This window comes from Fructilactobacillus sp. X2R5C2 (assembly GCF_059901375.1).
Genome location: NZ_JBWXUX010000003.1, coordinates 57,672 through 115,342, shown reverse-complemented (window position 1 = coordinate 115,342; position 57,671 = coordinate 57,672). Strand labels below are relative to the sequence as shown.

At 39.7% G+C, this 57,671-nt stretch carries 55 protein-coding genes and 1 tRNA gene (2 of these 56 cut by a window edge); 9 read left to right on the top strand and 47 right to left on the bottom strand.

The annotated features are described in order from the left end of the window. The 4 genes in view from AC6UD2_RS05015 to AC6UD2_RS05000 are tightly spaced (at most 37 nt apart) and all read right to left on the bottom strand, a layout consistent with a single transcriptional unit that may run on beyond the window. Nucleotides 1–159, bottom strand: the 5' end (the start) of a protein-coding gene (locus AC6UD2_RS05015) for a sulfite exporter TauE/SafE family protein (RefSeq protein WP_225349320.1). It extends 600 nt beyond the left edge of the window; only the first 159 of its 759 coding nucleotides appear in the window; its start codon is at nucleotides 157–159; the stop codon falls past the left edge of the window. A gap of 14 nt (nucleotides 160–173) precedes the next feature. Further along, complete coding sequence (locus AC6UD2_RS05010; RefSeq protein WP_010021911.1) at nucleotides 174–920, bottom strand: sulfite exporter TauE/SafE family protein; 747 nt, start codon at nucleotides 918–920, stop codon at nucleotides 174–176. 18 nt (nucleotides 921–938) lie between these two features. Further along, entirely contained in the window at nucleotides 939–1,691 is a 753-nt protein-coding gene (locus tag AC6UD2_RS05005) for a sulfite exporter TauE/SafE family protein (RefSeq protein ID WP_010021910.1), read from the bottom strand. A 37-nt stretch (nucleotides 1,692–1,728) separates the two neighbouring features. After that, on the bottom strand, nucleotides 1,729–2,256 hold the full coding sequence (locus AC6UD2_RS05000; protein WP_500698206.1) for a GNAT family N-acetyltransferase: 528 nt from the start codon (nucleotides 2,254–2,256) through the stop codon (nucleotides 1,729–1,731). Between the two features lie 155 nt (nucleotides 2,257–2,411). Here AC6UD2_RS05000 and AC6UD2_RS04995 point away from each other — a divergent pair, with 155 nt between their 5' ends. Next, nucleotides 2,412–3,293 carry a 3-hydroxyacyl-CoA dehydrogenase gene (locus AC6UD2_RS04995; RefSeq protein ID WP_500698205.1) on the top strand — a complete coding sequence of 294 codons (882 nt, stop codon included), beginning with the start codon at nucleotides 2,412–2,414 and terminating at the stop codon, nucleotides 3,291–3,293. A 62-nt stretch (nucleotides 3,294–3,355) separates the two neighbouring features. Here the strand turns inward: AC6UD2_RS04995 and AC6UD2_RS04990 are convergent, their stop codons facing one another. The 12 genes from AC6UD2_RS04990 to cdaA all read right to left on the bottom strand — a co-directional run bounded on the left by AC6UD2_RS04990 (nucleotide 3,356) and on the right by cdaA (nucleotide 15,021). After that, on the bottom strand, nucleotides 3,356–4,696 hold the full coding sequence (locus tag AC6UD2_RS04990) for a dihydrolipoyl dehydrogenase family protein (RefSeq protein ID WP_500698204.1): 1,341 nt from the start codon (nucleotides 4,694–4,696) through the stop codon (nucleotides 3,356–3,358). An 82-nt stretch (nucleotides 4,697–4,778) separates the two neighbouring features. Beyond that, nucleotides 4,779–5,378, bottom strand: a complete 600-nt coding sequence (locus tag AC6UD2_RS04985) for a cation efflux transmembrane domain-containing protein (RefSeq protein WP_500698203.1) — start codon at nucleotides 5,376–5,378, stop codon at nucleotides 4,779–4,781. Next, nucleotides 5,368–5,688 (bottom strand): ArsR/SmtB family transcription factor, encoded by a 321-nt coding sequence (locus AC6UD2_RS04980; protein ID WP_039144410.1) that lies wholly within the window; start codon nucleotides 5,686–5,688, stop codon nucleotides 5,368–5,370. Before AC6UD2_RS04980 ends, AC6UD2_RS04985 begins: the two co-directional genes overlap by 11 nt. An 84-nt stretch (nucleotides 5,689–5,772) precedes the next feature. Then, entirely contained in the window at nucleotides 5,773–6,021 is a 249-nt protein-coding gene (locus tag AC6UD2_RS04975; RefSeq protein WP_500698202.1) for a hypothetical protein, read from the bottom strand. A 49-nt stretch (nucleotides 6,022–6,070) separates the two neighbouring features. Beyond that, entirely contained in the window at nucleotides 6,071–6,898 is an 828-nt protein-coding gene (locus AC6UD2_RS04970) for an HAD-IIB family hydrolase (protein WP_500698201.1), read from the bottom strand. Nucleotides 6,899–6,993: 95 nt separating this feature from the next. Then, nucleotides 6,994–8,037, bottom strand: coding sequence for a lactonase family protein (locus tag AC6UD2_RS04965; RefSeq protein ID WP_500698200.1), 1,044 nt, complete (start codon nucleotides 8,035–8,037; stop codon nucleotides 6,994–6,996). Nucleotides 8,038–8,132: 95 nt separating this feature from the next. Next, nucleotides 8,133–8,447 carry a hypothetical protein gene (locus AC6UD2_RS04960; protein ID WP_010021900.1) on the bottom strand — a complete coding sequence of 105 codons (315 nt, stop codon included), beginning with the start codon at nucleotides 8,445–8,447 and terminating at the stop codon, nucleotides 8,133–8,135. A gap of 56 nt (nucleotides 8,448–8,503) precedes the next feature. Then, nucleotides 8,504–9,649 carry an ABC transporter ATP-binding protein gene (locus AC6UD2_RS04955; RefSeq protein ID WP_500698199.1) on the bottom strand — a complete coding sequence of 382 codons (1,146 nt, stop codon included), beginning with the start codon at nucleotides 9,647–9,649 and terminating at the stop codon, nucleotides 8,504–8,506. A 159-nt stretch (nucleotides 9,650–9,808) separates the two neighbouring features. Further along, nucleotides 9,809–11,626, bottom strand: coding sequence for a glutamine--fructose-6-phosphate transaminase (isomerizing) (glmS, locus tag AC6UD2_RS04950; protein ID WP_010021894.1), 1,818 nt, complete (start codon nucleotides 11,624–11,626; stop codon nucleotides 9,809–9,811). 202 nt (nucleotides 11,627–11,828) lie between these two features. Further along, nucleotides 11,829–13,181: a phosphoglucosamine mutase gene (gene glmM / locus AC6UD2_RS04945; protein ID WP_500698198.1), complete on the bottom strand. Its 1,353-nt coding sequence runs from the start codon at nucleotides 13,179–13,181 to the stop codon at nucleotides 11,829–11,831. 17 nt (nucleotides 13,182–13,198) lie between these two features. After that, nucleotides 13,199–14,170, bottom strand: coding sequence for a CdaR family protein (locus AC6UD2_RS04940; protein ID WP_500698197.1), 972 nt, complete (start codon nucleotides 14,168–14,170; stop codon nucleotides 13,199–13,201). A gap of 2 nt (nucleotides 14,171–14,172) precedes the next feature. Further along, entirely contained in the window at nucleotides 14,173–15,021 is an 849-nt protein-coding gene (gene cdaA / locus AC6UD2_RS04935; protein WP_082019968.1) for a diadenylate cyclase CdaA, read from the bottom strand. A 167-nt stretch (nucleotides 15,022–15,188) separates the two neighbouring features. Between cdaA and AC6UD2_RS04930 the strand changes: the two genes are divergently transcribed. Beyond that, nucleotides 15,189–15,839 (top strand): DUF1361 domain-containing protein, encoded by a 651-nt coding sequence (locus AC6UD2_RS04930; protein ID WP_052236612.1) that lies wholly within the window; start codon nucleotides 15,189–15,191, stop codon nucleotides 15,837–15,839. Nucleotides 15,840–15,876: 37 nt separating this feature from the next. Here AC6UD2_RS04930 and AC6UD2_RS04925 read toward each other — a convergent pair whose 3' ends face one another. Further along, nucleotides 15,877–17,988: a cation:proton antiporter gene (locus AC6UD2_RS04925; protein ID WP_500698196.1), complete on the bottom strand. Its 2,112-nt coding sequence runs from the start codon at nucleotides 17,986–17,988 to the stop codon at nucleotides 15,877–15,879. Nucleotides 17,989–18,002: 14 nt separating this feature from the next. Further along, complete coding sequence (gene murB / locus AC6UD2_RS04920; RefSeq protein WP_500698195.1) at nucleotides 18,003–18,902, bottom strand: UDP-N-acetylmuramate dehydrogenase; 900 nt, start codon at nucleotides 18,900–18,902, stop codon at nucleotides 18,003–18,005. Between the two features lie 99 nt (nucleotides 18,903–19,001). Here murB and AC6UD2_RS04915 point away from each other — a divergent pair, with 99 nt between their 5' ends. Then, nucleotides 19,002–19,772 carry an exodeoxyribonuclease III gene (locus tag AC6UD2_RS04915; protein ID WP_500698194.1) on the top strand — a complete coding sequence of 257 codons (771 nt, stop codon included), beginning with the start codon at nucleotides 19,002–19,004 and terminating at the stop codon, nucleotides 19,770–19,772. Between the two features lie 14 nt (nucleotides 19,773–19,786). Further along, on the top strand, nucleotides 19,787–20,320 hold the full coding sequence (locus tag AC6UD2_RS04910) for a 3'-5' exonuclease (RefSeq protein ID WP_010021882.1): 534 nt from the start codon (nucleotides 19,787–19,789) through the stop codon (nucleotides 20,318–20,320). A gap of 18 nt (nucleotides 20,321–20,338) precedes the next feature. Here AC6UD2_RS04910 and AC6UD2_RS04905 read toward each other — a convergent pair whose 3' ends face one another. The 12 genes from AC6UD2_RS04905 to gap all read right to left on the bottom strand — a co-directional run bounded on the left by AC6UD2_RS04905 (nucleotide 20,339) and on the right by gap (nucleotide 31,937). Then, nucleotides 20,339–20,821 carry a GNAT family N-acetyltransferase gene (locus AC6UD2_RS04905; protein ID WP_500698193.1) on the bottom strand — a complete coding sequence of 161 codons (483 nt, stop codon included), beginning with the start codon at nucleotides 20,819–20,821 and terminating at the stop codon, nucleotides 20,339–20,341. Next, on the bottom strand, nucleotides 20,811–21,287 hold the full coding sequence (gene tsaE, locus AC6UD2_RS04900; RefSeq protein ID WP_039144448.1) for a tRNA (adenosine(37)-N6)-threonylcarbamoyltransferase complex ATPase subunit type 1 TsaE: 477 nt from the start codon (nucleotides 21,285–21,287) through the stop codon (nucleotides 20,811–20,813). The genes AC6UD2_RS04905 and tsaE overlap by 11 nt, the downstream gene beginning before the upstream one ends. A gap of 15 nt (nucleotides 21,288–21,302) precedes the next feature. Beyond that, entirely contained in the window at nucleotides 21,303–22,277 is a 975-nt protein-coding gene (pta, locus tag AC6UD2_RS04895) for a phosphate acetyltransferase (protein ID WP_500698192.1), read from the bottom strand. A 2-nt stretch (nucleotides 22,278–22,279) separates the two neighbouring features. Then, complete coding sequence (locus AC6UD2_RS04890; RefSeq protein WP_010021875.1) at nucleotides 22,280–22,981, bottom strand: uracil-DNA glycosylase; 702 nt, start codon at nucleotides 22,979–22,981, stop codon at nucleotides 22,280–22,282. An 83-nt stretch (nucleotides 22,982–23,064) separates the two neighbouring features. Beyond that, a complete protein-coding gene (gene smpB / locus AC6UD2_RS04885) occupies nucleotides 23,065–23,538 on the bottom strand; it encodes an SsrA-binding protein SmpB (protein WP_500698191.1) in 474 nt (157 codons plus the stop codon). 11 nt (nucleotides 23,539–23,549) lie between these two features. After that, nucleotides 23,550–25,889, bottom strand: a complete 2,340-nt coding sequence (gene rnr / locus AC6UD2_RS04880) for a ribonuclease R (protein ID WP_039144453.1) — start codon at nucleotides 25,887–25,889, stop codon at nucleotides 23,550–23,552. Between the two features lie 115 nt (nucleotides 25,890–26,004). Continuing rightward, nucleotides 26,005–26,241 carry a preprotein translocase subunit SecG gene (secG, locus tag AC6UD2_RS04875; protein WP_010021870.1) on the bottom strand — a complete coding sequence of 79 codons (237 nt, stop codon included), beginning with the start codon at nucleotides 26,239–26,241 and terminating at the stop codon, nucleotides 26,005–26,007. An 85-nt stretch (nucleotides 26,242–26,326) separates the two neighbouring features. Further along, on the bottom strand, nucleotides 26,327–27,235 hold the full coding sequence (locus AC6UD2_RS04870) for an LPXTG cell wall anchor domain-containing protein (protein WP_500698190.1): 909 nt from the start codon (nucleotides 27,233–27,235) through the stop codon (nucleotides 26,327–26,329). 100 nt (nucleotides 27,236–27,335) lie between these two features. Beyond that, on the bottom strand, nucleotides 27,336–28,655 hold the full coding sequence (gene eno / locus AC6UD2_RS04865; RefSeq protein WP_039144458.1) for a phosphopyruvate hydratase: 1,320 nt from the start codon (nucleotides 28,653–28,655) through the stop codon (nucleotides 27,336–27,338). Between the two features lie 86 nt (nucleotides 28,656–28,741). Continuing rightward, a complete protein-coding gene (gene tpiA, locus AC6UD2_RS04860) occupies nucleotides 28,742–29,509 on the bottom strand; it encodes a triose-phosphate isomerase (protein ID WP_500698189.1) in 768 nt (255 codons plus the stop codon). A 115-nt stretch (nucleotides 29,510–29,624) separates the two neighbouring features. Further along, nucleotides 29,625–30,842 (bottom strand): phosphoglycerate kinase, encoded by a 1,218-nt coding sequence (locus tag AC6UD2_RS04855; protein ID WP_039144463.1) that lies wholly within the window; start codon nucleotides 30,840–30,842, stop codon nucleotides 29,625–29,627. Between the two features lie 90 nt (nucleotides 30,843–30,932). Next, nucleotides 30,933–31,937, bottom strand: coding sequence for a type I glyceraldehyde-3-phosphate dehydrogenase (gene gap, locus AC6UD2_RS04850; RefSeq protein ID WP_010021864.1), 1,005 nt, complete (start codon nucleotides 31,935–31,937; stop codon nucleotides 30,933–30,935). A 237-nt stretch (nucleotides 31,938–32,174) separates the two neighbouring features. Between gap and AC6UD2_RS04845 the strand changes: the two genes are divergently transcribed. From AC6UD2_RS04845 to clpP, 4 genes are all read left to right on the top strand, one after another. Then, a tRNA-Arg gene (locus tag AC6UD2_RS04845) sits at nucleotides 32,175–32,246 on the top strand. A gap of 97 nt (nucleotides 32,247–32,343) precedes the next feature. Next, nucleotides 32,344–33,000: a helix-turn-helix domain-containing protein gene (locus tag AC6UD2_RS04840; protein WP_052236613.1), complete on the top strand. Its 657-nt coding sequence runs from the start codon at nucleotides 32,344–32,346 to the stop codon at nucleotides 32,998–33,000. Between the two features lie 191 nt (nucleotides 33,001–33,191). After that, nucleotides 33,192–35,108, top strand: coding sequence for an asparagine synthase (glutamine-hydrolyzing) (gene asnB, locus AC6UD2_RS04835; RefSeq protein ID WP_500698188.1), 1,917 nt, complete (start codon nucleotides 33,192–33,194; stop codon nucleotides 35,106–35,108). A gap of 98 nt (nucleotides 35,109–35,206) precedes the next feature. Further along, nucleotides 35,207–35,800, top strand: coding sequence for an ATP-dependent Clp endopeptidase proteolytic subunit ClpP (clpP, locus tag AC6UD2_RS04830; protein WP_010021861.1), 594 nt, complete (start codon nucleotides 35,207–35,209; stop codon nucleotides 35,798–35,800). Nucleotides 35,801–35,870: 70 nt separating this feature from the next. Here clpP and whiA read toward each other — a convergent pair whose 3' ends face one another. The 4 genes from whiA to AC6UD2_RS04810 all read right to left on the bottom strand — a co-directional run bounded on the left by whiA (nucleotide 35,871) and on the right by AC6UD2_RS04810 (nucleotide 40,145). Beyond that, nucleotides 35,871–36,803: a DNA-binding protein WhiA gene (whiA, locus tag AC6UD2_RS04825; RefSeq protein WP_500698187.1), complete on the bottom strand. Its 933-nt coding sequence runs from the start codon at nucleotides 36,801–36,803 to the stop codon at nucleotides 35,871–35,873. An 11-nt stretch (nucleotides 36,804–36,814) separates the two neighbouring features. Then, entirely contained in the window at nucleotides 36,815–37,822 is a 1,008-nt protein-coding gene (gene mgfK, locus AC6UD2_RS04820) for a gluconeogenesis morphogenetic factor MgfK (protein WP_259739935.1), read from the bottom strand. Then, entirely contained in the window at nucleotides 37,823–38,704 is an 882-nt protein-coding gene (rapZ, locus tag AC6UD2_RS04815) for an RNase adapter RapZ (protein WP_039144475.1), read from the bottom strand. Between the two features lie 88 nt (nucleotides 38,705–38,792). Further along, complete coding sequence (locus tag AC6UD2_RS04810) at nucleotides 38,793–40,145, bottom strand: glutamate--cysteine ligase (RefSeq protein WP_500698186.1); 1,353 nt, start codon at nucleotides 40,143–40,145, stop codon at nucleotides 38,793–38,795. 239 nt (nucleotides 40,146–40,384) lie between these two features. On the opposite strand from AC6UD2_RS04810, the gene AC6UD2_RS04805 reads away from it, so the two are divergent. Next, a complete protein-coding gene (locus tag AC6UD2_RS04805; RefSeq protein WP_010021853.1) occupies nucleotides 40,385–41,437 on the top strand; it encodes a lactonase family protein in 1,053 nt (350 codons plus the stop codon). A 69-nt stretch (nucleotides 41,438–41,506) separates the two neighbouring features. Here AC6UD2_RS04805 and AC6UD2_RS04800 read toward each other — a convergent pair whose 3' ends face one another. The 13 genes from AC6UD2_RS04800 to secA all read right to left on the bottom strand — a co-directional run. Continuing rightward, entirely contained in the window at nucleotides 41,507–41,776 is a 270-nt protein-coding gene (locus AC6UD2_RS04800) for a CsbD family protein (protein ID WP_010021852.1), read from the bottom strand. Nucleotides 41,777–41,921: 145 nt separating this feature from the next. Further along, complete coding sequence (locus AC6UD2_RS04795) at nucleotides 41,922–42,461, bottom strand: HdeD family acid-resistance protein (RefSeq protein WP_039144479.1); 540 nt, start codon at nucleotides 42,459–42,461, stop codon at nucleotides 41,922–41,924. Nucleotides 42,462–42,505: 44 nt separating this feature from the next. Next, complete coding sequence (gene uvrA, locus AC6UD2_RS04790) at nucleotides 42,506–45,370, bottom strand: excinuclease ABC subunit UvrA (protein WP_500698185.1); 2,865 nt, start codon at nucleotides 45,368–45,370, stop codon at nucleotides 42,506–42,508. A 9-nt stretch (nucleotides 45,371–45,379) separates the two neighbouring features. Further along, the gene (gene uvrB, locus AC6UD2_RS04785) at nucleotides 45,380–47,395 is read right to left on the bottom strand and encodes an excinuclease ABC subunit UvrB (protein WP_500698184.1); all 2,016 of its coding nucleotides are present in this window, start codon (nucleotides 47,393–47,395) and stop codon (nucleotides 45,380–45,382) included. A 156-nt stretch (nucleotides 47,396–47,551) separates the two neighbouring features. After that, nucleotides 47,552–48,484 (bottom strand): thioredoxin-disulfide reductase, encoded by a 933-nt coding sequence (gene trxB, locus AC6UD2_RS04780; protein ID WP_500698183.1) that lies wholly within the window; start codon nucleotides 48,482–48,484, stop codon nucleotides 47,552–47,554. 16 nt (nucleotides 48,485–48,500) lie between these two features. Next, nucleotides 48,501–49,010 carry a thiol peroxidase gene (gene tpx / locus AC6UD2_RS04775; protein ID WP_039144489.1) on the bottom strand — a complete coding sequence of 170 codons (510 nt, stop codon included), beginning with the start codon at nucleotides 49,008–49,010 and terminating at the stop codon, nucleotides 48,501–48,503. Between the two features lie 117 nt (nucleotides 49,011–49,127). Beyond that, nucleotides 49,128–50,027 carry a UTP--glucose-1-phosphate uridylyltransferase GalU gene (gene galU / locus AC6UD2_RS04770; protein ID WP_259739936.1) on the bottom strand — a complete coding sequence of 300 codons (900 nt, stop codon included), beginning with the start codon at nucleotides 50,025–50,027 and terminating at the stop codon, nucleotides 49,128–49,130. A gap of 23 nt (nucleotides 50,028–50,050) precedes the next feature. Beyond that, entirely contained in the window at nucleotides 50,051–51,067 is a 1,017-nt protein-coding gene (locus AC6UD2_RS04765; RefSeq protein WP_500698182.1) for an NAD(P)H-dependent glycerol-3-phosphate dehydrogenase, read from the bottom strand. Nucleotides 51,068–51,090: 23 nt separating this feature from the next. After that, entirely contained in the window at nucleotides 51,091–51,912 is an 822-nt protein-coding gene (lgt, locus tag AC6UD2_RS04760) for a prolipoprotein diacylglyceryl transferase (protein WP_500698181.1), read from the bottom strand. Between the two features lie 2 nt (nucleotides 51,913–51,914). Next, nucleotides 51,915–52,931, bottom strand: coding sequence for an HPr(Ser) kinase/phosphatase (hprK, locus tag AC6UD2_RS04755; protein WP_500698180.1), 1,017 nt, complete (start codon nucleotides 52,929–52,931; stop codon nucleotides 51,915–51,917). 114 nt (nucleotides 52,932–53,045) lie between these two features. Continuing rightward, on the bottom strand, nucleotides 53,046–54,203 hold the full coding sequence (locus AC6UD2_RS04750; RefSeq protein WP_500698179.1) for a PDZ domain-containing protein: 1,158 nt from the start codon (nucleotides 54,201–54,203) through the stop codon (nucleotides 53,046–53,048). An 18-nt stretch (nucleotides 54,204–54,221) separates the two neighbouring features. Further along, nucleotides 54,222–55,338, bottom strand: a protein-coding gene (prfB, locus tag AC6UD2_RS04745) for a peptide chain release factor 2 (protein ID WP_500698178.1) whose coding sequence is annotated in 2 segments (ribosomal slippage) — nucleotides 54,222–55,265 and nucleotides 55,267–55,338 — 1,116 coding nt in all. Because the reading frame shifts where the segments join, the coding sequence is not laid out codon by codon here. Nucleotides 55,339–55,392: 54 nt separating this feature from the next. Then, nucleotides 55,393–57,671: the 3' portion of a preprotein translocase subunit SecA gene (gene secA / locus AC6UD2_RS04740; RefSeq protein WP_039144502.1), read on the bottom strand. It continues 88 nt past the right edge of the window; the window shows 2,279 of its 2,367 coding nt (coding positions 89–2,367); the start codon falls outside the window, past its right edge; the stop codon is at nucleotides 55,393–55,395.

Below are 57,671 nucleotides of genomic sequence, written 5' to 3'. Positions count from 1 at the left end.
ACCGACGATGTTAGTCACACTTGCTACGATGGGAGACAGTCCAGCGGCTAGCATGGACGGATAAGAAATTACACTAGCTAGACCAACAGCAGTTCCCATAATTCCACTGAAGATTCCTGCAATAATCAACAAAACATACTTTAAAATCAAACTTTCCATTTCTCCTTATTCTATTAATAAGTTTTAATCCCTAAACAAATTGCTAATACTACCGCACCAATTCCAACTCCATACTTCATAATCTTAGATGGAATATGACGCACAATCGACGGACCAATGTAGCCACCAACCAGAAGCCCAATTGTAATCGCAATTAAAGCCACCCAGTTAATTGGCATCGTAAACATGAAGATCACAGCTGAAATCCAGTTCAAAATTAACGAAACAAAGTTCCGAATGGCATTACAGATAGCATATGGTTGGTTGACGGCTCGAAGTAAAATCGCAATGAGCATTACTCCACCACCAGCTCCGAAGTAACCTAGGTACATCCCAACCAGTACCAAAGCAATTGCTGTGATGATCTTTCCAAACCATGTCATGTGGGTCTCAGTCAGTTGCCGTTGACTTTTTGGCAATAACATCAAAATTCCTGAAATCATAATGATGATTGGAGCCACATTTTCAAAACTTTTGTTGGAACTATTAAGCAGGATGAGGGAACCAATGATCGTCCCGATCCCAGCAAAGACAATCACCTTCATGATGATCTTACTCTGTCCTTTTAGTTCCTTTTGAGATGCCAAAATGGCACTAGAATCACTAAACGCAAACCCAACGGTGTTGGTTACGTTCGCTACAATGGGAGCAAAACCAGCAAGTAACATTGCCGGATAAGCAACTAAACTAGCTAATCCAACTGTACTTTCTAGTACCCCACTGATAACTCCTGCCACCACTAAAAAAATTAATTTCAACATTATGTTTTCCTCATACTTTTAAAAATAGGCCTGATAAGCTAAGAAGGCCGCCAGAATGATGGCACCAATTGCAACCGAATATTTCATAATGGCTGATGGGATGACTCGTACAATGATTGGTCCGATATACCCACCGATAAATAGACCAACGGCAAGAACAACCAAGGCACTCCAACTAATCGGCGTCGTGAAAATAAAAATGAGCGCTGAAACAGCATTCATGGTTAATGTCGATACATTTCGGACCGCATTACAGATGGCATAAGGAGCATCAATGATTCGAATCAAAATCGCTGCCATTAAAACTCCACCGCCAGCACCAAAATAACCAACGTAAATCCCGACCACTACAATGGCAATGGCCGCAATCGCACTAGCAGTTTTGGAAACACTCTCATGAACGTAAGCGGACTGCTTCTTTGGAATGAGCATTAACACACCTGAAAGTAAAATGACAAACGGAGCTACATCTTGAAAACTCTTATTGGAACTATGTAACAAGATAATCGATCCAATAATAGCACCAATTACCGCAAACGCCATGACGTGCAAGGTAACCGAACCTTGTCCCTTTAGTTCTCGTTTTGATGAAAGGACGGCACTCGTTCCACTAAAAATGATTCCAACTGTGATCGTGACGTTAGCCATAATTGGTGGCAACCCTACAAACAAAAGGGCTGGATACAAAATCACACTTGCCATTCCAACTACACTGCTCAATGTCCCAGCAATCACACTAGCAATTAAGAGAAAAATCCCATTAAATAACAATTAAAGAACCAACTTTCCAATTAAAATCGTTAACTACTTACTTAATGTTAACACTAATTGGCTTCTCCATTATCAAATCACGTTGTGAACTTCTACCAAGTTGGAAAACATGATCACTAATTTGCTTAAATCCCATTTTTTGGTAAAACTTTAAACCACCATCATTGTGTTCCCATACACCCAACCAAATTTTGGGCTTGCCGTAGGCTTGTGCTCTTTGAACGGCTAGGTTCATCAATTCCGTTCCTAAGCCGTGACGCTTAAAGTTCTTTTTCAGATAAATTCGTTGAACTTCCAAGTAATCGTCACCCATCTTCTCCGATTGAGCGCTTCCTACGTTTAATTTCAAGTAACCCGCTAGCTGACCATCAATGTAAGCAAAGTAAAATTCGGAATTTGGATTCGCAATCTCTTGTTGTAATGTTTCGGTATCATATGCATTATCCAAATACTGGTCCAGATTCTCCGGCTTGTTCTCAGCACCAAATGTATCCGCAAACGTCTCACGACTAATATTCTGAAGTTCATTAACATCATTGATTGTGACTTTTCTAACTTTATTCATTTCCTTGCCTCCATTAAGATTTTAGTTAATATTTTAACTAAATTTGCTGGACGTGCAACCATTACCGTTTCCATCAGACAAATAAAGTTGATTAAGCGCTTTCATAAGCATAAAATAGATTTAAGCAATAAATAAGAACACAGGAGGAATTCACAATGACATTCAATAACGTTGTAGTTGTCGGTGGAGGAACTTTAGGATCACAAATTGCCTTCATGTCAGCTTTTCATGGAAAAAATACTACTATCTGGGGCCGCTCTGACGGATCACTAGATCGTGCCAAGGCTCGAGTTGCTCGTTGGGAAGAAGCCGTAAAAAAAGATATCGGTGCTACTGATCAACAAGTTAAAGATGCCGAAGCACATCTTCATTACACCACTGATTTAAAGGCCGCTCTTAAGGGCGCCGACTTAGTAGTCGAAGCTCTTTCTGAAGACCCAGATGTTAAAAATGATTTTTACAAGAAGTTCAGTGATTTAGCTGATCCTGACACCGTCATCGTTACCAACACATCGACCTTACTCCCATCAGAGTTTGCTGATGCAACTGGTCGCCCAGAAAAATACTTGGGTTATCACTTCGCTAACTCCATCTGGAAGAACAACACCGCTGAGATCATGTCCCAGTCAAAGACTAGTAAAGAACTTCCAAAGGAAATGGAACAATTTTCACGCGAAATCGGAATGGTCCCCATCTTAGTCAACAAGGAACAACCGGGTTACCTCTTAAATTCACTCTTAGTACCCTTCTTGTCAGATGCCCTCGTTCTCTGGAACAACGGCGTTTCTGATCCTGAAACCATTGACCGAGCATGGATGATCGGAACCGGTGCCCCACTTGGTCCATTCGCTATCATGGATAGCATTGGAATGAAGACCATGTACGACATTACCAAGATGTCAACTAATCCAGAAGTTAAGAAGGCCTCCGAAAAGTTCAAGACAATGATTGACCAAGGTAAGATCGGTCGAGAATCAGGCAAGGGATTCTACACCTATCCTGATCCAGACTTTAAAAAGCCTGAATTTCTCAAATAATTAATAATTAGACACAAAAAAAGTTCGCCAATCGGCGAACTTTTTATTTTGCGTATTTTATTTTATAGATGATTCAAAGTTTCAGAACCTAAGGTTGGGAACAATGGAATCAAGTCACTCATCTTTTCAGGTGAGATATGGTACTCAATAAATGGAGCTAAGATGCTAATCACATTATCAGCTTCAGAACTGATTTCAGTTGCACCTACCAGGTAACCTTGCTTATCGGTAACAGCAATGGTCTTACCTTTGTTTTCTTGCATAGCAAATCTGAACCAATCAGTCGAGAGATCTGATTCTTTAACATCATACTTGTCGGGGTTAGCTTTAGCTTCATCAACACTAACACCAATTTCAGCGATTCGTGGTGAAGCAAAGACGGCACTTGGAACAGCAGGATATTCGATTGGGTCAGTAGTTGCACCAGTAAATAACTTGGTCAAGTACATTGATTCATAGATGGCAGTTGGAGTTAACTTACCAACCTTCTTGTCAAGAACATCACCGGCAGCATAGATACTGTCAACTGAAGTTTGAAGGTGATCGTCAACTTTGATTCCGTTCTTGTCGTAATCAACGCCAACTTCTTTAAGGCCAAAGCCTTCAACGTTTGGATCACGTCCAGTTGCATCAAGAATCCAATCAGCATCGTAGTCATCTTTGTTAGTCTTAACAACAAAGCTGTCACCAGATTTTTCAATTGATTCTGGATTTACGTCACGAACAACTTGAACACCTTGAGCTTCAAGATCTTTAAGTAAGTCTTCAACAAATGGTTGGTAGAACTTTCTTAAAGCTTTGTCATGGTGCAATAAGATCGTAACTTTAGTGCCAGCATTAGCAGCGATGGTTGCAAATTCAATCGCAATGTATCCACCACCGATAACTGTCATGCGGTCTGGTTGTTTTTCGAGGTTCAAGAAATCAGTTCCATCATTTGCTAAATCAGCACCAGGAATATCAATCTTGTGGTAATGAGCACCAGTGGCTACAACAAGCTTGTCAGCGGTATATTTAGTACCATTAACTTCGATTGTATGTGCATCAACAATTTTTCCATATCCATGGATAACGTCAATTCCAACACTCTTTAAGCCTTGTTCAATTCCACCAGGTAATTGACTGATAACTTCTTTTTCATGCTTAACGTTGTCTGCCCAATTAATCTTAGGAGTACCATCTAAGCCATGACCTTGAAAGTTATCAACGTCTTTTTTCATCTTAACTGGGAAGTCTAAGGCAATCTTAGCGTTACAACCTCTGTTAGGGCAGGTTCCACCAATTTTGCCAACTTCAATAATGCCAGCTTTTTTACCCTTTAAGGCCAGTGGAATAGCACCGTTAAAAGCACCGTGTCCGCTTCCTAAATACAATACATCAAATTGATAATTGTTTTCACTCATACTTAACACCTCGTCTTTTCAGTTTTGTACAACTAAACTTTATACAATTATTATTATAGTTCTATAATATTACTTGTCAAGATTAGTCATCTACAAAACATTCTAATGCCTCTTTCCCGATAATGAAAACAATTAGAATTGCGGCGACTGAATCGATCCACCAGATATGAAAGAAATAATTAATTAGAACTCCAACCAAAACTGTCCCAGCTAGATAGGCACAGGTCACACTACACATGGCATCCTGAATTAGAGCATCCGAACCAATCACTTTTCCAATCCAGTATTTGGCATAGGCAATGAATGGCATGATAATTAGTGACATGATTGAAATGACCATCCCCATCAGACTGGAATCAGCCCCTTCATGCTGAAACAAATTGTATCCAGAAGTAATCAAGATGTAGCCACATAAAAGTAATAAAATAATACTCACAATTTTGGTTGAAATCCGATCTAACAGATTAATATCCATCTTGGATCCATCAAATTCGACGCCTAATCGCACTAACAACACTATTCCAGCCACAATTTCCATTAAACTGTCAAGACCAAACGCGATCAATACTACCGAATGAGCATCAATCCCGGCTTTAAATCCAACCGAGAATTCTACTATCATCCAAGCAATTGCTACTAGTTCCACAATAATACCATATCCAACCACCCTTTTAGTTTCCATGTTTTACTCCTCTTACCACGTGATCGGAATGAGCTAGACCCTCGTTTACGATATCCATAATGTGTGGGTCATCAAGCTCATAGTAAATTGACTTGCCATCCCGGACATTACTAACCAATTGGTGCTTTTTGAGCATGGCCAATTGATGTGAAGCTGCCGACTGTTCAATTTTAAGTTCATCACTGATTTGACCAACATTCATGGGGTGATCTTCTAATAATACCAACATCTGGATCCGGGTTGGATTACTTAATAACTTAAATAACTCGTGAACTTCAGCTAATTTTTTCGTACTAATCTTATTATTCATGATTCCTCCCACATATGTATTTTATATCATATGAAAATAATATCATATGTATTCCAATAAAAAAGACCTCTCGGCTCATCTTAATTAGTCTTTGATACCATGGTCTTTAAAAATGACTTGATTAATGGCGTGATCAATATCCCCAAAATCAGAAAAAGCTTGGTTGATTGCATCATTAATGGTAACTTCATCTGAAATCTTAGCTAGTGCATCTTTAACAATTGATCGTTTTAATTCAATCTTGTACATTTCAACGTTTGGAGTACTGGGATACTTTTCAAAGTATTTATCCAACCGGCCCTCAACGATGTTATTCAATTCTTCATTGTTCATCCTAATCGCCTCACGTTTATTTATAATATCATTATATTACTAATTTAAACTACTGGTTATCTAAAATGTTATCAATCGTCCGTAAAACTCCATCATGTCGATTATCAAACTCAGTCACATGGCCAGCGTTATCTTTAGCTTCCACAATTCCATTTTTCATGGCATAACTATTGGGCGTTAACCGAAGCATCCCTAGGTCATTCTCGTTATCACCAAAGGTTACCACTTCTTCCGGGTTAGCATCATATTTTTTCATCAGATAACGAACCCCGGTTGCTTTATCAACTCCCCGAGTCCCAATTAAGTCTGTGTTAAATCCTGAGTTTAGACTTTCTAGTCCATTAGGAAGCATTTGTCGCATTTCGTGGACTTTCCGCATGACATTCTCGCCTTGTTTGAAGGTCACTCCGACTTTAACTAGTTGATCATTCGTGCTGACACTGGAAATATCAGCTAAGTCATCGACACGAACGGTATTACTGTAGTATTGCTTCATTAACTGATACATTTTCTCAGGTAATTTTTTGTCAACGTAAGTATGCTTAAGTCCTGAAACATTAACACCCACAATGTCAGGGCCAAAATCATCATACAACATTTTCAAAGTTTGCTTAATTTGGTCATCACTTAATGATTCAGCATGAACTAGGTCACTCCCACGGTAAATCACGGAACCATTTTGCGAAATAAAATCCATCTGATCTTGATAATCAATAAACAGGTTTTGTAATTTATCGTTTGGACCCCCACTGGCAACGGCAAAATTAACGTTTTGCTGTTTCATTTTTTGAAACGTCTTCGCAAACTTGATTTCGTCATAACGATTAGCTTCGTTTAAGAACGTTTTATTCATATCAGTCACAATTAATTTAATCAAAATTATCACCCCACCTGTTTAGTCCAATTATATCAATTTGTTAATGGAATGAAAAAAGTTAATGCCCTGATAGCATTAACTTTTAACTAAATTAACTATTTGCGGGGTGCCACGCAGGTTCCCTCAGGAACTGCAAAATCTTTTTGCACCATCGTTAATTTACCCGTTTCAGGATTACGTTCGTATAAAGTAGCGTTATTAGTATTTTGATTAACCACAATCAGAAATGATTGATCGGAATTAAAATTAAAATCACGGGGAAACTCACCTTCAGTTGAAATAATCTGGATACGTTCCAAATCCCCATCATCTAAAATCTTAAAGACGGCAATGGAATCGTGGCCTCGATTAGACACATATACATACTTATCATCGTTTGAAACCCGGATAGCAGCTCCACCATTTTGATCCTTATAATCATCTGGGATAGTCTTAACCACTTGTTGAACGGTAAAGATCCCGGCTTCTTCGTTGTAATCCAAGACGGCAATCTTGCTACTTAATTCTCCAATCAAGTATGCCTTACCCGCTGACTCAACAAAGGCAATGTGACGAGGTCCAAATCCAGGTGAGAGTTGAACTTCACTAACTGGGGTGATTTCACCCTCATCAGAAACATCATCTAGATAGACCCGGTCCAATCCCAAGTCACAAATCACGAGTCGATCATCAGGAGTCAGATCAGCATAATGTGGATGAGGACCACTTTGTTGCTCTGGAAGAGGACCAGTCATCCCATCGTCATGAATTCGTTGGGATTCCTTAACCGTTCCGTCGGCTTCAATGTGATATGCAATGACATTACCAGTATGATAGTTAGCAGTATAAACCATCTTTCGTCCTTCATCGACGGTAATGTAAGCTGGAGAAGGACCCACTTCAATGTCTTCTTGCATCAATTTAGCTGGCATCGTACTTCCATCAAATACAGCTAAACCGCCACGAGTCTCAGATTCATCCTGATTTCGATCAATGGCATAAATTTTATGATCATTTGATTCAACAACGTAGGTTGGGCAGCTGATCTTGGCGATCAACTGGGCGTTCTCTAATTGTTTTTGATCGGTATCTAATTCAATTTGATAAACACCCTTACTTGTCTTTTGGGTATAAGTTCCAATTAAAAATTTTTCAGTCATTACTAACGCCTCCAAATATTATCCACACTTATTATGCCATATTTGCCCTTTGGTGATAACAAAAACCAACGATTTAATTCACAAAAGTTAACTTGCTAGCCGATGTGATTTTCCTTTAGGATCATCTGAACTTCTTGGTCCATTTCTGGCGTTCGTTTCCACTCCTCAAAGTGATCAAAATTCTCCGCTGGCATTTCATAGTTTTGATTAATGTAATTTTCATAATTAATCACGTGAACTGAATGTGGGATATTCAACTGTAGAATACGGACCTGTTTAATCATCTTCCGTTCAGCCGCAAGTTCAGCCCGTCCATTTTGAACCATATTACTGATTTCGAGGTACTTCGTTCCATCTAACCGGGTAATTTCTTCAATTAAGGTAAACGTTTCATGACTTTTCATTGCCATTTAAATCATCCTCCTAAACAAAAATGCTATTATTCGGTTGAATAATAGCAAAATTTTTATCGTTGTCCCCAAGCATGCTTTTCTAGTTGCTTATACTCGTGCTTGGTAACCATCACTGACTTACCGTCTTTCTTTTGGTAACGCATCCTCTTACTTGGATTAACAATATAGCTTGGGTGTCTTACTACTGCCATTGTTGGATGTCCCGACACGTTAACCAAGCAGAAGAAAACCATCGCAAATAAAACAACCCACGTCAGGATCTTAGCGGTCCATGGCATCTTCTCCTGCATCACTTCACTATAAAAACGTTTGTGAATGGTTTTAGCAGGATTATGATCTTGGGGATGTGACTCAGCGTATTCCTGAGTAATTTCTTTTTGATACTTATCAATATCAAAGTTCTTTTGAATCGTTTTTTCTTTTTTCTGAAATTGTTTCTTTTCTTTTTTACTTAAAGATTTAAACCATTTGATAAACTTCTGGTATTCAGAAACAACCTCTTCCATTGGTCCAATCTTACGAAGCTTACCGTAGTTAATCCATGCTACTCGGTCACACAATAACCGAACCTGTTTCAGAGAATGGGAAACAAAGATGATGGTCTTGCCCTCTTCTTTGAACTGATCAATCTTATCAACACACTTCTGATAGAAGGTGTCATCACCAACGGATAGCGCCTCATCAATGATTAAAATGTCTGGTTTAATGTGAACTGCAATCGAAAATCCCAACCGTGAGCGCATTCCACTCGAATAGTCTTTCACGGGTTGATCAACAAAGTCTCCAATGTCGGCGAAGGCAATGATGTCATCCATCATGTCATCAATCTGTCGATTGGTAAGTCCCTGCATTAAAGATTTCATTCGAATGTTTTCCCGACCAGTTAGATTCTTTCTTAAACCAGCGTTAATCGCAACAATTGAAGTATCGCCCCGAACATCAACCTGTCCAGTGGTTTGGGGAATGATTCCCGAAATGATGTTTGAAATGGTTGATTTTCCTGAACCATTTACTCCAATGATTCCCAATGCCTCACCTGGTTGAACGGTAAAAGAAATTCCCATCAAAGACCAGAAGTGGTGAATTTTATTCTTCTTTGATAATGAAAAAAATGATTTTAATTTGTCAGATTGAGTCTTGAACATGTCATACTCTTTAGTGACATTTTGTACTTTGATTTTATAATTTTCTTCAGCCATGGTTTACTTCCTAAATTTCAAAATTACAACTGACACGATAATAAAATAATACGAGAAAAACACCCAAATGTAAAGGTATGGTCAAAGTGTAAATAGTTTCATTTAATACTATTTACAAAAAAGAAGGAGTTGCCAACAAGCAACCCCTTTATTTTAAAATTATTCAACTGTAACACTTTTAGCAAGATTTCGGGGACGATCAACGTTCAATCCTTTATTCAGACTAGTGTAGTAAGCAATCAATTGAGCTGGAATAACACTTAACAGTGGTGTTAACAATTCATCAACATCGGGAATGACGAACGTATCACCATCCTGAGCTAGACTCTGACGGACAATTGTAAGTGCATTGGCACCACGTGCAGCGGTCTCTTCCAAATTGCTGCGGGTTAATCCTGCCGTCTTCTTCTGCGTAATGATACCGATCACAGGCGTTCCCTTTTCAATCAATGCAATCGTTCCATGCTTCAATTCACCAGAAGCAAATCCTTCGGCATGAACATACGAAATTTCCTTTAACTTTAAGGCAGCTTCAAGGGAAACGGTGTAATCAACGCCCCGTCCGATGTAGAAAGCCTGTTTAGCATTGACAAAGTACTTTTTAGCAATTTCATCAATCTTATCTTTTTCCTCAACGATGGATTGCATCCCGGTAGCTACCAATCCTAGTTGACGACCTAGGTCGAAATCTTTGGCAACTTGACGATTACCACGCATTCCCACTGCCTTAGCCAAGATAGCTTGAATGGCAATTTGAGCAGTATAAGCCTTAGTGGAAGCCACTGAAATTTCAGGACCAGCATTAAGCAGCATTGTATACGTTGCTTCACGTGATAACGTTGAATTAGCAACGTTAGTGATCGTTAAGCTTGGAAAATGCTGTTTGTTAACGTTCACTAGAACCTCACGACTATCAGCCGTTTCCCCACTCTGAGTTAGGAAAATAAAGAATGGCTTCTTAGGAAGAAGTGGTTCTTCATAGGCAAACTCAGAAGAAACGTGTACTTCAGTTGGAATCCCAGTGTACTTTTCCATCAATTCTTTTCCAACCAGACCAGCGTGATAACTAGTACCAGCACCAACGATATAGATACGATCAGAATCAAGAATGTTATCCATTAAACCACAACCGACGTTCATGTTTCCATCCGCGTCAAAGTATTTTTTAACTAATTTTCTCATCACGTTGGGTTGTTCATCAATTTCTTTAAGCATGTAGTAAGGATATGTACCCTTATCAGAAGCACTTGGATCAATAGTAACCTTGAACTGATTCCGCTTAGCGGGCTTCCGCTTTTCATCTAAGACGGTTACACTATCTGGTTTAACGATGGCAACGTCTCCATCAACAACTTCCAAGAAGGTGTCGGTGACATCTAACATGGCAATGGAATCAGAACATACCACGTTGAAGCCATCACACAAACCGATCAACATTGGACTCTTGTTTTTAGCGGCATACAAAGTATCGGGATCATCTCGATCCATTAAAATGAAAGCATAAGAAGAATTCTTAAGTAGCGAAAGCATCTTAATGAAAGCATCCTTCGTAGTCATTCCATCTTCAGTGACAAACTTATCAACCAACTGAACGGCCACCTCAGTATCGGTTTGACTGTGAAACTTAACGTTTGGTAAGTATTCTTTCTTCAATTGTTCATAGTTTTCGATCACACCATTATGAACTAAGTAGAAACGGTCATCGTCTGAAAACTGTGGATGAGCATTATCGATGTTAACGCCACCGTGAGTAGCCCATCGTGTGTGTCCAATTCCAGCTGTACCCTGAACTTCTGGTCCAATCTTTTTCTTTAAATCGTCGATACTTCCAGTGGTTTTCACTAAGTAATCTTTGTGGTCCTTACTATCCACAAAGATTCCCGCTGAATCATATCCTCGATATTGTAATTTTTCTAATCCATTAACTAAAATGGATGTTGCATTCTTATTTCCTGTAACTCCAACGATTCCGCACATGGGAATGACCTCTCTTTAAAATTGGTATAGATGTATTTAAACTTTATTTATATACTTAACATCTTTGATGATAATGGTTTCACAAGTGTTTGTCAAACATAAGTTGAAATTGGTATAGCACTGATAAAGAAAAATTTAACGTAAATTTAAACATAATAAAAGAGTTAACTCTCGTTAACTCTTTTATTGACTAATCATTAAATTATTCAATTCCCATATCATCTCTAACGACGTCAGCAATTTCATTAGCATACTTATCGCTTTCTTCTTGAGTAGGCGCTTCAACCATTACTCGGAGCAATGGTTCAGTCCCACTAGGGCGAACTAACACTCGTCCGTTCCCGTTCATTTCATTTTCAACTTTCTCAATTGCTTTCTTAACGTCATCGTGATCCATGGCATGTTTCTTATCAGAAACTTTCACGTTCACTAGACTTTGCGGATACTTCTTTACTTCATCAGCTAGTTCGGAAAGTGGTTTACCCGTATCTTTCATGATGTGCATTAGTTGTAAACTAGTTAACATTCCATCTCCAGTGGTATTGAAGTCCAGGAAGACAACGTGTCCAGACTGTTCACCACCAAGGTTATAACCGTTAGCCTTCATTGCTTCAACGACGTAACGATCACCAACTTTGGTTTTGACACTGTTCAAACCGTTAGCTTCCATGGCTTTATACATTCCCAGATTACTCATCACCGTCGTCACAATCGTATCATGCTTTAAACGACCATTGGCATCCATGTACTTTCCACAGATATACATAATCTTGTCACCATCGACAATATTACCCTTTTCGTCAACCGCAATACAACGATCACCATCACCGTCAAAGGCAATCCCAAGTTGTGAACCATTTTCAACTACCATTTTTTGCAATTGTTCTGGATGAGTGGAACCAACGTGATCATTAATGTTTAATCCATTAGGTGAGGTGGCCATGGTTTTGAAATCAAGCCCAAGGTCAGCGTACAAACGTGGAACTAAATTACTAGTAGCACCATTAGCAGCATCAACTGAAACTTTAATCCCGCTTAATTCATCTGGAATTGTCTGAGACAAGAAGTGAAGGTACTTCTGGGAAGCCTCACTATATTCAGTCGCAGTTCCCAATCCTTTAGCTGAAGGGCGAGGAAGATCATCTTGATCACTTTCAAGAATTTTCTCAATGTCCGCTTCAATGTCATCAGATAACTTATATCCATCACCACCAAAGAACTTAATGCCGTTAAATTCAGCTGGATTATGCGAGGCCGTAATCATGACTCCCGCATCAGCGCTCTGATCACGCACCAAGTATGCAACCCCAGGAGTTGTGATAACTCCAAGCTGGACAACTTCAATGCCAACGGATAACATTCCGGCTACTAATGCATCTTCCAACATTTGACCAGAAATGCGAGTGTCCCTTGCGACCAAAACACGTGGTTGATGATCAGTCACACTATGCTTAGTTAAAGCATATCCACCAGCTCGTCCAGCGCGAAAAGCTAATTCAGGAGTTAGCTCTTTATTAGCCACTCCCCTAATTCCGTCTGTTCCAAAATATCTCATAAATACCTCACTTTGATTTACTTATCCTTTACGTCTACTTGTACTTTCACCGTTGATGGATCCAGTCCACTCACCTTAGAATTACCGGTATCAAGCGAAACCGTCTTGGTGTTCTTACCGGACATCCTACTAACATCGACGTCAGCATTAACTGAATTAATCCCACTAATAGCATCTTTATCACCTAACAATAAGACATCAGATGGATCACACTTCACGTCGTACGTTTTATCATCCTGTTTATTATTTAAGTTAACTTTGACTGGCACTCTCTTATTATCACCCGCTGAGACAGGTAAATCAACTGAACTTGTAGATGGAGTGATAATTACATTAATGGTTTTCCCTTTTTTATCTAGAGCTTCGATCACCGCATCCTGTTTTACATCACTTTTGGTGTTGGGTTTTAGACTTATCTTAGCCACCACTGAATCGATGCGATTAATTTGATCAATTGGACCAGTTACCTTAGCCGAGCTAACGTCAGATGATGCTTTTCCAACTTTATATCCTGAGGCAATGTTTTTCTTATCGTACGTAGCCTTTACCGGGAATTTCACCGTCCGTCGTGGTTGAATATTCACATGAATCTTGGACGGCTTGATTTTACTATGGATATCAGAATTAAGTCCCTGTTGCTGAAGTTTCACCGTGTGCTCACCTGGACCTAAATTGCCAAGGTCCGCATAGACCTTAAAATTCTGAGTGTTAGCGGTAGTCGTAACCAAAGCCGACGGACCAGACAATTGAACGTTCACTTTTTCTGGATAACCAATCACAAAATACTTGTCTGAATTGACATTCAGTTGCAATGGAACCGAGAGATCCTTCGACTTATTTGCCGCCATCTGAGTGGTATTAGTTGAACTACTGGTGCTGTTAGTTAATCCCATGTCATTTTTACCATCATGGACATAAAAGAACAGTGCAAAGGTAAAAATCAGTGACAAGATAGCGTAAAACCACTTACTTTGAAAGAACTTTTTCATAGCTACTTGTCACCTCCGAAATGTTTCTGGAAGAAACTAATCGCACGCGTTACGATGGTTTGATGTTGATCTGGATGTTCCCTAGGAATTAACTGGCTCCTCAAGTACTTCAAGTAATCCTCTTGAGTCATTCCCCGGAGAAGTTCATTATTTCTAGTAATGGAGACTTCGCCAGTCTCTTCTGAAATAACGATTGTTAAAGCATCTGAAACCTCCGAAATTCCCACGGCAGCACGATGCCTAGTTCCTAACTCTTTTGGAATTAGATTACTTTGCGATAATGGCAAGTAAGCCGCAGCAGCGGCAATTTTATCATCCTTAATGATGACCGCTCCGTCATGCAAAGGCGTATTGGGAATAAAAATGTTAATCAATAACTGACTTGAAATATCTGCATCGAGTTTGATTCCAGTCTCAATGTATTCTTCAAGTCCCGTATGCATTTGGATGGTAATCAAAGCTCCAATTCGGCGTTTGGACATGTACTGAATGGCACCATCCAAGGCTTTAATCATCTTCTCAGCCTTTTCATCCTGGTTCTGGGTTGACCTAAAGACCGATCCACGACCTAATTTTTCAAGTCCCCGGCGAATTTCGGGTTGAAAGATGATGATGCATCCAATTACTCCCCAGTTGATAATTTGGTCCAGAATCCATGAAACCATGGTTAATCCCAAGTACCAGCTGGCAATTTTTGCGATAATAATGACAATGATTCCACGCAATAACTGCACCGCGCGAGTGCCACGAAGAAGCATTATCAATTCATAAATAATGAGCCAAACAACTAATATATCAATTAAGTTGCTTAGATTATGTAACGTAAACAAGCTACTCCAATCAATCCCCATAGCACAACCTCCAGTTTGTATATTATTATATCACTGAATTATTACCTAAATAAAGGCACTTCGTTAATTCCAAATATTAAAAAAATTTAATTCTATAGTTAAATTTCTAGTTTTTTTCTTTAATTTGGGGTTTAATTTATATATAGAGGAAAAGGGGTCGAATTATCATGTCACAAAACAAAAAATGGCAAGTTAGAATATTTTTCATCGGATGGATGGTGCTACTGTTCTTATTCCTTCGTGATACACGATTTGGATTTTTAGCACTGAATACACTATTGGGTTACATTCCCATTGAATTGAGTTTTCACATTGGCAATAAACCTCATCAAAATAGTTTTGTTTTTTGGCTTTTGTCACTTCTGTGGTTACTTTTCTATCCAAATTCACCTTATATTCTAACCGACCTTCTGCATCTCGCCTGGTTACATCCAGACGAAGCTAATGGCCTCCTTAGACTGGATCCACATGTGTGGTTTTTGTACACCTGTTTAATGATTAGCGCACTAAGTTGTGCGTTCATCGGTTTCTGGAGTTTAGTTCATGTCGCCAAAGCCATCGATGTCAAGATCCATTTGCCAGGCAACTTTTCGAATTTCGTTACCATTGTCATCTTAACGGTAGCCAGTTCAATCGGATTGTTCATCGGCAGATTCATGCGAGTTCATACCATTTACCTGATTCTTTCACCCCGAATGTACATTCGACCATTCTTAAACATGTGGAACATGCACATGTTGGTCTTTGTCTTTTTGATGACCGTTCTGCAGTTGATGATATATTGGATTTACACCATCATTAGTAATAACAAGGAATAACCAAAAGGCCTTGCACTTTAAAAGTGTAAGGCCTTTTTTAGTTATCACTTAACATTAATGTTTCCTTATAATTAATATCCTGACGCAGGTGCAGCCCCATTGCATGGCTAACTTTACGATTGTTAATCAACCTTTCCACCGCGCGTCGCTCAGCTTCAAGTGCAATTGAACGAAGCCGTAAAAGCTGGTACTCATATTCCTCGTCATCCTCATCAGGATCATTGTAGGAATGAGCTCGTTCAATCTGACTTTGATAAAAGGTAATAATAAAGTGAATAATTTGTGAATCAAAATCTTGCTCGTTGATGTCACTTCGACTCAAAAAGTCGGAAATAGCATCAATAGCAGCCTGATCACCTACCACCGTGACCAGCCGTAATTCACTCTTCGTTTTCTTACTTTCGGACTCACTAACCTGCCAACTCTTAATGGAATGAAGGATCGATGAGAACCATCCTGGATAATGCCAGTGGTTCTTTTTGTATCCATCATAACCGTTCGCGAACATCCGCCGTTCTTCCCGGTTAATTCGACGATTGGCAATCCAGTACGTATCTTTAGAAATTTGTTTTTCTCGATACAGTTCTTTAATGGCGTCTCGTTTTCCTTCTAAAGCGACCCGTCTTAAACTCAATTCTTCGTTTAATGACTTACTTTCGGCGCTATCATCCCTAGTCTTACGCAGGAGATTCCTTAACTCAACTTGATAGTCTAAAACCGTGTCGTAAACCGCACGTTCGTTATCATTCGTTTTGTTATTTTCGAGACTTGCAATGGCACTTTTAATGATAAAAATGCGCGCATCGTCCTCTGAAACGTAACCCGCTTGTTCGTCCTCTTCATCTTCTGTTTCGTCATCATCTTCGTCTTTATCAATCAAAGATGCTCGAGTTTCAAGTGGACTAGCACCAGGCGAAATAATTGGCAAAATGATGGTGGCAGCCACTAAACTAATGACAATTACCATCGCCGCAATGAAAAGCATTAGCGAACGATCCGGAAAGGCTTTTCCATCCGATAAGAGAGCAGGAACAGAAAGAATTCCGGCCATCGTAATGGCCCCACGTACTCCTGAAATTCCGGCTAAAAGGGCCACTGACAAACTTGGCTTTCGATTGGAACGTTTGGTTACATAGTATGAAAATAACTCATAACCTAAAATCCAAACCACTCGAATTACCAATAGGGCCACCCAAACTGCGAAGGCAATTCCGAATGATGCCAGCGTTCGATACTCTGATCCATTAATAACAACTCTGGTAGCAACTGGCAGCTCAATGCCTAGAATTAGAAAGACAATTCCATTTAAACAGTACACAATGACATCCCAGGTTCGATTCGTTAATAGGTTTACCTCGGGTGACTTAGTGTTAGCGACATTGGTCTGCAAATGATCAATAATCCCAGCCGCAACGACCGCAATTACTCCCGAGGCATGTAAAGCATCTTCTGCAATGACATAGATAATAAACGGGGTCAAAATGTGGAGAACCACGTTAAAGATAACATCGTTAAAATGGACTTTTAATAATAAGTTTCGTAAAACAATGATCAGCGACATGCCGACAATTCCGATAATCAAACCTACCAGCGCGGTATAGACAAAGTCAACCGCTGCATTTTTCAAAGAAAAATATCCCGTTACAACCGCTGCAATTGCATACTTAAACGCAATTAATCCACTGGCATCGTTTATCAAACTTTCGCCAGATACCAGATGCAGGATGTTACTTGGTAGATGAACTCGTTTTGAAATTGATTGGACAGCAATCGGATCGGTGGGAGATAGAATGGCAATTAAGGCAAAACAGGCTGCTAGTGGCATTGATGGCACTAGCCAATTGACAAAATAACCACCAATAATTGTAGTAATAAAGACTAACCAGATGGCATTTTCAAAGATCGGTCCCCGCAGTTCCCATAACTCACGCTTCGGAAAATCTCGTCCATCATTGAATAATAACGGAGCAATGAACAACAGTAAAAACCAGTCAGTGTTTAAATCAATCTTGAACTTAAAGAAAAGAGCTAACCCTAAACCAAGTAAAATTTGAATCAAACTAACTGGAATTTTCGTAACATAGTGGGAGATAATGCTAGAAAGCAGGACTAAAACGATTAACGTGATGACTGCTTCAACTATTACCATATGCTACTTCCCTCCTATTTTGGTTCACCAATGATCCTGACTTCGGTTTCAAGGTGAACCTGATTATCATGATAAACCGTTTCTTGAACGTGTTTAATCACATTTAAATAATCGGTAGCGGTGGCACCACCAACGTTAATAATAAATCCAGCGTGCTTCTTAGAAACTTCAGCTCCACCAGATCGATATCCCTGCAAGCCAGCATCATGGATTAGTTTACCCGCAAAATAACCCTTGGGGCGTTTAAAAACACTTCCACATGAAGGCCACTCTAACGGTTGTTTCGATCTTCTGAGGTAGTTTAAATGATCCATTTCACTCTGGATTTCTGGCTTATTACCAGGTTCCAACTTGAAAGTGGCTTCCAGTACTACATCACCATAGTCTTGGATACTACTATGACGATACCCAAAATCTAATTGATCATTATCTAAAACAATGATCTCACCCTGTGGGGTCAAAACCGTTGCTGACTCCAAGACATACTGGGTTTCTCCACCGTAAGCTCCGGCGTTCATGAACACACCACCACCGACGCTTCCCGGAATTCCAGCTGCGAATTCTAGGCCGGTTAAGCCAGCTTTTTGAGCGGCTTTGGTTGCGTCAATATAAGCAGCCCCTGCTTCCGCAATCACCCGATGGTCCTCAGTTCGGATGGCATTCATTTTAGTGAGGATAATTGTTAATCCCCGAATTCCGCCATCTCGAACAATCAGATTACTGGCATTGCCTAGCACCGTAATTGGCATTTTAATTTCGTTTGCATAGTTTAATAATTCTTCGGTTTCTTTAAATGATGAGGGAAATGCGAGAAAATCAGCTTTTCCACCAGTCTTAGTCCAAGAATAATTGGAAAGTGGCTCATCTTTTAAGATTTCAATCTCCTTGAATTTGTTTGTTAAGTCTTCAACCATCGTCATTTTCCTTTCTAAATATACACACTATATTCTAGCACGTTATCATTATTTAAACACTTCCGATCGTGATATACTGGCATTGAAGGAGGGGATACAATGAATTTTATCTCATGGAATGTAAATGGTTTACGATCTGCAGTTAAAAAGAATTTTTACGAATTTTTCAATGAAATTGATGCTGACTTTTTTAACGTCCAAGAAACTCGGGTTCATGAAAATGATATCGCTCTAGAAGTTCCTGGTAATTACTATCAATACTGGGATTCAGCTGAACGCCCGGGTTACGCTGGAGTAACAACTTTCACCAAGCATAAGGCTCAAAACGTCATTTATGGCGTTGATGGGACTGATACTGATGTTGAAGGTCGTTGCCTAACCCTTGAATATCCTGACTTTTATTTAATTAACACGTACGTTCCCAACTCAGGTGAAGAGTTACAAAGACTTGATTATCGCCTTGATTGGGATCAAAAATTTATTACCTTTGTCAACAAACTCACTGGCACCAAGCCAGTCGTAATTGGTGGTGACATGAGCGTCGCCTACCAGTCAATCGATATTGACGATCCTGAAGAAGATCATCATAAAGCTGGGTACACACAACAAGAACGTGATGATTTCGGTCGTCTTTTAGCTTCAGGATTTGTCGACACATTTCGAGCCCTCCATCCTCACCAAAGTGGTGCCTACACTTGGTGGAGTTATCGATACGACGAACGAGCACGTGATCGTGGTTGGAGAATGGACTATTTCCTAGTTTCTGACTCCATTCAAAACGACGTGGCTGAATCAAATATTTTAGGTAACGTGATGGGTTCGGATCACGCTCCAATTCAATTAATTACCGACGGACTTAAGCTTAATTAGAGAGGATCATTTAAATGAATTTTGCGGCAATCGACTTTGAAACCGCTGCTGGAAAGCGTGCTAGTGCATGTTCGGTTGCACTAACGATCGTAAGAAACGACGAGGTGGTTGATGAGTTTTACTCATTAATCAATCCCGAATGTGAGTTTAACTGGCGAAATATCAACGTTCATGGTATTCACGAAAAAGATGTAGTCGATTCACCAACGTTTCCAGAAGTTTGGGACCAAATTAATCCCCTCTTCGATCGAAACAAACTGGTGATTGCTCATAACAATAATTTTGATAACAGTGTCTTAAAGAAAAGTTTGGAGCGATATGGTTTAAGACAACCTCACTACCAAACTCTTGATACCGTTAAAACTTCAAAAAAGTTTTATCCTGGATTTGTTAATCATAAACTAAACACGGTTAGCCAAAATTTAGGAATCGAATTACAGCACCACCACAACGCCTTAGACGACAGCCTAGCGTGCGCTAATATCCTAATTTACGAATACCAACAGTTTGGTAAAAATGCCATTAAACCGTTTGTTAAATCCATTTAAAAAGACTGAGATTTATTCTCAGCCTTTTTTTATGTTCATTTTCATTTCAATTACGTGATCATCTTGATCAGTAACGACAAATCCTAGTTTTTTATACAATCGAAACGCGCCTTGGTTGGTTTTTATAACCGATAAAGTTAATTCGTCCAATTGACTAAAATTAGCAATCCAATCAATGGCTTCTTGAATCAAGTAGGTGCCAAGTCCCATGTCTTGATAATCGGATAAAATTGCCACTCCAAGTTCACCGACAGTAGGAGCAACCTGACTGATACTTAAAACTCCGATTAGCTTTGTTCCGGCAACCGCCACCATAATGAGATTAGTACCCGTAGCGTTAACAGCATCAATCGCCTGAGCTTCGGTTTCAGCAGTCAATTGATCAACCTGAACGTCAGTGGTGAAATTTTTCGATTCTTTACTTAACTGTTTCATTAATTTAATTAATGGGGCAGCATCCTTGGAATTAGCTGCTCGGATCGTGATTTCATCATCTGCCAAGGTTCAAATCCCCCGACTTTAGAATCGCATTAAAGTGACCACCACTAGCAGTCATTTCAATTGTCCGATCATTATCACCTAACTCATCATTTCTGGTGAACTTAATCCGTAAGTAATCGTCAGGAAGTTCATCCTCCGCAAATTTCGACCATTCCACAACACTCACTCCGTCACCATTGAAGTATTCGTTTAAACCCAACTCGTCGGCTCCGCCTTCTTCAAGACGATAGACGTCCATGTGATAAAGGGGTAATCTCCCATTCTTGTACTCCCGAATAATGGTAAAGGTAGGACTTTTAATATTTCGTTTAATGCCAAGTCCTTTACCCAGTCCCTTTGTAAAGGTTGTTTTACCCGCACCCAGATCACCATCAAGTAAAATGACATCTCCGGCTTTTAAATCTGGAGCGAGTTCCTCACCTAATTTTTCGGTTTGTTCAGGACTATCGACTTTAAATTTAATCAAATAAATCGCCTCGAATTAAAGTGCTTGAGTAGCCGTAATGATGGCTACCTTGTAGACATCTTCAGCATTGCATCCTCGCGATAGGTCAGAAACAGGTTGATTTAATCCTTGAAGAATTGGCCCAATGGCTTCAAAACCACCCAATCGTTGGGCAATCTTGTACCCAATGTTTCCAGACTGAAGCTCTGGAAAGACAAAGACCGTTGCCTGACCAGCAACATCTGATCCTGGTGCCTTACTCTTAGCAACTGAAGGAACAATGGCAGCGTCAAACTGCAATTCCCCGTCGATCGGTGTGTCTGGATCCAACCTTTGAGCAATCTTAGTTGCGCTTTGCACCTTATCAACTTCAGGACCCTTTGCTGAACCCTTCGTTGAGAAACTTAAGAGAGCAACCTTAGGATCAATATCAAACAAACGGGCTGTATGAGCACTTTCAACCGCTACCTCACCGAGTTGTTGATCGTCTAACTCGATGTTAATGGCACAATCGGCAAACAAGTAACGCGTGTCACCTTTTTGCATCACAAAGGCCCCACTGATTAATTTTACTCCTGGTTTAGTTTTAATAATTTGTAAAGCAGGACGAACCGTGTCACCAGTAGGATGAGCTGCTCCTGAAACCATTCCGTCAACGGTCCCCATGTATACCATCATAGTTCCAAAGTAGTTGGGATCTTTTAACCACTCACGGGCAGTCTTTTCATCGGTTTTACCATTTCGGCGCTTAACCAATGACTCAACCATTTGGTTAAATGTTGCTGGATCAACATTATTAATATCAATAATTGTAATCCCATCTAAATCAATCCCATTTTCATCAGCAACCTGTTTAATTGCCTGAGGGTCGCCTAATAACGTTGGCTCAACCAGATGGTCTTTCTTAAGTCGACTTGCGGCTTCAACAATTCGAGGATCTTCTCCTTCGGGAAATACTAACTTGATGTTCTTACCATTGATCTTTGCTTTCAAACTATCAAAAAGGTCCATAATTAACTCTCCTTATTAGTGGCAGTGACGTGTTCTGGTAATTTCCAGTTAATTGGTTTCTCCCCCATCGCTTCAAGTGCTTCGTTCGTTTTTGAAAATGGCTTGGAGCCAAAGAAACCACGATTAGCAGATAAAGGACTAGGGTGAGCAGATTGAATGACAATGTTAGCGTCGGTATTAATCAATTTGATCTTATCTCTAGCAGCTCGTCCCCATAGAATGAAAACAACGGGTTCGGGTCGCTTAGAGAGTTGCTCAATCGCGTAATCAGTTAATCTCTCCCAACCTTTTCCACGATGAGAAAATGCAACTCCATCCTGAACGGTTAAAACCGAATTCAGCAACAAAACGCCTTGTTCAGCCCAGCTCTTTAAGTAACCATGGTTAACTGGTTTAATCCCAAGATCACTTTGTAGTTCCTTATAAATATTTTTTAGTGATGGTGGAACAGCGACACCTGGCATCACCGAAAAACTAAGTCCATTAGCTTGATGTGGTCCATGATAAGGATCTTGACCTAGAATAACGACCTTCACCTTGCTAAACGGAGTCCACTCAAATGCTTGAAAAATGTGATGCATTTCTGGATAGATGGTTTTATTATTGTATTCTTCCACCAAGAAATGTCTTAATTTTTGATAATATGGTTTCTTAAATTCTGGCTCCAACACTGGCCACCAGTCATTATGAATAAACGGTTTCACTTCCAACACCTCAATTATATTTTACCATAAGAGAGCGCTTTCTTGGTAAACAAAAAAAGAGTACCAAAGCACTCCTTAATTAATTAGTAATGTTTCATAACACGATCAATCTGCCGTTGAGTATCACGTTGCTTGATGGTTTCACGCTTATCGTATTCACGTTTACCCTTAGCCACTCCAATGAACACCTTGGCGTAACCGTGTTTTAGATAAACCTTCAGGGGAACAATGGTAATTCCCTTGGTCAATGTGGCTTCACCAAGCTTCTTGATCTCTTTTTTATGCAACAATAACTTTCGATTACGTAATGGATCATGATTAAATTGATTTCCTTGTGCATACTCACTAATGTGAACGTTCATCAAATATGCCTGTCCGTTTCGGATCTGCACAAAGCCATCCTTTAAATTCATTCGACGTGCTCTAACCGATTTAATCTCAGTTCCAGTTAACGATATTCCAGCTTCATAGGTATCTGAAATAAAGTAATCATGTCGAGCCTTTCGATTGGTTGCCATTACATTTTTTTCAGTTGGTTGATGCTTTTTTCTAGCCATGATCCCATCTCCTATTTTTTACGACTATTAGATGGTTTGGTTCTGATCTTAAATGAATGTCCCTTTTTACCGTTCTTTCTCCGATCTTGATTCTTGTAACTCTGACGACGATTCTTGCCATCAGAATGCTTTCCACTGTGATGATGTTTGTCATTTTTATGTTCTTGCTTTGGCAAAAGTTCACTCAGTGGTGCATCTTCTGGTTTAACAATTTCAAAGTCAACGGTCATCTGATCAACGTCGGCCGCAACACATTTAACCCGTAAAGTCTGTCCGATCTTGTAGGTTCTTCGTGTGTTTCGCCCAACGAGTGCCATGTACTTTTCAACGTATTCGTAGTAATCATCGTCCATCTTACTAATGTGAATCAAACCTTCAACGGTGTTTGGTAGTTCAACGAACATCCCAAATTTCATTACTGATGATACGACGGCATCGTACTCTTCACCAATGTGTTGGGTCATGTATTCTGCCTTCATCATTGAGTCAACGTCACGTTCAGTATCAACTCCACGACGTTCAGTCTCAGAACAGTGCACAGCTACTTCTCCAACTTGATCCGCGTAAGTTTGGCGGGTTTCATCGTTAATTCCATTATCTTCATAATAATGAATCAAGCGGTGAACAAACAAATCAGGGTAACGACGAATTGGTGAGGTAAAGTGGGTATAATACTTGGCACCTAAACCAAAGTGACCCACACACTTGTCGCTGTATTTCGCCTGTTGCAAACTTCGAAGCATCATTACTGATACCATCGTTTCCTCAGGCAATCCCTTCACTTTACCTAAAATATTTTGCAAAGTCTTAGGAGTCAAGTGATCTGGATCTGCTTTAACCTCGATTCCAAAGGCGGTCAAGAATTCAAAGAAATCCTTAACCCGAGTTGGATCTGGGGTTTCATGGACACGATAAATGAACGGAACCTTAAGCTTATAATATGTTTCGGCAACCGTTTCATTGGCGGCCAACATGAATGATTCAATCATTCTTTCAGCCAAACCTCTAGTTCTAAGTTTAATGTCAACTGGCTTACCTTCCTTGTTCATGATGATTTCTGCTTCATCATCATCAAAGTCGATTGCACCACGACGTTTTCTTTGTTTGTATAAAATGCGGTGTAGTTCAGCCATGGTTTCAAACATTGGTACTAAATCATGGTATTCTTCCCGAGTTTTCTTGTCTTTTGATTCAAGAATGTTATTAACGGCAGTATATGTCATTCGAGCTTTTGACTTCATCACACTAGGATGAATTCGTTTCTTAATCACTTTACCCTGTTGGTTAATTTCCATATCACAACTCAAGCACAAACGAAGTTGTCCTTCATTAAGGGAACAGATTCCGTTTGATAAACGACGCGGTAACATTGGAATAACACGATCGGTTAAGTACACTGACGTTCCACGCTTATACGCTTCACGATCCAAGAGAGTTCCCTGCTTAACGTAGTGACTAACATCAGCAATGTGAACCCCTAAATGATAGTTTCCGTTTGGCAACTTCCATGCGGTAACGGCATCATCTAAGTCTTTGGATGATTCACCATCAATGGTGACTAGGTCTTGATCGGTGATATCTTCGCGACCCTTGGTTTCCTCTGGTAGAACATGATCCGGAATGGCATCAGCTTCTTCCAAAACATCTTCAGGAAATTGGGATGGAACATCATGGGCATAAACTACCTGAAGGATATCAATCCCAGGATCATCAACACTTCCGATAACCTGCTTAACGATTCCAACCATGTAATCAGGATGTTCGTTACTAGGATACTCAGTGATATCGGCAGTAACCACTTCTCCTGGAGTTGGATGAAGTCCAGCATCAACAACGTAAAATTTGAGACCCGAGAGCTTCTTATCCTTTAAAATAACTTGACCTAAGTAGCCATGGTCATTGTCAGTCTGACGAAATTCTCCTACCACATGGGTATAGTGGTGTTCCAGAATATTAACCACTTTAGCTTGCGGTCCACGATCAGAATCTTTTTCCCCTGGCTTAGTGATCTGAATCTCAACCTTATCCAAGTTCATCGCATGCATGGTCTCATCTGGTGCAATAAATGCATCTGGTAACTCATCATCATATCTTACAAATCCAAAACCCTTAGGGTTAGAATGAAAAATTCCTTCTAACTTTAATTCACTAGGATTAATTTTAAAATCACCGTTCCCAGTTACCACTACGGCACGGTCACGCTCCAGGGCAGCAAGCTCTGAAACAATTAACTTGAAAGCTGATGATCCATGGTAATTCAAGTCATCAGCTAATTTTTCAACACTATAACTTTGATCAGGATGTGATTGTAACTCCTGCTCAATTTCATTTTTTAACTTATTATCTTGCAATATATTTTCCTCTACAATCCAATTGATTTATAGTCAATTATAAATCTCATTCTTTAATAAACGCTAGTAATCCGCTTTAAATACAAAAACCCCCTGTTTAACAGGAGGTTTTTTATTAATGTGATGAAATCCACATCAGAATTAATGCAATACCAAAGAACAAAATTCCTAGTACCACAGTCACTTTTTGCATAAATGCCTCAAAGCCCCTAGGCTTGGACTCAGAGGAAGAATCGTTCGCACCACCAGAAAGTGACGACATTGCATCATTATTCTTAGAAGGTTGCATTAAAACTGCACCAATAATGAGGATACTAACGATCCATAATAATATCATCAAAAGATTATTCAAAAAAATGCCTCCTACCCATTAGCTAAACAGGCTTATCAATACTTTAATTAGTTTAGCATAAATGCGGAGTTATTTCTAGTCCATCCTATTTTCCGGTCCGATTGATTCTAATGAACCAAACTGAACTAACTAATAAGAGTACTACCCCAATCAATGATAAGAACCAACTACTTTTTTCACCCGTTCGAGGTAAAATCCGGGAGTGATGACGACGATCAGTGGTACTTTTATTATTTTTAAAAGTAGGTTGGGTTCGGTGATTTGCGTTATTAGTAACCCGATGATCATGAATTTCTGACCAACTAGTTGTGGGCTTTCTCAAATGATGATTGATGTGATCATCAGGAACTTGGTTATTGTTATGACTTATCATCCCATTAATAGAACGAGTGTGACCCGGATGCTTCGGAAAGACTAAACGATCTTTGGAAGGTTGCTTTTTCGAAGGCTTCTCGATCTTTTCTTCACATTTGGAATTGTGATCCTTTTTAGTAGGTTTTAGTGGGATATGATGATCTTCGTTATTCCCCTTCTCATGGTTCTCATCATGATGGTTGCTTGGTTTAACCGGAATGGGTACGACCGGAGTATGTTTTTTATCATCATGATTAGGAATGGGCTTTGGTTCTGGCTTATTATCACTAGGAACGGGTGTAATTGGCACCGGTGGGGTTGGAACTGGATCAGGAATTTTTTCATCTTTATTGTAATTAAAGACCACCACGTCCCTCCCGATATAGATTGGTGCAATACTTGTGTCTAAATGGAACCCAGGAATGATCGGAGCCTTGATGTCAGCTCGATTCTTAACGTTCACCTTTGCAATATCAAAGGCGTAGGATGAATCCTTTACTCCATCCTGATTAATCCAATGCTTGTGAGCGGTAATGGTATAATCACTTGCTTTCGTAATTGGTGCAAAAAAACTCATTGACAAACCAACGGTAGCAACAATTAATGCTAAAAACAGCGGAAACTTTTTTGTGATATTCATATTTCTCCTCCTCTTTCTGTAATTAGATACGCAGGCGGATTCGAAACTTATGAATTTATGTATAAAAAAACACCTTCATAACGAAGGTGTTTTAATTTTATTATTTTTTAATGATTGCTTCTTTAGCTTCTGGGCTCAAGTTGTAGAATGAGTTAATTCCCTTGTACACAGCAACTGATCCTAATTGATCTTCAATTCTCATCAATTGATTGTACTTAGCAATTCTTTCACCACGGCTCATTGAACCAGTCTTGATCTGGCCAGTGTTTAAAGCAACAACTAAGTCTGAAATAGTGGTATCTTCAGTTTCACCAGAACGGTGAGAAATAATTGCAGTGTAACTAGCTTCCTTAGCCATGTTAACGGCATTAACAGTTTCAGTTAAAGTACCGATTTGGTTAAGTTTGATCAAGATTGAGTTAGCAACGTTCATCTTGATACCCTTTGATAAGTATTCAGTGTTAGTAACGAACAAATCATCACCAACAACTTGAACTTTCTTACCTAAGCGTTTAGTAGCCATTTGCCAATCTTCCCATTCGTTTTCATCCAATGGGTCTTCGATTGAAATGATTGGGTACTTGTCAACGATTTCATCAAGTAAAGTGATAAATTCGTCAGCAGTGTATGACTTACCGTCACCAACCAAGTTGTACTTCTTAGTGTCAGCGTTGTAAAATTCTGAAGCCGCACAGTCAAAGGCAATTGAAATGTCCTTACCAGGCTTGTATCCAGCACGTTTAATAGCTTCAACTAAGATTTCAAATGGCTCTTCGTTATTCTTCAAATCAGGTGCAAATCCACCTTCATCACCAACAGCGGTTGAGTATCCACGTTCTGCCAAGATAGCCTTTAAGTTATGGAAAGTTTCTGATCCCATCCGAACGGCTTCTCTAAATGTTTTTGCACCAATTGGCATAATCATGAATTCTTGGAAATCAACCTTGTTGTTAGCATGCTTACCACCATTGATAACGTTCATCATTGGAGTTGGAAGAACATGTGCATCGAAACCACCTAAGTAGTTATACAATGGAACACCAAGTTCGTCGGCTGCGGCTCTAGCAGCAGCAATTGAAACAGACAAGATTGCGTTAGCACCTAACTTAGCTTTGTTAGGAGTACCATCAAGCTTGATCATAGCTTGGTCAATACCTAATTGATCAGTTACATCAAAACCAACGATTTTTTTTGCAATGATGTTGTTAACGTTGCTAACAGCTTTAGTAACACCTTTGCCCATATATCTATTTTTGTCTCCGTCACGAAGTTCAACAGCTTCGTGTTCACCGGTTGAGGCACCTGATGGGACGATTCCACGGCCCATTGCACCGTCTTCTGTGTAAACTTCAGCTTCAACAGTTGGATTACCACGTGAATCCAACACTTCGCGAGCATAAATATCAGAAATAATTGACATGTTATCTCTCCTTAGTGAATTTGTTACCTATATTTAAAGGTCAACTTAATTCTATTAGTTTAGGCCTTAAGTTGCAATCATAATAACTATTTATTTTGTAAATCTTGGTAATTTGCTAGCTCTAAAAATTCCTTAGATTTAAGACTGCTCTTTCCGGCTAAAATGCCGTCAATATCAATCTGTTTCATCAAAGCAACGATGTTATCAGGATCAACACTACCACCGTACAAAATTCTGATCTGATTAGCAACATCATCCGAATAAATGTCAGCCAAAGTTTGTCTGATTAAATAACATCCTTCTTCAGCTTCAGTAGTTGACGCACTGTGACCAGTTCCGATAGCCCAGCTTGGTTCGTAAGCAATGACAACCTTTAGGGCGTCCTTTTCAGAAACACCCTTTAATCCAGCCGTCACTTGATTAACAACCCAGTGAATTCGATCACCAGTTTCAAGCCGACCCATCGTCTCGTCACAACAGAGAATGGGACGCATTCCGTTGCTTAGAACCGCATGAACCTTCTTATTGATGATATCGTTGGTTTCATTAAAATAACGACGTCTCTCAGAATGTCCTACAATGACGTATGGAATTCCCATCTGGCTGAGTGCCTTGGGACTTACTTCCCCCGTATAAGCACCTTCATTTTTGTAAAAACAATTTTCGGCTGTGACATGCAATGGACTAGATCCATTGGCTTTAAGCATTGATTCAAGAAACAATGGTGAAGCTGCTAAAGCAGTCTCAACGTTCTTAGGATCTGGTAACTTATCTTTAATATCGATTACAAATTGAACCGCTTCATCTAAAGACAAGTTCATTTTCCAGTTCCCACCAATAAAAGGAATACGCATGATACTTCTCCTTTCGTAATTCATCTTTATCTATATTTTAGCCGAAAGAGAAGCAATAAGCTAGAAAATTGACACAGACAAAAAAAGTCATCGAATAAATCGATGACTTTTTAAATTATTTTTTATCTGAAATTGATGCAATCCCTGGAAGTGTCTTACCTTCAAGGTATTCAAGTGAAGCTCCACCACCAGTTGAAATATGGGTTAACTTATCAGCAACACCCAATTCTTTAACAGCAGCAGTTGAATCTCCACCACCAACAATGGTAGTAGCATCCTTCAAAGTACCTAAGAATTCACCAATTGCCAAGGTTCCCTTAGCAAACTTAGGAAATTCAAAGACACCCATTGGTCCATTCCAAACGACCGTCTTAGCGTCTTTTAGAACATCTTCAAATAATTTAATACTCTTAGGTCCAATGTCAAGACCCATCATGCCATCAGGAATTCCACCATCAACGATTTCAGCTTTAGCATCATTTGAGAACTTATCAGCTACAACTGAGTCAACGGGTAGGACGATTTTATCGCCAGCCTTTTTAAGGATATCTTTGGCAACATCAATCTTGTCTTTTTCAACAAGTGAGTTACCAGTAGGAATGCCCTTAGCAGCATAGAAAGTATAAGTCATTCCACCACCAATGATGATCTTGTCGGCTTTATCTAACAAGTGGTCAATAACACCAATCTTATCAGAAACTTTAGCACCACCAAGAATTGCGATGAATGGATGCTTAGGATTATCAACAGCGTTACCTAAGAACTTGATTTCCTTTTCCATCAAGTATCCGGCAGCAACTGGCTTACCTGCTTTTTCCATTGCCTTGGCAATACCAACGTTTGAAGCATGTTCTCTATGAGCAGTTCCGAACGCATCATTAATGAATTCATCACCAAGTGAAGCCCAGTATTCACCTAACTTAGGATCATTACCAGATTCACGTTTAACGTTTTCACCATTTACAACGTCTTCATAACGAGTATTTTGTACCAAAAGGACTTGGCCATCTGACATATTGTCAATAGCTTCTTCAAGTTGTGGACCCTCAGTAACAGGAACAAAGGTAACTGGTTTGCCAAGCAACTCAGCTAGCTTTTCTGCGACTGGACGAAGTGACAAACCTGGTTTGTCGTCTTCTTTTTTAATTCGGCCTAAGTGAGAGAACAGAATTGCCTTACCACCATGATCAATTACGTACTTGATTGTAGGAAGTGCAGCAACAATTCGGTTATCATCACCAATTTTACCGTCCTTAACCGGAACGTTAAAATCGACTCTCATTAGAACTTTTTTGCCTTGAACATCTAAATCGTCAACGATTACTTTTGCCATCGTGATTGCCTCCAATGTTTAATTATATTTTATAAAGGAAAAGACGGAAGAGATTTCCCTCCTCCGCCTTTTCAAAGTTGCAATCTAAAATTATAGAGTAGCAAATTTCAACAAGGTACGAACCATGTTGCAAGTGAAGCCCCATTCGTTATCGTACCAAGCAACAGTCTTAACTAATTGTGTGTCACCACTTTGGGTGATTTCAGTTTGACCTGGATCAAATACTGACCCGTGTGAGTCTCCGATAACATCAGTTGAAACCATGTAATCGTTAGCGTAACCAAAGGCATCGTTAACATGGCTCTTCATAGCATCGTTAACTTCTTCAGCAGTAACGTTCTTGTCTAAGATAGCTACTAATTCAGTTAATGAACCATCAGCTACGGCAACACGTTGTGCGTGACCTTTAAGGACACCATCAAGTTCAGGGATAACCAAACCGATAGCTTTAGCAGCACCACTTGAGTGAGGTACAGTGTTAATAGCAGCGGCACGGTTATTTTGTAACTTAGCACTACGTGGGCCATCTTGAAGTGCTTGTGAAGCAGTGTAAGCATGAACAGTAGTCATAGTACCTAACTTAACGCCGAAGTCTTTGTTCAACCAGTAAGCCATAGGTGCTAAACAACTAGTGGTACATGAACCAGCAGAAACAATCTTGTCTTCTGAAGTTAAGTCGTCCATGTTAACACCAGGAACAACAGTAGTCATTTGACCAGCAGGAGCTGAAATCAAGACACGCTTTGCACCGGCATCAAGATGAGCTTGTGCCTTTTCTTTTGATGTGTAGAAACCGGTACATTCAAGTACGAAGTCAACACCATCATTCTTAACCCAAGGAATGTTCTTTGCGTCACGTTCTGCATAAACTGGGATACGAGTACCATTAACGATAATTGCATCTTCAGTAGCTGAAACGTCACCGTCAAAACGACCATGAACTGAGTCATATTTTAATAGGTAAGCTAACATTGAAGGGGTAGTTAAATCATTAATTGCTACGACTTCGATATCACTTGAATTTAATTCAAGGATACGTCTGAATGCTAGACGACCAATTCTTCCGAAACCATTAAGACCAATTTTTGTAGTCATAATATGCTTCCTCCTTTTGGAATAATCAAATTTTAATACATTCACATCTTAACACTTTTGCCAAATCATGTCAGTGATTAAAAACACCAAACGACAAGCCGCAAGCGATAAAATTGTGACAATGAATTCGAAATTCATCACCAGAGATAGTATAGCAAAAACTAACCCGATTTGTAATTAAAAAACCATTATTATCTTGAGTTTTTTCCTCTAATCTACTATATTTAAGAATGTACTGCGCGTGTAGTGTAATGGATAGCACGTAAGATTCCGGTTCTTAAGATGACGGTTCGATTCCGTCCATGCGCATAAAAGCAGTGAGAGATTAACCCTCACTGCTTTTAATTTCGCTCAATTTGCCAGTATAATAGAAGAAAATTGATACTATTCTAGTAAGGAAACCAGCATGAAATTAAACGAAAAGCTAAAAAAATATCGAAATCAAAATAACCTTACTCAGGCTGAAGTGGCCCAAAAACTCAACGTGTCTCGTAAGACCATTTCAGCATGGGAAAATGGTCGAAGCAGGCCTGATCAAGATGCCATCACAGCGTTAGCGAATCTCTATGACATCTCAACTAATGAACTAATTGGATCCAAGTCCAAGAGTTCATCCCAATCAAAATTAACATTTAGACAGAAAATGATCCGAATCAAACGTTACGGCTATATTTCCAAATACGCCTACTTCTTTGAGCTAGTTTTACTAGTAATTGGGGTAGTCTTATTCATTTTGCCGTTTAATCTCCATGACTTATGGTTAATTCCCCTCTTCGTAATTGATCTTTGTGTCATCATCCTTTACGAAAAGAATTGGAAAACCATCACAGATGACAAGCCATTGATGAAAAAAATCGAAATTTTATCACCAATTCTATGGCTAGTTATTTTTCTGATTGGCTGCGTTATTAACCTTGACGCCATGCTTAGTCATGATTTAATGATGAAAATTGGAACTATTATTGGTATAATTATGTTTTCATTAACACTAAGTGCTGGCTTGATTTTAGGAATTTTATTCCCACTTAAGCGGATGACGGTCAAACGGTCGTCTAAGAATTAGTTAGACAATTACATCATGAAAATACTGATATAAAGGCAATGTAACCCGTGATGTAACCCTTAAATAGACATAATTATTAATATTTTGTTTAGACTAGCCATGCTTAGCTAGCCTTTTGTGTGTGAACAACTTAAGATAGTTATTGAAGTTAATGCAGAAGTAAGTAAGCAATTTAAAAAGGAGAAGATACTATGTGTGGATTTACTGGTTATATTAACCAAGATAATATCCCAAAGGATACTATCAAAAATATGGCTCAAAGAATTAAACATCGTGGTCCAGATGATGATGGATTCTTCCAAAACGAAGATGTCTCGATGGGATTTCGGCGTTTATCAATTATTGACCTTGCCAACGGTCACCAACCAATGTTTGGTGACAATGACACCGACGTCTTAACATTTAATGGTGAAATTTATAATTACAAAGATTTACAAAAAGAACTAATTGAAGCTGGCCAGGAATTCGATACTGATTGTGATTCAGAAGTTTTAATTCGTGGATACGAGGCATGGGGTCCTAAGAAGTTACTTTCTAAGCTCCGTGGAATGTTCGCCTTTGCCATCTATGATTCCAAAAAGCATCAGGTATTCGGTGCCAGAGATCACTTTGGGATTAAACCAATGTATTACTATGATGATGGTAAAAACTTTATGTGGGGATCAGAAATCAAGGCCTTTTTGGCTAACCCTAATTTCAAAAAAGAAATTAATACAAAACTGCTCCCGGTTCATCTTAGCTTTGAATTCATTCCTTCAGCAGAAACAATGTTCAAGAATGTCTACAAGGTTATGCCAGGACAGTACTTCATCTATAAAGATGGAAAAACTACCACCGACACATTCTACAAATACAATTACGATCACATTGATGACTCTCAAACCATCGATGGTGACGCTAAAAAAATCGAAGGACTCGTTGATGATAGTGTCAAAGTCCACATGGCTTCCGATGTTCCACTAGGTAGTTTTCTATCAAGTGGAGTTGACTCCAGTTACGTTTTAAACGAAGCTGCTAAAATCAAACCAATGCAATCCTTCTCACTTGGCTTTAACGGTTCTAAGTACAGTGAATTAAGCTGGTCAACCAAATTTGCTAAGGAAATTGGGCAGAAAAATACCGCTACCACCATTGATGGCGATGATTACTTTGATTTTCTTCCTACCATGATGTACTACATGGACGAACCTCTATCAAACCCATCTGCACCACAACTTTACTACTTATCACACAGTGCACGAAAAGATCTCATTGTGTCGCTCTCTGGTGAAGGTGCCGACGAATTCTTCGGTGGTTACAATACTTACCTAGAAGCCTTCACTTTTGAGAAATATCAAAAAATGGTTCCTAAGTTTATAAGAACAGCTCTCGGTAAGATGGCTTCAATGTTCCCACGTTTCCACGGACGTCGCTTCTTAATGCGTGGTGCCGAACCACTTTACGAACGTTACTACCGGGTTAACTATGTCTTTGATCAACATGATCGTGATCGTGTCTTAAAGGATAAGTCACTTAACTTTGATACTGGTGAGTACACTAAACACATCTTTGACGAAGTTGCTGGCAAAGATGAAGTAACCCAAGAACAATACTTTGATATTAATACCTGGCTACCATTTGATATCTTGCATAAAGCCGATCGTATGAGTATGGCTAACAGCCTTGAAGTTCGTACTCCATTAGTTGATAAGGAAGTTGCCGCCTTTGCGCAAACAATGCCAACTAAGACACGAATCACCTTTGATAAGGATGGTAATCCAATTACCAAAGCAGCATTTAGAAAAGCCGCTTCCTCACAAGTTCCAAAGGTGGTCGCTGATAAAGAAAAACTTGGTTTCCCATCACCAATCGCTCAATGGATCAAGGAACCTAAATATCATGCTAAAATTGAAGAAGCCTTTCATTCTGACATTGCTAAGAAGTTCTTCAACGTGGACGAATTAGACTACATTCTAAAAGAACACATGGAAGGTAAGTCCAGTATGCAGAAGATCTTTACCATCTACACTTTCATTCTTTGGTATGGTGTTTACTTCCCAGAAGACACCAACATGAACTACAATAAAGAAGTTGATTTACACAAATACTCACGTGAATCGATCGCTTAATTATCATCAAGCAAAGTCTTTGACCTTTATTGACCTTTAATGTAGAATGACTTTTATAACTTGATATAATTTAAAATTATCAAAGGAGGAGTATGGATATGAATTTAGTTCCAACTGTCATTGAAAACTCACCACAAGGTGAACGTGCATATGACATTTACTCACGTCTTCTAAAAGACCGAATCATTATGTTATCCGGTGAAATTCAGGATGATATGGCTAACGCAGTTATCGCTCAACTATTGTTCTTGGATGCCCAAGACTCTGACAAAGATATCTACTTGTACATCAACTCACCCGGTGGTGTGATCACTTCAGGAATGGCCATCTACGATACGATGAACTTCATCCACGCAGATGTTCAAACCATCGTTATGGGAATGGCTGCATCAATGGCCAGTGTCTTGGCTTCATCTGGTGCTAAGGGTAAGCGTTTTGCATTACCACATTCTCAAATCATGATTCACCAACCATCTGGTGGTGCTCAAGGTCAACAAACTGAAATTGAAATTGCTGCCAAAGAAATTTTACGAGCACGTAAGATGATTAATGAATTACTTGCTGAAAACTCCGGTCAACCACTTGAACGAGTTAACCGTGATACTGAGCGAGACAATTACCTTACTGCCGATGAAGCAGTTGATTATGGTTTGATTGATGGCATCATGAAGAACAGTTCTGACAAAAAATAATTAAATATTATTTCATAATAAAAGCAGTATTTAGAATAATTCTAAATACTGCTTTTTTGTTGTTTTATTATCATTCATTTGACCGTAACTCCGTCGCAAATTCATTAATCTTACGTAAACGATGATTGACTCCTGACTTAGAAATCGGACCATTTGGCACCAGATCGCCTAGTTCCTTTAAACTAACCTCCTGATGCTTCATCCGAACTTCTGCTACATCGCGCAATTTTGGTGGTAATTTCTTTAATCCCACCGTATCATTAATAAACCGAATGTTCTCAATTTGTTTGGTAGAAGCATTGGCCACCTTATTCATGTTGGCGTTCTCACAGTTTACCAACCGATTAACGGAATTACACATGTCCCGTACAATCCGAATATCTTCAAACTTCAGCATGGAGTTCGTGGCCCCAATCAACTGAAGAAAATCAGCAATCTTTTCGGCTTCTTTTAAGTATGCGATACAACCGCTCCGTCTGGTAGTGGTTTTAGCTCCCAAATGGTAGTGATTCATCATTTCCGCAATCATTTCATTATGATTTTCGTACGTAGAATAAATCTCCAAATGGTACCGAGACGTCTCTGGATTATTAACGGACCCTCCCGCTAAAAAGGCTCCACGCAAATAAGAACGCACTTGTCCATCATCCTTCAGAAGCTCCATTGGAACCCGTTCAATGATCTTATTGCCATCCAAAATTCCAAGATCATCCAAGATTTCACGCACATGATGATTTAGTCGCACCACGTAAAGATTGTTCTTTTTCAGCTTCATCTTTTTTCTTACTAAGACTTTTCCCTCCACGTGATAAAACTGAAGTAAAAGTCGATACAATCGTCTGGCAATTGCGGGATTCTCAGATTGCATATCCAGTACGAATCGTTTTTCGTATATTTTAAGTGTTCCATTCATTCTAATCAAAGCCATCAATTCAGCCTTGGCATTGGCTCGATGAACTTCTAGATTAGTTAATTCTTTTTTGACGTCACTAGCATATGACATCTCATCATCCCCTAATGACGAATTTTAGGTTGCCCTAATAAGCGAATCAGTTCATCTGAAACTAGTGGGCCATTATGAAAAGCCCCATGATCCCGTAATTCAAGAAAATCAGAAGAAATGACGCGACACCCCTGTTCTTTTAAACCCTTAAAATCAGATTTAACTGGTTGAGCTTCATCACCCCAACGTTGATGATCAACGTAACTGGCGGGCACTTTCTTATTATTAACTAAAACGGTGTCAATAAAATTAGTCTTCAGATGTCGGTTCAAGACCCGAACGTGGTCGGCATCGGTAAAATTATCAGTTTCACCCTTTTGGGTCATAATATTACAAATATAGACCACTTCGGCATCAGTCTCGGTAACAGCCTTACCAACATTATCAACCATTAAGTTAGGCAGGATGCTGGTAAATAAGCTTCCTGGGCCTAACACAATTTGATCAGCATCCATAATAGCGTTAATCACACTTGGAACCGCTTCTGGCTTCTTATTTCCATCAGTTGGTTCAACCCAAACTCTTCGAATCATTTTATCAGAATTAGTGATCTCTGATTCACCAGACATAGTTGTGCCATCAGCGAACTCAGCATGTAGTTCCAGACTCTCATCACACACCGGATAAACATGACCATCAACTTTCATAATGTCAGTTAACTTTTGAATGGCATCAAAAAAGCCTCCACTCATTTCCGAGAGTGCAGCAATTATTAAATTACCAATGGCATGACCGGCAAGAAACTTGTCAGATGATTCAAAGCGATACTGGAAAATATCTAAATCAATCTGTGGCAACGTCGAAAGCGCCGCCAAGACGTTTCGAATGTCTCCCGGCGGTAGTACATTGATATAGTTTCGGAGGATGCCAGATGATCCACCATCGTCAGCGACCGTAACCACTGCAGTGATATCAACATCACGTTTTTTTAAACTCTTTAAAATTACAGGTAATCCGGTTCCCCCGCCAATGACAACCATCTTTGGGCGACCGATTCTTTTACCTACTTTGTCAATCATTTACTTAACCCCTTTGTGACGGTTAATGTCTCTATGTGTGACATTAACGGGATACCCGAGCTGATCCTTGATATCCTTAGCTAATCGCTCAACCATTGCGACCGAACGATGTTGACCGCCAGTACAACCAATTGCCATTGTGACAGTTGATTTTCCTTCTTTTTTAAATTTAGGTAACGTAAACTTAACGAGGTCAAAGACTTTTTTGTAAAACTCATTTGCTTCATCCTGGTTCATGACGTAATCATAAACGTCTTGATCTTTCCCAGTCTTACTTCTCAATTTAACTACATAAAAGGGATTCTTCAAAAAACGCACGTCTAAAATAATATCAGCATCGATTGGAAGTCCATATTTGAACCCGAATGACATTAACTCAACGTGAAATGGTTCCGAATGAGATAATTCAAACTTATGAATAATTTCCTCACGGAGCTCTTGCGGCGTCAAATCACTGGTATTAATGACCAGATCAGCCGAGTCTTTAACCCTTTTCATTAGTTTTCGTTCTTTTTCAATTCCGTCAACAACCCGTCCGTTTCGTGCTAATGGATGGGTCCGACGGCTTTCTTTATATCTAGATACTAATTTTTCATCAGAGGCATCGAGGAAGATTACCTGATCCTCAGTGTCCTTATCATTGGCCATTTCAACTAAAGTATCAACAATTTCACGATACGAAGCTGGTGCTCTTAAATCAATTACTAAAGCCACTTTCTTGATTTCACTAGATGTATGAACTAGTTCCATGAATTTTGGAATCAGAGCCGGTGGAATGTTATCCACACAAAAATATCCTAAATCCTCACATGTCTGCATCGCAAGTGTCTTACCCGCTCCACTCATACCCGTAATAATCACAAACTGTTCGTTGTCTGCCATTTTTGATGCCTCCAAACTCTTCCCAGTATAACATACCGGGTGTGTCATTTATATAGCTAACCTTTGATTCCAAAAAAGGGATTAATGACTACCCATTAATCCCTTCCTGTTTTTCAATGTACTCATTCACCGTATCTGGATTGATTCCCGGAAAGGCTTCGGTAACACTTTGATTTGCATACTGTTGCTTTAGTTGTTTTCCCCTTTGAACCCCAAAATCCATCAATGAATTCTGTTTTTTAAATTTAATTAGTTGAGCAGCTGGGGTCAAATTTGGATCCATTAATTTTTTGGTGGCAGCTGCAAGAGCTTCCTCTAACTCCACTTTTAAACTATCTGGAGCGTACTGAACCAAACGATTAATACGCTTCATGATCACACTGGCTTGTTGCTTTAAATTGGCCGGTAAATGGTCAGTGGGATGTTGCAAAGCAACCTGATTATTTTGTGCTTTGGCTTCATCCAATTGCTCATCACTCCACTCTTGAGGATTAATAATGGCGTCTACAATTAAGAGGTGGATTAAATCCAAGGTTTTTAAATCAATTTCCAAAAAATCAAATGGATCTAAATCTAGGGTTCGTAATTCAAGGTAATCAAACCCCTTTGCTTGAACTGAATTAATTCCATCTTTCGCCTTTAACCTCACTGGACCATAAAACTCACTTTCAGAAAATAACTTATGCGAATTCACTTCATGTTGCAAATCATTCACATATTCACTTAAACTGCCATAGGAGACGTGAATCTCTTTAGCATTTTCATAACCATACTTACTGGATCGCAGGGAACGGACTGGAACCACTTGTTGCTCCACCCCGAATAATTGATCATCCGAGTTTTCTGATAGTGGTGTAGCCCCAAATAGATACGTAATTAACCAACGTTCACCAACTAATTGTTGGGCAATTTGAAACAAAAGTTCCGTTTGTGCCCGTTTTTTGCTCTTAATATGATGATTACTTTGAAAAATCGCAATTATTTGATCGCTTGGTGAATAATTAAAGTGAATTCCACACATGATTTGCCGAAAAATCCCATAGCGCTTTGTCAGCCACTTGCGATAATCAGCCATCCCAAAGCGCTTAAACGTGTTCCTAACAAAATCAACATCATCTTCACTTAGTTGAGGTGGCATCGACATCGGCCAAATAATCTCATTTGGTTTGAGGGTTCCATGCAAAATTGATTGAAGGGAACGCATCTGCTCCAACACACCTTTCATGGTTGCGTGTTTATCGGTAACCAGTTCCTCCATACTTTCAGCAAAATCAGTCTGAAAGTGAGTCTTCTTCCCCTGTCGATCACCCAATTCTTTTTGATGTGGGAAGCGGGAGAGACTATCACGACTGAGGTCAACCCGATTTTCTTCGATCTCGATGCCAAACAAACCAGCGAACAGTTCGTTTGATGAACTTGCAAGTTCTACTTTGCTTCTCATTTTCATCCCTCCAAACGCTTTGATTAATTTCACTTTGAATCAATTAGTGAAATTTCCAACAGTTTACACCGTTCAGCTTTCACGTCAATAGAATTGGGTTAATTAATTAAGTAATCGCCCACAATTTTATGATTCATTCCTAAAAGCTTAAATTTACCCAAATAAATTCAAATTTAAACTGCAAAACAGAGACATTTGTGGCATAATGAAACCGTATACATTAGGAGGGATTTGAGACCATGATTGAAAAATTTTTAATTGGAACTTACACCATTAATGCAAGTCAAGGAATCTATCAAATTGAATTAGATACCGACAAGAAACAACTGCAAAACACCCAACTGGTAGCGGAAATTGGAAGCCCTACATACCTTGCAGAGTCGAAGGCCCACAAGATCTACTCAGTTGACAGAAACATGGAAGAACCTGAACTACGAGGCGGAGTAGCTACGTTCGATGGCAAGACCATTCCCGCCAAGGAAATGCAGGAATGCATCGAGAAGGGAACTTCAGCTGCCTTTGTTTCCATCGACGAAAGACGACAGTTTGTTTTCACTGCCAATTACCACATGGGGCATGCCAGTGTTTACAAGATTCAATCAGATGGCACACTCAAACTAACTGATCGTGCTCATGACAACGGAATCCCTGGCCCACTTCCAGAACAAGCTGACGGACCTCACCCTCACTACGCTAACCTTACTCCAGATGACCGGTTAGTTGTCTGTGACTTGGGACTTGATCGAGTTTACCTTTATGATGTTTCCGATCAAGGTAAGTTAAGCCTTGTCAGTGAAATCAATACCCATCCTGGCTTTGGACCACGAAACATTACCTTCGTGCCCGGAACTGGAAAGGGTTACCTAGTTGGCGAATTAAGCAGTAAAGTGGCCGTAATTGACTATAACGAAGAAGCCGGCTTATTCACAATTCAACAAATTATTTCCACCATTCCTGACGACTGGGAAAGCCACAACGGAGCAGCCGGAATTAAGGTTTCTAAAGACAAGCGCTTTGTCTACGTCTCCAACCGTGGAAATGATTCAATTGCAGTCTTTAAGATCAAACCAAACGGTGACTTAAGACGGATTCAATTGATCTCAAGCGAAGGTGAATTCCCTCGAGACTTCAATTTCAGTGAAGACGAATCCATGTTCATCGTTACTAACCAAAATAGTGATAATGCCAGTCTTTATTCTCGTGATGCCGAGACCGGAAAGCTCACTTTAATTCAAAAAGACTTCCAAGTTCCTGAAGGGACTTGTGTCGTTAGACGAGAAAATATCGACTAATAATTGATTTAGTATCAAACAAAAAGGCAGCTTGCTGAAATTCAGCAAGTTGCCTTTTTAGTTAATTCTTTATTCGTTATCGAGGTCACTGTCGATGTCATCTTTAACATCTTGGGCTTTGTTCTTTAAGTTACCTTTACCGCTTTGTAAATCACCTTTGATCTTATCAATGGTGTCACCCGATAAAGCACCTTTAATTTGTTGTGCTTTGCCTTCAGCTACATCGCTCAAGTTATCGACACGATCAGCAATATCGTCTAAATCGTAACGATCTTCAAGTACTAAGTAACCTAAAACAATGTTTGCACCTAAACTAAAACCTAAAAGTAAATTCTTCATAATGACCCTCCTAGTATTGTTTGATTAATCAATATAATAATATCATGGTTGGAAAATAATAACTAGCAAAGACTTCCCCACTGGATCACTTCTTAATAGTTTTTATCAAAAAAGACATTTGATATATTCAAATGTCTTTTTTACTTTATAATCTGTGAACAAATGCCAACATAATCATATTGATTCCAGCAACCAATAGTACGATCCCAATAATGACGGCCAAAACTTTGGCAGCTAGGTTAGGATCTAACAACAAGAAAAATCCTAAGAATAGTGTAATGAGATCGAAAATTAGTGAGGTCCAGAAGATACCACCATTAAACTTTCTAACGTGATCAACCACAATTAGTTGACAGATTGAATAGACCAAAATCCAAACCGCAAATAAAATTCCAATGGTAAAGATCCCAGCATGAATCTTAAACAAGAAGAGAAGTGCCAGTAAAATCTCAATGGCACCGCCAATCAGCATCGTAAAACTCCGATAACCAATTTCTTGACTTAGCTTCCGGTAAACCCAAATGGACTTCACCCCTGCAACTAGCGCAACAATCGCAAAGATAACGGCGAGTGCTGCAGCACTACCAGTAGGATGAAAGAACATTAATACGGCAGCCAACAATAATACGACTCCAAACAGGCATTCAAACCAATCAAATCCCCATTCTTTACCTTCGTTCATCATAAATATGACCTCCAATAGTTTATTACAACTATATCTTACCACATCTACTTTGGTTGTTTTTCAGCTGCGATAGTTCGCTTCGTATCACGTTCTAAAACGGGCTTTAAATATTCGCCTGTATAACTATTTTTTAGTTTGACAATCTGTTCAGGAGTGCCAGTACCGACAACGTATCCACCGGCAGCTCCACCTTCAGGTCCTAGATCAATCACATGATCAGCTTCTTTAATCACATTCAAATTGTGTTCAATGATTAAAACGGTATTTCCCTTATCAACTAACTGAGATAGTACCCCAATCAAGCGTTTAATATCATCTGTATGAAGACCAGTGGTAGGTTCATCAAGAATATAGAAATTATTTCCAGTGGAACGCTTGTATAGTTCTGAAGCTAACTTCATTCGTTGAGCTTCACCACCTGACAAGGTATTAGCTGGTTGCCCTAACTTGACGTATCCTAGTCCCACATCCGCAATGGTTTGTAACTTCCGGGTGATCTTCGGAATCGCCTTAAAGAATTCAAGCGATTCGTTAACAGTCATATCAAGGACTTCAGCAATATTTTTACCCTTATACTGGATCTCAAGGGTCTCAGAATTATATCGTTTCCCATGACAAACTTCACAAGGAACGTAAACATCAGGCAAAAAGTTCATCTCAATCTTCAAAATTCCGTCACCATGACAGGTCTCACAACGACCACCTTTGATGTTAAAACTAAAGCGGCCTTTTTTATAACCACGTAATTTTGCTTCATTGGTTTCGGCAAATAACCCCCGAATATCATCAAAGACCCCCGTGTATGTAGCGGGATTACTTCGCGGTGTTCGGCCAATTGGACTCTGATCAATGCTAACTAGTTTTTCGATGTTCTTCCATCCCGTGATTGATTTATACTTACCGGGCTTTTCAGAATTATGATTTAGTTTCTGTGCTAAGGCACGCTTTAAAATATCGTTTACTAAAGTCGATTTCCCAGATCCAGAGACTCCGGTAACTACGTCGAATTTTCCTAATGGAAATTTAACGGTAATATCCTTTAAATTGTTTTCTTGAGCACCCTTTAGGGTTACGTTCTTTCCATTCCCCTTCCGGCGTTTCAACGGAACCGGAATAAATTTTTTACCTGACAAATACTGTCCCGTCAGTGACTTCGGATTTTGGGCCACTTCTTCAGGAGTTCCAGTAGCAACAATCTTACCACCATTTTCACCGGCACCTGGTCCCACGTCGATTAAGTAATCAGCGGACCGCATGGTGTCCGAATCATGTTCAACAATCACGAGGGTATTCCCTAAATCACGCATTTTCTTCAGTGATTTAATTAAACGATCGTTATCCCGTTGATGAAGGCCAATTGATGGTTCATCTAGGACATACAAAATTCCTGATAGGTTAGAACCAATCTGGGTGGCAAGCCGAATTCTTTGTGCCTCTCCACCAGAAAGGGTTCGAGCTGATCTTGACAAAGTTAGATAATTTAACCCAACGTTTTCTAGAAATTCGAGTCGATCACAAATTTCCTTAATAATGGGATGGGAAACAACAGTATCCTGTTCCCCAAAAGTAAGTTTACTAAAGAATTGGCGTTCATCAGCAATGTTCATATCAGACACTTCACCGATGTGTTTACCGTTAATTTTGACTGCCAGGGCCTTTTCGTTTAAACGATAGCCATGACACGTTTGACAGGTTAATTCTGTCATGTATTTTTCCATTTGTTCCCGCGTAAAATTGCTATTAGTTTCATGATAACGACGTTCAACGTTGTTAATCACACCCTCAAAGGGAGCGTCAACATCACGGACACCACCAAAATCACTCTTGTAATGAAAATGGAAGGTTTTTCCGTTGGAACCATTCATCAATAGATCACGTTGTTTTTTCGGCAATTTCCGATATGGGGTATCCATATCAATGCCAAAAGCCGCACATGCCTGTTCCAACATAGCGGGATAATACTTAGAACTAATGGGATTCCAAGGCTCAATTGCACCCTCATTAAGGGTTTTATCGGGATCTGGAACCACCAAATCATTATCAACTTCGAGTTTAACTCCGAGACCATCACATTCTGGACATGCACCATATGGAGCATTGAACGAGAATAGTCGTGGTTCTAATTTTCCTACGGTAAAGCCACAAATGGGACAAGAATAATGTTCTGAAAAGACCATTGGATCTCGTTTACCTAGAAAATCAGCAATTGCATAACCATCACTTAACCGAAGGGCCGTTTCGAGTGAATCAGATAATCGGGAATTAATTCCGTTTCTGACAACGATCCGATCGACCACTACATCAATGTTGTGACGTTTGTTTTTATCTAAATTAAAGTCTTCGGTTGCATCATGAATTTCTCCGTCAACCCGAACTCGCACAAAGCCTTCGCGTTTAATTCTTTCAAAAACCTTTTTGTGCTGTCCTTTTTTATCTCTGACGACCGGTGACATGATCTGGAGCTTGGTTCGTTCGGGTAGAGCCATGATTTCGTCAATCATCTGATCCACCGATTGACTGGTAATGACAGTTCCATCGTTTGGACAGATCGGAGTTCCAACTCTCGCCCACAGTAAACGCAGGTAATCGTTAATCTCAGTAACGGTTCCGACGGTTGAACGTGGATTCTTAGAGGTAGTTTTCTGGTCAATCGAAATGGCCGGACTAAGCCCCTCAATTGAATCAACGTCGGGCTTATCCATTTGGCCTAAAAATTGGCGAGCGTACGAAGAAAGACTTTGGACGTAACGGCGCTGACCCTCAGCATACAAAGTGTCAAACGCTAAAGAACTCTTCCCTGATCCTGAAAGTCCGGTCATGACAACCATCTTATTCTTAGGTACATCAACGTTGACGTCCTTTAGATTATGTTCACGAGCTCCCTTGATGCGAATCACATCATTTGCCATCTAATCACCTCACTTTTTCTTTTTTTCACCTTTCAATTGCATAACAGTATCTCTTAAATTAGCGGCTTGTTCGAAATCAAGCTTCTTTGCAGCAGCTCTCATCTCATCCTCCAAGTTACCAATCATTTCTTTTTGATCCTTGGCACTCATTTGATCAAAGTCAGATTCAACAAAACTCCCATTGGTATTATCATCATTATTCTTTTCACCCTGCTTGTAAGCAGAAATTGCTTTAGGAATTGGTTTAATGATGGTCTTTGGTGTAATGTTGTGTTCTTTATTGTACTTCATTTGAATGGAACGACGACGAGCAGTTTCGTCCATTGCGTACTTCATTGAATCGGTGACGTTATCCGCGTACATAATAACATGTCCGTGCGAATTTCGTGCAGCTCGTCCGATGGTTTGAACCAACGAACGCTTATCACGCAGGAAGCCTTCCTTATCAGCATCTAAGATGGCAATCAAAGAAGTTTCGGGAACATCAATTCCCTCTCGCAACAGATTAATTCCAACCAAGACATCAAATTTACCCAAACGCAGATCACGGAGAATTTGTGTTCTTTCTAGGGTTTTAATATCACTGTGCAGATATTTAACTTTGATTCCTAGATCCTTAAGATAGTCAGTCAAATCTTCAGCCATCTTTTTAGTCAAAGTTGTCACAAAAGTTCGCTCATGATTTTTAACGCGTTTATTGATCTCACCCACTAAATCATCCATCTGGTCCTTAGTAGGACGAACTTCAACGGTTGGATCTAGTAACCCCGTAGGACGAATGATTTGTTGGACCACGTGATCGGTCTTTTCCTCTTCATACGGTCCAGGAGTAGCGGACATATAAACAACCTGATTGACTCGCTTTTCAAATTCAGGTAACTTGAGAGGACGATTATCAAGTGCGCTTGGTAATCTGAATCCATAATCAATTAACTGTTGTTTACGAGCTTTATCACCGTTAAACATCCCACCAATTTGAGGAATCGTTCGATGTGATTCATCAATAAACATCAGGTAATCTTTGGGGAAGAAATCCAGCAGCGTATACGGAGCCTCTCCTGGCTTTCTGCGGTCCATGTAACGAGAATAATTTTCAATTCCCGTTGTATAGCCCATTTCTCGCATCATTTCGATGTCATAAGTAGTTCGCTGTTTCAATCGTTGAGCTTCTAGTAACTTGCCCTTCTTCTCAAAGTCAGCAACCTGCTTTACCATTTCATCCTTAATCTCAGGGAGTGCCACGTCCATCGTTTCTTTATTGGTCAAGAAATGAGTTGCAGGGAAAATCGTAATTTGTTTACGTTCACCAATGACTTCTCCCGTTAACGTATCCACTTCGGTAATCCTATCAATTTCATCACCAAAAAATTCAATGCGATAAGCATGTTCATTTCGAGAAACCGGAAAGACTTCCACAACATCACCATGAACACGAAAACGACCACGCTGAAAATCAATGTCGTTTCGATCAAATTGAATGTTAACCAACTGACGCAAAAAGACATCACGCTCTAGTTGTTGTCCAACGTGCAACGACACGGTGTGATCCTGATACTCTTTCGGACTCCCTAATCCGAAGATTGAAGAAACCGAAGCAACAACAATCACATCATTTCGTTCTAGTAACGCACTGGTAGCGGCATGACGCAATTGATCAATCTCATCATTAATGGAAGCATCCTTTTCAATGTAGGTATCACTTGAAGGAACGTAGGCCTCGGGTTGATAAAAGTCATAGTAACTAACAAAGTATTCCACCGCATTATTAGGGAATAACTGTTTTAACTCGCTGTAAAGTTGTCCGGCTAAAGTCTTATTATGAGATAAAACCAGCGTAGGCTTATTAATGTTTTTAATGACATTTGCCATCGTGTAGGTCTTACCGGTTCCAGTTGCACCCAAAAGGACTTGATCCCGATCACCATTTTTAATCCCCTGAGTCAGTTCTTTAATTGCTTCAGGCTGATCACCAGTAGGAGTAAATTTTGAGACCAGATCAAAATTATTATTTGTTTTTTTAATCATTATTGGCACCTCTTCTTAAACTCGGAAAAAAAGGAGAAAGTTTTAACTTTCTCCCATTACTTATAATAATTCTAGCATACGAACATACTTTCGCAAAGTAATTAGACCAGTTCGTTCACCATACAAAAAGTGCGGAATTAATTCCGCACTTTTTAATTACTTTTTAGTTTTGAGCCATTCAACATAATTGAAAACGCCCTGACCGGCAGTACCACCGTCACCAACGGCAGTGGTAATCTGACGAAGATGCTTCTTTCGAACATCGCCAATTGCGAAGATTCCAGGAATTTTAGTCTTCATCTCATCATCAGTGTCAATCCAACCACTTTCATCGGTAATGCCTAAGTTCTTAAAGGCATCCGTCATTGGAAGGATTCCAACGTAAATAAAGACACCTGAGGCTTTAATTGAAGAAGTTTCACCGGTCTTGTTGTTCTTCACTTCAACACCAGTTACCTTCTGATTATCACCCTTGATCTCGGTCACATTGGTGTTCCAAACAAAGTCAATGTTATCTTTGTCAAAAGCACGCTTTTGAAGAATCTTTTGAGCTCGAAGTTGATCTCGACGGTGAATAACCGTGACGTGCTTTACAATATTGGACAAATAAGTTGCTTCCTCAATAGCGGAATCACCACCACCGACAACGACAACGTCTTCACCCTTAAAGAACGCACCATCACAAACGGCACAGTATGAAACACCCTTTCCACTGTATTCTTGTTCACCAGGCACACCAAGTTTTTTGTACTCAGAGCCCGATCCAATAATTACAGAAGGAGCTTCATAGTCACCATCTTCGGTTCTAACGATTCGTTTATCACCATCAATATCAATGCCAGTAACGGTTCCATAGCCATATTCAGCACCAAATTGAGTACTACCATCGTACATTTTCTTGGATAAATCGGGTCCTAAAACTGATTTAAATCCAGGATAATTTTCAATTTCGGCGGTATTATTCATTTGACCACCATAGATACCGCGATCAAGCATTAATACTGATAGTTCGGCACGTGATGCATACAGTGCTGCCGTCATTCCGGCTGGACCAGCACCGATTACGATTACATCATATTGTTTTGCCATTTTATCACCTCAATCATTATTTATTGTTTGTTACTTTCTTTAATTCGTCAAGAACTGGTTCATAGTTTGGTTGGTGGGTGATTTCAGGAACAGCTTGGCAATACAAAATTTTGCCTTCAGGATTTACCAAGTAAACTACCCGAGCCAAGTGGCCAAATGCCGGGATATATAAGTGCATTGCTTTTCCGAATGAGCCATTGAAATCTGATAGAATTTCCATGTTGTTAACACCATGAGCTGCACACCAATTCTTTTGAAATTCAATGGGATTATTGGAAATTGTAATGAATTTAACTCCCTCAAACTTTGATGCCTCTTGGTTAAAACGTGCGGTTTCTAAACTACATACCTTTGTCTTCAGGTTAGGAACAACACTAATCAAAGTTGTCTGACCCTTTAAATCATTGGTTGTAACATCCTTACCATCAGCATTCTTCACCGTAAACTGTGGTAGATAGTCTCCTACTTTGGGTTGATCATTGCCCATTAACCATGATACTGGTAGTCCACCTAATTTAATTTTCATAACCAAAAACCTCCTTAACTAATATCAATTGTACAAAATTATATTATCATAAATTGAATTAAATGTTTAATCTTTATACTCACAAATAAAAAATGCCGACTAGTGCCGGCATTTCAATTAATTCTTTTGTTGTTCGTCTTCCTTAGTCAATTTTTGACCAAGTTTTTTAATGTATTCACGTAATTCCTGTTCAATTTCAGGATGCTTCAACCCGAAGGTAATGTTAGTTTCAAGCCAACTCAGTTTGTTACCTGTATCGTAACGATCACCCTTAAACTCGTGAGCAAACACCCTCTGGGTTTGATTTAAAGTGTTAATGGCATCTGTCAATTGAATTTCGTTACCCTTACCAGGTTTGGTGTGTTCCAAAACATCAAAAATCTGAGGTGTCAAAAGATAACGTCCAATAATGGCTAAATCACTTGGAGCATCCTTTGGATCTGGCTTTTCAACGAAATTACGTACGTTGTATAGTCCATCAGAAACTTCACTAACGGGGTCGATTACTCCGTATTTAGAGGTTTCCTTGTGGGGAACCTTCATTACTGCAAGGGTGGAAGCCCCGGTTTTTTCGTAACTATTCATTAACTGCTTAGTGAGAGGAGTAGTGTCCTCCATTAAATCATCACCAAGCATTACAACGAAGGGATCGTTGCCAATGAAACTCTTTGCTGTCAGAACAGCATCACCTAATCCGCGTGGATATGATTGTCTGATAAAGTAGATGTTCATATCATTCGTTTTTTGAATTGACTTGAGCATCTTTTCCTTACCCTTTTTTTCAAGGTTCTCTTCAAGCATCACGTTTGAATCGAAATGATCTTCAATCGCACGCTTACCTTTGCCAATCACAATCACAATATCTTTAATGCCAGAAGCCTTGGCTTCCTCAACAATGTATTGAATGGTTGGAATATCGACGATTGGTAGCATTTCCTTTGGAAGTGCCTTAGTTTCAGGTAAAAATCTTGTTCCTAAGCCAGCGGCTGGAATAACAGCTTTAGTTACTTTTTTCATCTTCTTATATACCCCTTTTAGAATTAAACCTGTTCTGAACGACCTTCTCGAGCCATGAGGTTCGAAATAGCGTCCGAAACGGTTTCTTCATCATTGATTACTGCATGAATTGCGGATGTAATGGGCATCTCAACCCCACGTTGTTTAGATAATTCATATGCAGCTTGGTTAGTGGCAATCCCTTCGATTACCATGCCCATGTCTTTTACAACGTCATCTAACTTCTTACCTTGACCAAGCTGATAACCAGCTCGCCAATTACGTGAATCAGAACTGGTAGCGGTAACAATGACATCACCTAAACCAGAAAGTCCACTAAAAGTTAATGGGTCCGCACCAAATGATACACCTAAACGTGATATTTCCGCAATACCACGGGTCATCAAAGCGGCTTTAGCGTTGTCGCCGTAGCCTAAACCAACCAAGGCTCCGGCTCCAAGTGCAATAATATTTTTCAAGGCCCCACCAATTTCAACACCAATAATGTCGTTGTTGGTGTAAACCCTGAAGTAATCATTCATAAATAGTTTTTGAAAATGTTCAGCTGAGGGCATGTCATCACTAGCAGCAGTTACCAATGTGATATCTCTTCTGGCAACGTCCTCAGCCTGACTTGGTCCAGAAATTACTGAAATCGATTTGCGATTCTTTTCATCAATTTCTTCTTGAAGGACCTGCGACATTCGATCGTAGGATCCTTTTTCAATGCCCTTACTACCATGAATGATATAGGGCTTAATGTTCATTTGATTCAAAACTTCGTTAGCTTGTCTTGCCACTGATCGAGTCGCTTGCGACGGAACGATGAACAAGATGTCATCAACTCCATCAAGTGCCTCACTCATATCCGCATAGGCTTTCATCTTGGTTGGAAAGGTAAAATCCTTGATGTAATGAGAATTGGTATGCTTGATGTTTAGTTCGTCCACCTGTTCCTTACTTTTTGACCAAACTCGAACTTCGTGACCATTTTCAACTAAAATATCAGCCAGCATGCTGCCCCACGATCCGGCACCAAGTACTGCAATTTTTTCTGTCATTATTTTCTATTCTCTCCTACAAATTAACTATTATAGTACCAAACTAATTGATCATTTTTTCTTCGGTAAATCAAGACAATTAGGGCCACCACGAATAATACAATCGACAGTAACTGTGAAACTCGAATTCCACTAAATAGCATCAAACTATCAGTTCGCATTCCCTCGGTAAAGAAACGCCCAAACGAGTACCACATTACGTAACTTAAAAAGATTTCACCACGCTTAAAGAACTGCGGTGCATGTCTCATGATCATCAAAAGAGCAAACCCGGATAAGTCCCATAATGATTCATACAGAAAAGTGGGTTGGCGATAAGCACCACTGATAAACATCTGGTTAATGATCAAGCTTGGTAAATGTAAATGTTGCAAAAAATGAAGTGAAGTAACCGCACCAAATGCCTCTTGGTTCATGAAATTACCCCAACGACCAATTCCCTGGGCCATGATAACGGTTGGTGCAGCAATGTCCAGAATCTGCCACACCGATAAATGGTGTTTAAAACAGAACCACCAAATAAACAGTCCAGCTCCAATCAGAGCCCCATAAATGGCAATTCCACCATCCCAAATTTGAACAATCTCATCTAAATGGTGTTGATAGTATCCCCATTGAAAAACAACGTAGTAGATCCGCGCTGAGATAATGGCAATTGGAATGGCCCATAAGATCATGTCGTACAAGATGTCTTCATTTAAGTGCTGTCGTTTAGCTTCTTTCATTGACAGATAAACGGCAATCAAAACGGCCGCAGCAATGAAGATTCCGTACCAGTGAACCGCAATCGGTCCGAGATGAATTGCCACTGGATTTAATGCTAATATGCTAAACACAACTTTCACTCCTATTCAGGATCCTTATTAGCATCTTTACTAATATCTTGTTTATTTTGTTCTTCTTCCTGCTTTTGATACTTTTGTTCTTTGTCATTCTTAGTGGCATTTTCTTTGATTAATTCATTTAAATTCTCATCAAAGACCTTGGTTGCATCATAACCCATGGAACGAGCCCGGAAGTTCATCGCAGCAGTTTCAATGATGATTGCCAAGTTTCGACCAGGCTTAACCGGGATCGTTAATTTCTTCAAATCAACGTCAAAAATCCGGGTAGTTTCCCGATCAGTCCCAAGGCGATCATACTTCGTATCCTTGTTCCATTGATCAAGATGAACGATTAAATCCACCTTGGACTGGGAGCGAACCGCTCCAGCACCAAACAGATTCATCACATCAATAATTCCGATTCCACGAATCTCTAGCAAGTGATTAAGAATCTTGGGTGCCTGACCAATCAAGGTCTGTTCATCTTGCTGGTAGACTTCAACTCGATCATCAGCAATCAAACGGTGACCCCGCTTAACCAGTTCAAGGGCCGTTTCACTCTTGCCAATCCCGGAGTCACCAGTAATTAAAACTCCTAATCCATATACTTCGACTAAGACTCCATGAATCGACTTTCGTTCCGCCAACTTAGCTTCTAGATAAGTTGTCATGTTACTCAAAATTCTCGAAGTGGTGAGCTTCGATCCAAGGATCGGAATGTGCGCCTTCTTTGCGGCTGTAACTAACTGCTCAGGTGGTTCTAGTTGAGTAGAAATGACGAATGCAGGCGTTTCAGGTTGACACATTTTAGTCATTACTTCTTTTAATTCTTCATCACTCATTCCCTTAGCAAATGAGGTTTCAGTGATTCCAAAAATTTGAATTCGTTTGGCTGGATAATAATTAAAATACCCGGTTAATTCAAGCCCTGGACGTGAAATGTCACTAGTGGTAATGGGGCGATCTAAATACTCACGACCCCAAAAAACGCTAAGATGAGTGTTCTTTACTAAATCAGCTACCGTTACACTCTGAGCCATTGGACTTACCTCCAAATAAAATTAATTTACTTAATTCTAACACAATCAAGTCTGCTTTAGGTGGTTCTTAATTTCGCCCAAAATAAAAGAAGCACCCGTAATGAGTGCTTCCACTTAGTTATTTTGAAACATTTCAATTCCGATTTCATGAGGCGAACCATCGTAAATGGCTGTCTCTTTAATTTCTAACTGATTGTGACGATTCTTAACCTTCATATGTACAAAGGTCGGATCATCCTGCAATGCTTGGTACAACTGACTCTCTGAGTTAACGGCCATGTTGTTAACCTCAGTAATCAAATCACCTGTCTTAAGTCCCATTTTGTCAGCTGGAGTATTAGGTTTAATGCCAATGATTCGAATCCCATCAACCGCTTGACTAATTTGGCTACCAGTCTTTCGATCCACACGATGGAAATGGTAAATAATTAAAGCGTAGACAATGGCTAACAAGATAATGGCGAAAATGACATAATAACTATTTCTAAAGAAGTAAGCGATTGCCGTTAATACAATGGCAAAAAGCGCCAGTTTACCAATGGCGTTTGAAATTCTTGGCATTAGTTCATTTGGTAAATGATTGATAAATTTAAAGCGGAATCCAATCAAAAATGGAACCACCAAAAACGTTACGTGTGCACCAAAAATGTTGAAAACTGGCCACATGGGAATAACTGTCTCAATGAGTTTACCGGGAATTAACAATACTAACGGAAAAACCGCCAACTCATTAAATCCATACGATGCCACTCGATTCCCTCGTCGGTTCTTTGCTACCTGCGGTGAATTAATTGTCTTACCGTTCATCTTCAAGAAGATAAACATTAAAATCAACATAATTGTAATGAGGGCCAGAAGGTTAGCCGAACGAGATGCGTTGACGTTAATGGCACCGGCAATATCTCCTCCTTTAATCATTGGGATGGAATAATCATTGAAAAAGACTCCCATCAAAACCGCCCCAAACAAAAGGAAGGTTGGAACCAATATCCACGGAATCAGTAAACTAATGGCAACGATTAACTCATAAAGCAAAATCCAATTTAGAGATGTTTCGACTCCCACTAGAGCGGTCAAAAGCGACCCCACGATTCCCAGGACAATTAACGACTTCAGAAAAACCCATCCCTCATGAAACTTGGGATTAATGGCACTCTCAAACAATCTCCGCTCCCGGTTAACTCTTCGATTATAAACGAAGAAAACCCGAATAAGCGCAAACCAAAACACTGGCATAAATACAAAAAACAAAATATTAGTCGCAACTGACATAATGAACTTCCTTTTTCGTTATTTTGGGTTCTTTTGTTTTAAATTCCACTGCAAGTAGGCGTTGATAAACGGATTTAAATCTCCGTCCATCACCGCTTGACCATTTCCGGTTTCGTAGTTGGTCCGATGATCTTTAACCATCGTGTAGGGATGAAAAACATAAGACCGGATTTGTGAACCCCAACCAATATCAAGCTGCTTACCCTCAATCTTGGCCTTCTCTGCTTCTTTTTTCTCTTGTTCACGTTCGTACAACTTTGATTTTAACATATTCATCGCGGTAACTCTATTCTGTAATTGTGACCGTTGAGCTTGACTTGATGTCACAATTCCAGTTGGCAGATGGGTAATCCGTACGGCTGATGAGGTTTTGTTAATATGCTGTCCACCGGCACCACTGGATCGAAAAACATCTACTCGCAAGTCTTCAGGATTAATATCCACCCTTACGGTATCATCAAGTTCTGGCATCACATCAACGGATGCAAACGAGGTATGTCGTCTTCCAGCCGAATCAAACGGGGAAATTCGTACTAAACGGTGAACACCCTTCTCAGATTTCAGATATCCATAAGCATTGGGACCAGTGACCAAAAAGGTCACACTGTTAATTCCGGCAACATCACCAGGTTGATAATCTTCAACGGAAACCGAAAATCCATTTTGCTCAGCCCATCGCTCATACATCCGAAATAACATTGATCCCCAATCCTGCGATTCAGTCCCACCTGCTCCCGGATGAATCTCAACGATGGCATTATTTCCATCATACTTCCCATTCAAAAGGAGGCTTAGTCGATAACTATCAAGTTCCTTCTGGGTCTCACTTAGTTCATCATTAAACTCTTTTTCCAAGTCAGCGTCATCAGATTCTTCCAGAAGTTCTAGGTTTACATTTAAATCATCAACCCTCTTAACGAGGGAGTTAAAATTATCATACTTTAATTTTAATCGATTATTTTCATCAATCAATTTTTGGGCTTTCCTTTGGTCATCCCAAAAACCCGGTTCAGTCATTTTGGCCTCGTTAACGGAAATATCCTCATTTAACTGATCAAGGTCAAAGCGACCCCCTAAAGCCATTGATGGCTTGTTCAATCTTTTCTACTTGTCCGCGTGCTTCGCTTAATTCCATAATGTACTCCTAAAGATTAAAAAACGGAGACCACTAGAGTCCTCCGCTTTAAAACTATCTTTCCATGTTTTGTCTAATTTCAGCCTTCATGAACAATCTGGTTACGTCATAATCAATGTCTGAAACCATTTCTTCAAACATTCTAAATCCTTCTCGTTGATATTCAACCAACGGATTTAACTGACCGTATCCACGAAGTCCAATTGATTCTCGCAACTGGTCCATTGAATCAATATGATCAGTCCAATGAGAATCAACCACTCGAAGAACAACCACTTTTTCAAATTCCAACATTTGATCAGGATCTTGAAGTTCCTGCTCCTTGTTCTTGTATTCTGTGTTAACCAATCCTAATAAGTAATCCTTAATTTGATCACTGGATTTACCTTTCAAATCATCAATACTAATCTGATCAGGACTTACCAGTGAATTAATAGCGAAGTCAAGAATGGTCTGTAGATCCCACTTCTTTTGATCACCCTGGGTGTGCAAGTCAACGATTCGGTTAACCGTTCGTTTAATCATTGGCATAATAACCCATTTTAGTGACTTATTCTCGTCAATTACCTGGCTACGTTCACCATAGATCACATCACGTTGTTGTCTCATAACATCATCGTACTTTAAAACGTTCTTTCGGGAATCATAATTATTACCTTCAACTCGCTTTTGCGCCGACTCAACTTGTTTAGTGATCATGTGACTTCTGATCACCGCATCATCACCTTCAACCTTCATCGAATCAAGGATATTTTTAACCTTGTCTGAACCGAAACGACGCATCAGATCATCTTCAAGCGAGAGGTAGAATTGTGAATAACCAGGATCTCCTTGTCTTCCCGAACGACCCCGAAGCTGATTATCAATTCTTCGTGATTCATGTCGTTCGGTACCAATCACAGCTAATCCACCGAGCTTAACAACCCCAGGTCCAAGCTTAATGTCGGTTCCACGACCAGCCATGTTGGTCGCAATTGTAACGGCTCCCTTTTGACCCGCATTAGCAACGATATCCGCTTCTTTAGCATGATTCTTCGCATTCAAAACCACATGCGGAATGTGTTCTTCATCAAGTCGTTTTGACAAATATTCAGAAGTTTCCACCGCAACGGTTCCAATTAGGATTGGTTGGCCACGTTTGTGTAAACTCTTAATCTTATCAACCACAGCGTCGAACTTTGATTCCAAACTAGGGTACAAAACATCGGGTTCGTCGATTCTAACCACCGGTTTGTTAGTTGGAACCGCAATAACGTCCATGTTGTAGATTTCTCTGAATTCATCTTGTTCAGTCTTGGCAGTTCCCGTCATTCCGGCTAATTTGTTGTATTGTCTAAACAAGTTCTGGTAAGTGATGTTTGCCATCGTCTTACTTTCTTCTTGAATCGTAACGCCCTCTTTAGCTTCAAGGGCTTGGTGCAGTCCATCTGAGAAACGACGGCCCTCCATGATTCTTCCAGTAAACGAATCAACAATTAAGACCTCATCGTTTGAAACCACGTAGTCTTTATCTTTTTCCATTACATAATTAGCTCGTAAAGCTTGATCCAAATGGTGGGTCAAAGCCGTATTGCCAGTGTCATAAAGGTTATTCAAATTGAAATACTTCTCAGCCTTTTCAATTCCAACGTCTTTAAGGGAAACGGTCTTCGTTTCAAGGTCAACCTTGAAATCCGTTTTAGGATTGAGCGTCTTAGCAAACTTATCAGCCTGCATGTACAACTTATTGGATCCACGAGCTTCACCAGAAATAATCAATGGGGTTCTAGCTTCATCAATCAAGATTGAATCAACTTCATCAACAATTGCAAAGTTCAGTGGTCGTTGAACCCGATCTTCTTTGTAAACCACCATGTTATCTCTTAAGTAGTCAAATCCAATTTCACTATTAGTTGAATAAGTAATGTCACTGTTATAAGCGGCCCGCTTTTCTTCGGGATTCTTATCAGCTGAGTTTACCCCAACACTCAAACCAAGCCAGTTATACAACTGACCCATTTCAGTTGCATCACGTTGCGATAAATATTCATTAACGGTAACAACATGAACACCCTTTCCTGAAAGAGCATTCAAATAAACTGGCATGGTAGCAGTTAACGTTTTACCTTCACCAGTCTTCATTTCAGCAATGTTCCCCTCATGAAGAACAATTCCACCCATAATTTGTACTCTAAACGGGTTTAATCCAAGTACTCGTCTAGCACCTTCACGTGCTACCGCAAAGGCTTCTGGTAACAGGTCATCTAAACTTTCTCCGTTTTGGTAACGTTGCTTAAATTCTGGAGTTTTAGCTTGTAATTCTTTATCATCTAATTTTCGATACTGTTCTGAGT

Coding starts and splice junctions, on each gene's coding strand:
- AC6UD2_RS05010 (WP_010021911.1), bottom strand. CDS start 920: ATGTTGAAATTAATTTTTTTAGTGGTGGCAGGAGTTATCAGTGGGGTA.
- AC6UD2_RS05000 (WP_500698206.1), bottom strand. CDS start 2,256: ATGAATAAAGTTAGAAAAGTCACAATCAATGATGTTAATGAACTTCAG.
- AC6UD2_RS04995 (WP_500698205.1), top strand. CDS start 2,412: ATGACATTCAATAACGTTGTAGTTGTCGGTGGAGGAACTTTAGGATCA.
- AC6UD2_RS04990 (WP_500698204.1), bottom strand. CDS start 4,696: ATGAGTGAAAACAATTATCAATTTGATGTATTGTATTTAGGAAGCGGA.
- AC6UD2_RS04985 (WP_500698203.1), bottom strand. CDS start 5,378: ATGGAAACTAAAAGGGTGGTTGGATATGGTATTATTGTGGAACTAGTA.
- AC6UD2_RS04980 (WP_039144410.1), bottom strand. CDS start 5,688: ATGAATAATAAGATTAGTACGAAAAAATTAGCTGAAGTTCACGAGTTA.
- AC6UD2_RS04975 (WP_500698202.1), bottom strand. CDS start 6,021: ATGAACAATGAAGAATTGAATAACATCGTTGAGGGCCGGTTGGATAAA.
- AC6UD2_RS04965 (WP_500698200.1), bottom strand. CDS start 8,037: ATGACTGAAAAATTTTTAATTGGAACTTATACCCAAAAGACAAGTAAG.
- AC6UD2_RS04960 (WP_010021900.1), bottom strand. CDS start 8,447: ATGGCAATGAAAAGTCATGAAACGTTTACCTTAATTGAAGAAATTACC.
- AC6UD2_RS04955 (WP_500698199.1), bottom strand. CDS start 9,649: ATGGCTGAAGAAAATTATAAAATCAAAGTACAAAATGTCACTAAAGAG.
- glmS (WP_010021894.1), bottom strand. CDS start 11,626: ATGTGCGGAATCGTTGGAGTTACAGGAAATAAGAATGCAACATCCATT.
- glmM (WP_500698198.1), bottom strand. CDS start 13,181: ATGAGATATTTTGGAACAGACGGAATTAGGGGAGTGGCTAATAAAGAG.
- AC6UD2_RS04940 (WP_500698197.1), bottom strand. CDS start 14,170: ATGAAAAAGTTCTTTCAAAGTAAGTGGTTTTACGCTATCTTGTCACTG.
- cdaA (WP_082019968.1), bottom strand. CDS start 15,021: ATGGGGATTGATTGGAGTAGCTTGTTTACGTTACATAATCTAAGCAAC.
- AC6UD2_RS04930 (WP_052236612.1), top strand. CDS start 15,189: ATGTCACAAAACAAAAAATGGCAAGTTAGAATATTTTTCATCGGATGG.
- AC6UD2_RS04925 (WP_500698196.1), bottom strand. CDS start 17,988: ATGGTAATAGTTGAAGCAGTCATCACGTTAATCGTTTTAGTCCTGCTT.
- murB (WP_500698195.1), bottom strand. CDS start 18,902: ATGGTTGAAGACTTAACAAACAAATTCAAGGAGATTGAAATCTTAAAA.
- AC6UD2_RS04915 (WP_500698194.1), top strand. CDS start 19,002: ATGAATTTTATCTCATGGAATGTAAATGGTTTACGATCTGCAGTTAAA.
- AC6UD2_RS04910 (WP_010021882.1), top strand. CDS start 19,787: ATGAATTTTGCGGCAATCGACTTTGAAACCGCTGCTGGAAAGCGTGCT.
- pta (WP_500698192.1), bottom strand. CDS start 22,277: ATGGACCTTTTTGATAGTTTGAAAGCAAAGATCAATGGTAAGAACATC.
- smpB (WP_500698191.1), bottom strand. CDS start 23,538: ATGGCTAGAAAAAAGCATCAACCAACTGAAAAAAATGTAATGGCAACC.
- AC6UD2_RS04870 (WP_500698190.1), bottom strand. CDS start 27,235: ATGAATATCACAAAAAAGTTTCCGCTGTTTTTAGCATTAATTGTTGCT.
- eno (WP_039144458.1), bottom strand. CDS start 28,655: ATGTCAATTATTTCTGATATTTATGCTCGCGAAGTGTTGGATTCACGT.
- tpiA (WP_500698189.1), bottom strand. CDS start 29,509: ATGCGTATTCCTTTTATTGGTGGGAACTGGAAAATGAACTTGTCTTTA.
- AC6UD2_RS04855 (WP_039144463.1), bottom strand. CDS start 30,842: ATGGCAAAAGTAATCGTTGACGATTTAGATGTTCAAGGCAAAAAAGTT.
- gap (WP_010021864.1), bottom strand. CDS start 31,937: ATGACTACAAAAATTGGTCTTAATGGTTTCGGAAGAATTGGTCGTCTA.
- AC6UD2_RS04840 (WP_052236613.1), top strand. CDS start 32,344: ATGAAATTAAACGAAAAGCTAAAAAAATATCGAAATCAAAATAACCTT.
- asnB (WP_500698188.1), top strand. CDS start 33,192: ATGTGTGGATTTACTGGTTATATTAACCAAGATAATATCCCAAAGGAT.
- clpP (WP_010021861.1), top strand. CDS start 35,207: ATGAATTTAGTTCCAACTGTCATTGAAAACTCACCACAAGGTGAACGT.
- whiA (WP_500698187.1), bottom strand. CDS start 36,803: ATGTCATATGCTAGTGACGTCAAAAAAGAATTAACTAATCTAGAAGTT.
- mgfK (WP_259739935.1), bottom strand. CDS start 37,822: ATGATTGACAAAGTAGGTAAAAGAATCGGTCGCCCAAAGATGGTTGTC.
- rapZ (WP_039144475.1), bottom strand. CDS start 38,704: ATGGCAGACAACGAACAGTTTGTGATTATTACGGGTATGAGTGGAGCG.
- AC6UD2_RS04810 (WP_500698186.1), bottom strand. CDS start 40,145: ATGAGAAGCAAAGTAGAACTTGCAAGTTCATCAAACGAACTGTTCGCT.
- AC6UD2_RS04805 (WP_010021853.1), top strand. CDS start 40,385: ATGATTGAAAAATTTTTAATTGGAACTTACACCATTAATGCAAGTCAA.
- AC6UD2_RS04800 (WP_010021852.1), bottom strand. CDS start 41,776: ATGAAGAATTTACTTTTAGGTTTTAGTTTAGGTGCAAACATTGTTTTA.
- AC6UD2_RS04795 (WP_039144479.1), bottom strand. CDS start 42,461: ATGATGAACGAAGGTAAAGAATGGGGATTTGATTGGTTTGAATGCCTG.
- uvrA (WP_500698185.1), bottom strand. CDS start 45,370: ATGGCAAATGATGTGATTCGCATCAAGGGAGCTCGTGAACATAATCTA.
- uvrB (WP_500698184.1), bottom strand. CDS start 47,395: ATGATTAAAAAAACAAATAATAATTTTGATCTGGTCTCAAAATTTACT.
- trxB (WP_500698183.1), bottom strand. CDS start 48,484: ATGGCAAAACAATATGATGTAATCGTAATCGGTGCTGGTCCAGCCGGA.
- tpx (WP_039144489.1), bottom strand. CDS start 49,010: ATGAAAATTAAATTAGGTGGACTACCAGTATCATGGTTAATGGGCAAT.
- galU (WP_259739936.1), bottom strand. CDS start 50,027: ATGAAAAAAGTAACTAAAGCTGTTATTCCAGCCGCTGGCTTAGGAACA.
- AC6UD2_RS04765 (WP_500698182.1), bottom strand. CDS start 51,067: ATGACAGAAAAAATTGCAGTACTTGGTGCCGGATCGTGGGGCAGCATG.
- hprK (WP_500698180.1), bottom strand. CDS start 52,931: ATGGCTCAGAGTGTAACGGTAGCTGATTTAGTAAAGAACACTCATCTT.
- AC6UD2_RS04750 (WP_500698179.1), bottom strand. CDS start 54,203: ATGTCAGTTGCGACTAATATTTTGTTTTTTGTATTTATGCCAGTGTTT.